The sequence below is a fragment of the Faecalicatena sp. genome (genome assembly GCF_058819085.1).
Genome location: NZ_JBZUUL010000026.1, coordinates 1 through 57,671 on the forward strand (window position 1 = coordinate 1; position 57,671 = coordinate 57,671).

At 43.9% G+C, this 57,671-nt stretch carries 44 protein-coding genes and 2 pseudogenes (1 of these 46 running past the window's edge); 2 read left to right on the forward strand and 44 right to left on the reverse strand.

The window, feature by feature from the left end; translation table 11 throughout:
• Positions 1-146 precede the first annotated feature (146 nt).
• From AC4OGX_RS13390 to AC4OGX_RS13430, 9 genes are all read right to left on the reverse strand, one after another.
• A complete protein-coding gene (locus tag AC4OGX_RS13390) occupies positions 147-515 on the reverse strand; it encodes a hypothetical protein (RefSeq protein ID WP_493331082.1) in 369 nt (122 codons plus the stop codon).
• A gap of 206 nt (positions 516-721) precedes the next feature.
• Complete coding sequence (locus tag AC4OGX_RS13395) at positions 722-2,032, reverse strand: S1C family serine protease (RefSeq protein ID WP_493331083.1); 1,311 nt, start codon at positions 2,030-2,032, stop codon at positions 722-724.
• A gap of 102 nt (positions 2,033-2,134) precedes the next feature.
• Positions 2,135-3,961 carry a glutamine--fructose-6-phosphate transaminase (isomerizing) gene (glmS, locus tag AC4OGX_RS13400; protein ID WP_493331084.1) on the reverse strand — a complete coding sequence of 609 codons (1,827 nt, stop codon included), beginning with the start codon at positions 3,959-3,961 and terminating at the stop codon, positions 2,135-2,137.
• Between the two features lie 201 nt (positions 3,962-4,162).
• Positions 4,163-5,650 carry a cohesin domain-containing protein gene (locus tag AC4OGX_RS13405; RefSeq protein ID WP_493331085.1) on the reverse strand — a complete coding sequence of 496 codons (1,488 nt, stop codon included), beginning with the start codon at positions 5,648-5,650 and terminating at the stop codon, positions 4,163-4,165.
• A gap of 26 nt (positions 5,651-5,676) precedes the next feature.
• A complete protein-coding gene (locus tag AC4OGX_RS13410; protein ID WP_493331086.1) occupies positions 5,677-6,999 on the reverse strand; it encodes an LCP family protein in 1,323 nt (440 codons plus the stop codon).
• Positions 7,000-7,079: 80 nt separating this feature from the next.
• Positions 7,080-8,015, reverse strand: a complete 936-nt coding sequence (locus AC4OGX_RS13415; protein ID WP_493331087.1) for a glycosyltransferase family 2 protein — start codon at positions 8,013-8,015, stop codon at positions 7,080-7,082.
• 63 nt (positions 8,016-8,078) lie between these two features.
• Positions 8,079-9,320, reverse strand: coding sequence for an LCP family protein (locus tag AC4OGX_RS13420; protein WP_493331088.1), 1,242 nt, complete (start codon positions 9,318-9,320; stop codon positions 8,079-8,081).
• Between the two features lie 27 nt (positions 9,321-9,347).
• Positions 9,348-10,751, reverse strand: a complete 1,404-nt coding sequence (locus AC4OGX_RS13425; protein WP_493331089.1) for an undecaprenyl-phosphate glucose phosphotransferase — start codon at positions 10,749-10,751, stop codon at positions 9,348-9,350.
• Between the two features lie 201 nt (positions 10,752-10,952).
• Positions 10,953-12,485 carry a glucosyltransferase domain-containing protein gene (locus AC4OGX_RS13430; protein WP_493331090.1) on the reverse strand — a complete coding sequence of 511 codons (1,533 nt, stop codon included), beginning with the start codon at positions 12,483-12,485 and terminating at the stop codon, positions 10,953-10,955.
• Positions 12,486-12,848: 363 nt separating this feature from the next.
• Here AC4OGX_RS13430 and AC4OGX_RS13435 point away from each other — a divergent pair, with 363 nt between their 5' ends.
• Entirely contained in the window at positions 12,849-13,829 is a 981-nt protein-coding gene (locus tag AC4OGX_RS13435) for a glycosyltransferase family 2 protein (protein WP_493331091.1), read from the forward strand.
• 90 nt (positions 13,830-13,919) lie between these two features.
• Here AC4OGX_RS13435 and AC4OGX_RS13440 read toward each other — a convergent pair whose 3' ends face one another.
• From AC4OGX_RS13440 to AC4OGX_RS13480, 9 genes are all read right to left on the reverse strand, one after another.
• Positions 13,920-14,951 carry a glycosyltransferase family 2 protein gene (locus AC4OGX_RS13440; protein WP_493331092.1) on the reverse strand — a complete coding sequence of 344 codons (1,032 nt, stop codon included), beginning with the start codon at positions 14,949-14,951 and terminating at the stop codon, positions 13,920-13,922.
• Positions 14,941-17,409, reverse strand: coding sequence for a glycosyltransferase family 2 protein (locus AC4OGX_RS13445; RefSeq protein WP_493331093.1), 2,469 nt, complete (start codon positions 17,407-17,409; stop codon positions 14,941-14,943). Before AC4OGX_RS13445 ends, AC4OGX_RS13440 begins: the two co-directional genes overlap by 11 nt.
• Positions 17,410-17,418: 9 nt before the next feature.
• On the reverse strand, positions 17,419-18,021 hold the full coding sequence (locus AC4OGX_RS13450; protein WP_493331094.1) for a hypothetical protein: 603 nt from the start codon (positions 18,019-18,021) through the stop codon (positions 17,419-17,421).
• A 16-nt stretch (positions 18,022-18,037) separates the two neighbouring features.
• Positions 18,038-18,772 (reverse strand): ABC transporter ATP-binding protein, encoded by a 735-nt coding sequence (locus tag AC4OGX_RS13455; RefSeq protein ID WP_493331095.1) that lies wholly within the window; start codon positions 18,770-18,772, stop codon positions 18,038-18,040.
• A 10-nt stretch (positions 18,773-18,782) separates the two neighbouring features.
• Positions 18,783-19,559, reverse strand: coding sequence for an ABC transporter permease (locus tag AC4OGX_RS13460; protein ID WP_493331096.1), 777 nt, complete (start codon positions 19,557-19,559; stop codon positions 18,783-18,785).
• A 148-nt stretch (positions 19,560-19,707) separates the two neighbouring features.
• On the reverse strand, positions 19,708-21,606 hold the full coding sequence (locus AC4OGX_RS13465; RefSeq protein WP_493331097.1) for a hypothetical protein: 1,899 nt from the start codon (positions 21,604-21,606) through the stop codon (positions 19,708-19,710).
• Between the two features lie 31 nt (positions 21,607-21,637).
• Positions 21,638-21,994: a DUF2304 domain-containing protein gene (locus tag AC4OGX_RS13470; protein WP_493331098.1), complete on the reverse strand. Its 357-nt coding sequence runs from the start codon at positions 21,992-21,994 to the stop codon at positions 21,638-21,640.
• A 6-nt stretch (positions 21,995-22,000) separates the two neighbouring features.
• Complete coding sequence (locus AC4OGX_RS13475) at positions 22,001-22,693, reverse strand: glycosyltransferase family 2 protein (protein WP_493331099.1); 693 nt, start codon at positions 22,691-22,693, stop codon at positions 22,001-22,003.
• Positions 22,694-22,721: 28 nt separating this feature from the next.
• Positions 22,722-23,858 (reverse strand): glycosyltransferase family 4 protein, encoded by a 1,137-nt coding sequence (locus AC4OGX_RS13480; protein WP_493331100.1) that lies wholly within the window; start codon positions 23,856-23,858, stop codon positions 22,722-22,724.
• Positions 23,859-24,087: 229 nt separating this feature from the next.
• On the opposite strand from AC4OGX_RS13480, the gene AC4OGX_RS13485 reads away from it, so the two are divergent.
• Entirely contained in the window at positions 24,088-25,260 is a 1,173-nt protein-coding gene (locus tag AC4OGX_RS13485; RefSeq protein WP_493331101.1) for a CDP-glycerol glycerophosphotransferase family protein, read from the forward strand.
• Between the two features lie 94 nt (positions 25,261-25,354).
• On the opposite strand, the gene AC4OGX_RS13490 is transcribed toward AC4OGX_RS13485, so the two are convergent.
• The 26 genes and pseudogenes from AC4OGX_RS13490 to AC4OGX_RS13615 form a co-directional block, all read right to left on the reverse strand.
• A complete protein-coding gene (locus AC4OGX_RS13490; protein WP_493331102.1) occupies positions 25,355-26,404 on the reverse strand; it encodes an acyltransferase family protein in 1,050 nt (349 codons plus the stop codon).
• A 7-nt stretch (positions 26,405-26,411) separates the two neighbouring features.
• Entirely contained in the window at positions 26,412-27,497 is a 1,086-nt protein-coding gene (locus tag AC4OGX_RS13495; protein ID WP_493331103.1) for a glycosyltransferase, read from the reverse strand.
• Entirely contained in the window at positions 27,478-28,368 is an 891-nt protein-coding gene (locus AC4OGX_RS13500; RefSeq protein ID WP_493331104.1) for a glycosyltransferase family 2 protein, read from the reverse strand. The genes AC4OGX_RS13495 and AC4OGX_RS13500 overlap by 20 nt, the downstream gene beginning before the upstream one ends.
• Positions 28,369-28,371: 3 nt before the next feature.
• Positions 28,372-29,442, reverse strand: coding sequence for an NAD-dependent epimerase/dehydratase family protein (locus tag AC4OGX_RS13505; RefSeq protein WP_493331105.1), 1,071 nt, complete (start codon positions 29,440-29,442; stop codon positions 28,372-28,374).
• Between the two features lie 25 nt (positions 29,443-29,467).
• Positions 29,468-30,916: a flippase gene (locus AC4OGX_RS13510; protein WP_493331106.1), complete on the reverse strand. Its 1,449-nt coding sequence runs from the start codon at positions 30,914-30,916 to the stop codon at positions 29,468-29,470.
• Positions 30,917-30,966: 50 nt separating this feature from the next.
• Entirely contained in the window at positions 30,967-31,818 is an 852-nt protein-coding gene (locus tag AC4OGX_RS13515; RefSeq protein WP_493331107.1) for a LicD family protein, read from the reverse strand.
• A gap of 16 nt (positions 31,819-31,834) precedes the next feature.
• A complete protein-coding gene (gene ispD / locus AC4OGX_RS13520; protein WP_493331108.1) occupies positions 31,835-32,554 on the reverse strand; it encodes a 2-C-methyl-D-erythritol 4-phosphate cytidylyltransferase in 720 nt (239 codons plus the stop codon).
• 257 nt (positions 32,555-32,811) lie between these two features.
• Positions 32,812-34,569, reverse strand: coding sequence for a glycoside hydrolase family 25 protein (locus tag AC4OGX_RS13525; RefSeq protein ID WP_493331109.1), 1,758 nt, complete (start codon positions 34,567-34,569; stop codon positions 32,812-32,814).
• A gap of 139 nt (positions 34,570-34,708) precedes the next feature.
• Positions 34,709-37,135, reverse strand: coding sequence for a glucosaminidase domain-containing protein (locus AC4OGX_RS13530; protein ID WP_493331110.1), 2,427 nt, complete (start codon positions 37,133-37,135; stop codon positions 34,709-34,711).
• Positions 37,136-37,203: 68 nt separating this feature from the next.
• A complete protein-coding gene (locus AC4OGX_RS13535; protein ID WP_493331111.1) occupies positions 37,204-39,930 on the reverse strand; it encodes a BNR repeat-containing protein in 2,727 nt (908 codons plus the stop codon).
• A 104-nt stretch (positions 39,931-40,034) separates the two neighbouring features.
• Positions 40,035-40,955 (reverse strand): nucleotidyltransferase family protein, encoded by a 921-nt coding sequence (locus AC4OGX_RS13540; protein ID WP_493331112.1) that lies wholly within the window; start codon positions 40,953-40,955, stop codon positions 40,035-40,037.
• 47 nt (positions 40,956-41,002) lie between these two features.
• Positions 41,003-41,278, reverse strand: a complete 276-nt coding sequence (locus AC4OGX_RS13545) for an HPr family phosphocarrier protein (RefSeq protein ID WP_493331113.1) — start codon at positions 41,276-41,278, stop codon at positions 41,003-41,005.
• A gap of 17 nt (positions 41,279-41,295) precedes the next feature.
• A complete protein-coding gene (locus AC4OGX_RS13550; RefSeq protein WP_493331114.1) occupies positions 41,296-42,612 on the reverse strand; it encodes a CdaR family protein in 1,317 nt (438 codons plus the stop codon).
• Positions 42,599-43,426 (reverse strand): diadenylate cyclase CdaA, encoded by an 828-nt coding sequence (gene cdaA, locus AC4OGX_RS13555; protein ID WP_493331129.1) that lies wholly within the window; start codon positions 43,424-43,426, stop codon positions 42,599-42,601. The genes AC4OGX_RS13550 and cdaA overlap by 14 nt, the downstream gene beginning before the upstream one ends.
• A gap of 92 nt (positions 43,427-43,518) precedes the next feature.
• Positions 43,519-44,667 carry a hypothetical protein gene (locus AC4OGX_RS13560; protein WP_493331115.1) on the reverse strand — a complete coding sequence of 383 codons (1,149 nt, stop codon included), beginning with the start codon at positions 44,665-44,667 and terminating at the stop codon, positions 43,519-43,521.
• Between the two features lie 3 nt (positions 44,668-44,670).
• Positions 44,671-45,066 (reverse strand): hypothetical protein, encoded by a 396-nt coding sequence (locus AC4OGX_RS13565; protein ID WP_493331116.1) that lies wholly within the window; start codon positions 45,064-45,066, stop codon positions 44,671-44,673.
• A gap of 60 nt (positions 45,067-45,126) precedes the next feature.
• Positions 45,127-45,813, reverse strand: a complete 687-nt coding sequence (locus tag AC4OGX_RS13570) for a double zinc ribbon domain-containing protein (RefSeq protein ID WP_493331130.1) — start codon at positions 45,811-45,813, stop codon at positions 45,127-45,129.
• Positions 45,807-48,017, reverse strand: a complete 2,211-nt coding sequence (gene recD2, locus AC4OGX_RS13575; RefSeq protein WP_493331117.1) for an SF1B family DNA helicase RecD2 — start codon at positions 48,015-48,017, stop codon at positions 45,807-45,809. The genes AC4OGX_RS13570 and recD2 overlap by 7 nt, the downstream gene beginning before the upstream one ends.
• Positions 48,018-48,226: 209 nt before the next feature.
• A complete protein-coding gene (locus AC4OGX_RS13580) occupies positions 48,227-49,216 on the reverse strand; it encodes a rod shape-determining protein (RefSeq protein WP_493331118.1) in 990 nt (329 codons plus the stop codon).
• A gap of 322 nt (positions 49,217-49,538) precedes the next feature.
• Entirely contained in the window at positions 49,539-52,391 is a 2,853-nt protein-coding gene (gene uvrA / locus AC4OGX_RS13585) for an excinuclease ABC subunit UvrA (RefSeq protein ID WP_493331119.1), read from the reverse strand.
• A 67-nt stretch (positions 52,392-52,458) separates the two neighbouring features.
• Complete coding sequence (uvrB, locus tag AC4OGX_RS13590; protein WP_493331120.1) at positions 52,459-54,447, reverse strand: excinuclease ABC subunit UvrB; 1,989 nt, start codon at positions 54,445-54,447, stop codon at positions 52,459-52,461.
• 136 nt (positions 54,448-54,583) lie between these two features.
• The gene (locus AC4OGX_RS13595) at positions 54,584-54,808 is read right to left on the reverse strand and encodes a DUF6718 family protein (RefSeq protein WP_493331121.1); all 225 of its coding nucleotides are present in this window, start codon (positions 54,806-54,808) and stop codon (positions 54,584-54,586) included.
• 52 nt (positions 54,809-54,860) lie between these two features.
• A pseudogene (locus tag AC4OGX_RS13600) lies at positions 54,861-54,968 on the reverse strand (DEAD/DEAH box helicase family protein); the annotation flags it as partial.
• A 941-nt stretch (positions 54,969-55,909) separates the two neighbouring features.
• Entirely contained in the window at positions 55,910-56,656 is a 747-nt protein-coding gene (locus AC4OGX_RS13605; protein WP_493331122.1) for a hypothetical protein, read from the reverse strand.
• Between the two features lie 185 nt (positions 56,657-56,841).
• Positions 56,842-56,985 carry a RhuM family protein gene (gene rhuM / locus AC4OGX_RS13610; protein ID WP_493331132.1) on the reverse strand — a complete coding sequence of 48 codons (144 nt, stop codon included), beginning with the start codon at positions 56,983-56,985 and terminating at the stop codon, positions 56,842-56,844.
• Between the two features lie 652 nt (positions 56,986-57,637).
• A pseudogene (locus AC4OGX_RS13615) lies at positions 57,638-57,671 on the reverse strand (nSTAND3 domain-containing NTPase); it runs 3,312 nt beyond the window's last position.

Below are 57,671 nucleotides of genomic sequence, written 5' to 3' on the forward strand. Positions count from 1 at the left end.
ACGATGGACACCCTTGCCTTCGGCTATATCCTTCCCACTACCGGGCGGATTCCGGACTTGCACCGGTTAGAAACGTGCGCCGCCGGGCGCACTTGTAAAGAGGTAAGGGCAATCGAGCCCTTACCTCTTTTAATTACAAATATTTTTTAATCTAATTCCAATACTGCTGCCAGCTCATCTCTACCTTTTTGCAACTCACTTACAGTATCATCTGCTTTTGGATCCAAAAGATCTATACAATATTTAAGTGCATCAATATACACTTTTGTTTCAAGATCCTTCGCTTTATTAGTATCAACAGCTTCGGATTGGTCAGACAATTCCGTTATTTCCTCAAGAGCTTTATCGTAGTCGATCTTGTCATCCAGATATTTATCCATTACCTCAACCGTTTTCGTTCCTAAATCATACATCTCCTCGCTCATACCGTCAGGCTTCTGTTTCTTTTGAGCGCACCCTATTAACGAAGCACACATAATAACTATCAATGCCAAAATTCCCAACTTTCTTTTCATAATAATCCTCCTGTTTTTAGTGTTAGAGAGTTGTAAATCTGTATGTTAAGCCCTATGCTTAACTTGATGTTATCATATCATTTCTATTTCGAAAAATCAATAAATACATTTGAAAACAGAATTTCCTTAAACATAAGTAAAGGGAGACATCTGCTGTACAATGTCTCCCCTTTTCTTTCCACGGGGTCTCGATCCCCCTATTCTCTTTATTCGGATTTAGCACCCAGCCTCACATCATAGGATTTGGCTGTATACTCTCCATTTGCTCCCGGAACCTGTACCGTCAATTTGACTGTTTCGCCTTTAGCGTAGAATTTCAGCTGTTCCTGCAGAGTTTTCATACTGTCTATCGTCGTGCCATTCAATTCCGTGATCACGCCGCCTTTGGTCATGCCGGCTGCTTCCGCGCCGCCTCCATTGCTGACATCTGTAATGTATACGCCCAGAGGCATGCTAAATCTCTCCGCATACTCTGACGTCACATCAAATCCTGAAATACCAAGATATCCTCTGTCTGCCTCGGCTACTTTTGTCTTAGTCTTCTGGTTCATCAGATTGGTGATAATGTCAGACACATCGCTGATCGGAATTGCATATCCGACACCCTCTACAGAGCTTCCAACCAATTTAGCTGAATTGATTCCAATGACCTCGCCGCTGGCATTAACAAGTGCACCGCCGCTGTTACCCGGGTTGATCGCTGCATCTGTCTGGATCAGCTTAACATCACTGGTCTTCTCCTCGCCCGTCATCTGATCTGTTGTTGTGCTTTCACGGTCTGTGGCACTGATCACTCCAGTTGTAACGGACTGTCCATATCCAAGTGCATTGCCGATTGCGATCGCAGGTTCACCGACCTGGATCTTTGTAGAATCACCTAAGTTTGCAACAGCGATCGCATCCATTGTACTGTCAGAAATGGAGCTCAGCGGAACTGCGATCACTGCCAGGTCATGTGCCGGATCCGTTCCTTTGATATCTGCTTCCAGGCTTGTGTTATCATTGAATGTAACGGTCAGTGTCTCACTGCCTTCTACTACATGATTATTAGTTACAATAAGTAACTCTTTATCATTCTGTGAGATAATGATACCTGTTCCTGCGCTTTTACTCTCCTGCTGGGATACTCCGCCGAAGAAATCCTGTACCTGTTGTACACTCATATTCGTGATGGATACAACGGACGGCATAACGTTCTTTACAATGTCTGATACATCTGATGTCACTACATTCGACGTCTTCGTCAGTGATGCATTACTAACGGGGGCCGCTGTCTTAGTTGAACCTACTGTATTATCATTTAATCCAAGCAGCCTGCTTCCTACGATATTGGATGTAATAAATGTTGCACTTGAAACAACTCCGAAAAGCAGGGCACATCCCGTCACTACCACAGCTTTCGGCATCTTCTTTTTCTGCTTAGGGTTTTTCCTGGGATCATTAAAATTCTGCTGGTTATTATACTGAGCACTCCCCTGCTGTCCTTCGGGATTGTAATAATTATACTGATTTTCCATACAAATTCCTTCTTTCTCTTGTATTTTATATTGATATCATAACGGGTCTTTGTGATGGAATTGTGTTCAATTATTTAACAAACTTTGAAACATTCAAAATATTTATTCTACAGTCACCGATTTTGCCAGATTCCTCGGTTTGTCTACATCACAGCCTCTGCCCACAGAAATATAATAGCCAAAAAGCTGCAATGGAATGATGGCAAGTGAATTTGCAAAATACTGATTTGTTTCCGGTACATAGATCACATAATCAGCCGCACGCTCTACCTCATCATTGCCCTCATTGGTCACCGCCAGGACAAATGCACCTCTGGTGCGGACTTCTACCATATTGCTGATCATCTTTTTATACAGCGCCTCCTGAGTCAGCACTGCAGCTACCAGAGTCCCCTCCTCGATCAGAGATATGGTCCCATGCTTTAGCTCTCCTGCCGCATATGCTTCTGAATGGATATAAGATATCTCCTTTAATTTCAGAGATCCTTCCATCGAGATCGCATAATCGATCCCTCTGCCGATAAAGAATACATCTCTTGCGGCCAGATAACGGTTTGCAAATTTCTGGATCCTGTTCTTATTATTTAACAGAAGCTCGATCTGGTCCGGAAGACGTTTCATGTCTTCGATATACTCTTTCATCTCATCCTCTGTTACCTGTCCCCGTACCTTAGCAAATTTCATAGCCAAAAGATACATTGCAATCAGCTGGCAGGAGTATGCCTTTGTAGTTGCCACAGCGATCTCCGGCCCTGCCCAGGTATACATGACATTATCGGCCTCTCTGGCAATGGAACTGCCCACTACATTTACGATCCCCAGCACACGTGCACCTCTGGCCTTTGATTCCCTGAGCGCGGCAAGAGAATCTGCCGTCTCACCGGACTGACTGATGATGATAACCAGGGTTCCCTCATCAATGATCGGATCACGGTAGCGATATTCGGAGGCCACATCCACTTCCACCGGAATTCTGGCCATCCCCTCGAATACATACTTGCTTGTCACACCCGCATGATATGCAGAACCGCAGGCTACGATCATGATCTTTCGGATATTTTTTATTTCTTCATCCGTCATTCCCAATTCCTCAATCATGATGTCATTTCCTTTGATGCGGGGTGAAAACGTATCTGTAACTGCCTTCGGCTGCTCATACATTTCCTTTAGCATAAAATGCTCGTAGCCGCCTTTTTCCGCTGCATCTACGTCCCATTCGATATGGGTGGATTCCTTCTCGATCTTCTCCTCATCCACATTAAAGAACTCCATAGAATCCTTTGTCATGCGGACGATCTCTTCATTTTCTATGAAATAAACATCTCGGGTATATTTTAAGACAGCGGGAACATCTGACGCAATGATGCATCCATTTTCAGACTCTCCTACGATCAGCGGGCTGTCCTTGCGAACCGCATACAGCTCATCCGGATGATCCCTGAACATGATTCCCAGTGCATAGGAGCCCTCCATACGATGCATGATCTTCGTAATGGTCTGCAGTGGATTTCCATGATAATAGTAATCCAGCAGGTGAGCGATCACTTCGGTATCTGTATCAGAAATAAACTCATATCCCTTGGCCGTCAGTTTCTTTTTCAGCTTTAAATAATTCTCGATGATTCCGTTGTGTACGACAACAATGCTCTGTTCCTTATTAAAATGCGGATGTGCATTAATATCGGAGGGTTCACCATGAGTTGCCCACCTGGTATGCCCGATCCCGATCATTCCCGGCATCATCTCGCCGTCGTGGGTCAATTCGCTTAAGACTTTCAGCCTCCCTTTGGACTTTTTCATCCCGATCTCATTTCCGTCATATACAGCAATCCCTGCTGAATCATAACCGCGATATTCCAGCTTAGATAAACCATCCAGTAAAATCGGAGCTGCCTGTTTTTCACCTACATATCCAACTATTCCGCACATAATGTACTCCCTTCTTCCAGTAAAATGTTCAGTAAAAATACTATAGCGTGTATTGTAACAAACATTTAACAATTTGTAAAGATTTTCGAAAACAGAGAAAAGCCAGATTCTGTCATCTGCTGACAAAATCTGGCCCTTGCCTCTGATTCTTATTAAATCAAAACGGATATTCTAAACCCGCTTTACTGCTCTCTTAATAAATTAAATGTCTATGAAATCTACCGAGTAATCATCATCTTTTTTCGATTTCTTCGATCTTCTGACTGGCTTTTCCTCATAATCTTCATCAAAGAAATCATCGTCATCATAGTCCTCGAAGTCATCATCATCGTCATAGTCGTCATAGCCTTCATCATCATAGTCTTCGAAGTCATCATCGTCGCTGTCGTCGCCATACTCATCTTCATCATAGTCGTCTTCTGCGAAATCATCATACTCATCTTCGTAGTCGTCATCTTCATCTTCATCGAAGCCTATGAATTGGTCTCTTGATTTATTTTTAACGCGGGGCATGTTGTCATCCTCCCCGTCACCCAGTCCGTATTCATCATACAGATCATCTAATTCCTGGTTCCGGTGTGACAGCTTTACTCCCAGTACGATGATAAGGATCAAAAGAAGAAGGATCACACCCCATACTACACACATGATAACGATCAGATGCTTTTCGATCATATTCATCACTTTACCAGTGAATCCGCCTGCACTTTTTTCTTCCTGCTGTACTGCTGGTACAGTATAACGCTGATAGGTCTGTTCAGTCTCGTCATACTGGTAATATCCTTTTGTACCTGCACTGCTCAGGGCATATATCAGATAATAGGTCTTATCATCTGTATTATTCCAAGCTGTAAATACCTTGCCGCCAATGTCGATCGTAGTCTCGCTGTACTCTGACGGAAGCCCCTCACTATCTTTATGGTCCATCAAATAGATAGATAGATTAGAATTCACATCAATTGCCTCTGTCTGTGAAAAAGAGCCGTCATCTGTACTGTAAAGGAAATAATCCGAATTTCCTTCGCTGTCCTCCAGATAGTACATATACTGTCCGCTGGTTTCCTGAAGCATCGCCTTGGTAGCCTTACCGTCAAGCTCCGTATCCACAGCAGTAAATCCATTCGGCACTGCCGCTTCTGAAAAATTCTCATTCACGGTATAGGTCTTTCCATCCACTTCCACCTGAATACCACCGGAGGATGCCTTCTTCTCGCCATCCTTTTTCTCTGTATCTGTATCCGTCACCGGAGTTCCGCCTTCAATGGTAACAGTAGAATCTCCTGTTACCAGATTCAGGGACTCATCATTAAACAGATATGCTGTATAATCAGAAGCCTGCAGCTTTGTAGTACCTTCCTTAAGGGCGGTAAACTCCATCGTAAACTCTGCTTCCTGAGCTGTGCCATCTCCCTTGAAAGATAAGTTTACAGTTCCATCTCCGCCGGATGCATTTGTACCACTCTCAAACCTTAAGATAGATGTATCGTAAGTTACTGTAACATCCACATCTCCGATCGCAGCTCCTCCTGCATTCACCTTTGTCTTTACAGTCACCTTATCTCCCGCTGCTGCGGATGGATCAGAAAACTGAAGTGTTCCTTCTGCTGCATATGCTTTCATGGAAAAACATGATATCGTCAGACATAATGCCAGCAATACAGCCCCTGCTCTTTTTATTATTCTCTCCATCTGTTCTTACCTCTTTTTATGATCTATTATTCTGTTGCCGTACCTTGGTCAGTGCCTCCGGTGGAAGTATCCCCCGCACCTTCTCCTCCGGTATCAGGAACACCTGCGTCTCCCCCTGTACCATCCTGGACCGGACCGTCTTCATTGGATGGGGCCTCTGTCCCGCCTGCTGTATCGGTCCCTCCCGTCTGCTCGGTATATCCGCTGTCTGTCCCGGTTCCGGTATTGCCATAGTTATAGTACTCTTCCGGCACCTCATATACGGACGCATCCTCATCTGTCACACTTCCTGTAGCATATCCCTGCAGACCGCTGCTGATCGAAGTCACAACAGAAGAAGGGGCATAACCGTCTTCCCCGAAGAAAAACTTGTGCAGCTGTATCACATTATCCTGCAGATCCTCTGCCACTACAGAACTCCCCACACCTGTAAGCGTTGCAGTTGTCTTATCAAACGGGAAACCGCTCATCTCCGTCAGTTTGTAGTCAAAAGCGTCCTTGGCATAAGCTAATATCTCAGTCAGCGTAAAATTCGTAGCCACCTTTGGAAATACCTTATCTATAATCCGGTTGATCGTAGAAAGGTCGGCTGTCTGTGCCTTATTGACGATCTGCTCCAAAACGATACGCTGACGCTCAGCACGTTTAAAATCGTCTCCGGATGTATACCTGATCCTGCAGTAAGAGGTTGCCTGTACTCCATCCAGGAGTTGTTTTCCCGGTTTGGTCAGCTCGGTCGTCTTCTTACCCGTCACACGTGATGTCTCAGTACAGTACCCATTCGTCCAGAACACTTCCTCGTCTGTCAGATCCAGTTCTATACCGCCAAGTGCATCGATCACATCGACCAGAACATTAAAATTCACCGTCACATAATGCTTGATGTCCATATCCAGATTCTTATTCAGCATCGCTACCGCACCCTCTGCATCGTCTGTGGCATATGCCGAATTCGCCTTGTTATATGAACCGTCCGGCTGCTCCAGCAGAGTATCTCTGAATATAGAACAAAGCTTCACTTCCTTGGTCGCCCGGTCCAGACTTGCTATGATGATCGTATCACTGCGCTCACCGGTTCCAAGGGAACCGTCCCTGGAATCCAGTCCAAAAAGTGCAACATTTAAATATCCGGTCTCATTATGCTCAACTTCTGTCGAAATATTCAACTTCTCTGTATCTAATTCTGTTGTCTCTATCTTGCTCAGCTTGGATGCGGCAAAAGCAACTCCTGCCGTCGTCAACAGGACCAACGTTCCTCCGACGATTGCCAGCGCCTTCTTCCATGCAGCCCATGCCATAAATCCGCGCTGCGGTTTTCTTCTGCTTCTTTGCTTTCTTCTCTTCGCCATCGTAAATCCTTCCTACCAAATCATTTGTTCATGATTACACTTTATCATACAATAATTCTGCATAAACTTCAATCACCATTTTACGATTTTTTGTTTACATCTGTCCAATATTTAGGATTAGAAGAACATCTTACTACAACTCTTTGTGGCAATTTTTTGTAGTTCTTCCCCAGCAAAAAGCCAAGATATTTAAACCCGCTTTTTATGACCAGTTTCACGATCAGCCATGGTTTTCGTATCCGGCAGAGATACGCTGCAGTCTGCTTCACCAATCTGATCCCTTCACTCTCTGATTTTATTCCGCCAAATACATCTGGATACTCTGCCTGGGATACAGCCAGATCAAAATTCCTTTTGAACTGCTGTATGCAGGAATAATTGTGGGAGTGGATCACTTTAGCCTCTGCTGCATAGGCGCAGCAATACCCCAGCTTCAAAAGCCGGCCTGCCATGATCATATCTTCATTAAATATCGCCCGTTTTACAAATCCCCCTGCTTCATCATAACTGCTCCTTCGATAGGCAGCGCATACATTCGAGCAGAAATATGCTTTGATCCCCATTGTCTCCACTGACGAACTGTCTTTCACACATCCCTTATCCGGATAATTAAAATCTCTTGTATAACGTTCGATCACATCACATTTTTCATCCGGCAGCTGTCTTGCATAGGCACACCCGATGCGTTCGTCTTCAAATACTGATACCAGATTTCCGATCAGATACTGATCCTTTGGCACTGCATCCTGTGTCATACAGACTACAATGTCTGCATGGGACATCCTGACAGCCATCCGGCGTGTCCCGCCGTGATCGAATTCCCTGCCGCTGATCTCTTTTACCTTTATTTTAGGATCAAGGCCGGTCGTTTCCCAGGGGAATGCGCCGGCCTTCGTGTTAATCACTATAATCTCCCGGATCGGATAAGTCTGACGCAGCAGCATGTGGATCAACTGGTCAAACTTCCGGTCAGGCTTATATGTTGGTATAATAATATCAACTGTTTTTAATTCCATACTTCTCCTTAACTGTACACCCAGTTTCTACGCAGATTTGTATCACAGCTATAGATACTTTTTTTAATAGCTGCCGTCTGAATAACCACCGTCATCCGAATATCCGCTATCATCCGAATATCCGCCATTGTCTACATAACCACTGTCATCTGTACCGCTGTTATTCATATAACCACTATCGTCTGAGTATCCGCCGGCTTCTGCATCGCTGCTTCCCTCATCGGATGGCCCATAATCACTGCCCGCAATACCGGTCATATACACAATATCACTGTCTATCGACTTTACTTTATCAGAAACCTGATAATCTGTGGCACCAAATAAAAATTCATGCAGCTGCCTCACATTATCTGCAAATCCGATCGGTACAACATAGGAACCTTCCAGTCCCACCACTTCCTCTGATGTGGTCACATCAAACGGATATCCTTTCATATCAGCAATCTTATATTTTGCTGCACTGGCTGCAATTCCTAGGAAATCACTTGTCGACAAATTCGTGGAAACCTGTGGAAGCACCTGGTCTACGATCTTATTTAAAGTAGACAGATCCGCCTTCTTAGCCTTTTCAACCACCTGCTGGAGAACAATCCGCTGACGCTCGGAACGTTTGAAGTCATCGCCCTCCGTATAACGGATCCTGGCATAGGACACAGCCTGTATCCCATCTAACGTCTGTTTGCCTGGTTTTGTAAGTTCTGTTGTAGAACGGCCTACTACCTGCGAAGTTTCTGTACAATAGCCATTGGTCCAGAACACTTCCTCCTCTGTCAGATCCAGCTCAATGCCTCCGAGCAGGTCGATCACATCTGCCAGAGCATTGAAATTGACACTCATATACTTCTTAATATCCAGATCAAAATTCCGGTTTAACAGCGCAATAGCCTCCTCAGGCCCGCCGAAAGAATATGCAGCATTCGCTTTATCATATGTGCCGTCACTCTGCTGGGTCAATGTATCCCGGAATACAGATACGATCCTCACATCATTTGTATTATTGTCAATGCTTGCAACCATGATACAGTCACTTCTCACACCGCCATCCAGCTCCCCTTCACGGGAATCCAATCCAAACAGTGCAATGTTGGTAAACTCACCTGTATCCTGATAGATTTCGAGATTCTTTTCGTCGATCTTCTGAAAATCCAGTTTATCCAATTTTGACATTGCATATGCCCCTGCTCCTAAAACGGCAAGGAGAATAAGTTCTACAATGAGAAGAACAACTCTCCTCCTCATTTTCTTCTTATGTAACAAAGCACGTTCCTGCTTTGTCATTCTGCCATTGGATCTCTTTCTTGCCATATTATTTCCCCTTATCTCAAATCAGATTTAATAAGCATTCTTGTTCACGAAGCCTTTGAACACTGTCAGGAACAGTATTTTAAAATCGAAACCGATCGTCCAGTTCTCTATATAGTACAGATCATATTCGATACGCTTCTTTATCGATGTATCTCCCCTGTATCCATTCACCTGAGCCCATCCGGTCAGTCCCGGACGTACCTGGTGCTTCACCATATAACGAGGTATTTCTTCTTTAAACTTCTCGACAAACAGAGGTCTCTCGGGTCTCGGCCCAACCAGGCTCATATCCCCTTTCAAGACATTCCAAAGCTGGGGAAGTTCATCTATGCTTGTCTTCCGGATAAATCTCCCCACTCCTGTTACCCTTGGATCGTCCTTTGTCGTCCATCTATTTTTCTCTTTGTCCGCATCCTGCACGACCATAGAGCGGAACTTGTACATTGAAAAAGGCTTATTCTGAAGCCCTACCCGCTCCTGTTCGAAAATCAAAGGCCCGGGGGACGTGATCTTGATTGCCGCTGCCGTAATCAGCATGACAGGCGAAAATAAGATCAGTGCACAAATCGCACCGCAGATATCCATGGTGCGTTTTAATACTTTATTTACTGTACCGTTCAATGGGACATGCCGGATATTGATCACAGGAAGTCCCAAAAGATCTTCTGTATAAGGTTTGGTAGGGATGATGTTATTATAATCAGGAATAAATTTTGTATGGACTCCTGATTTTTCACACATATTCACAATATACTCTAATTTGTGGTATTCATCGATCCCCAAAGTGATCGCAATCTCATCCACTCTGTTCTGCGGCAGGATGATAAGTAGATTATCAATACTTCCGATCACTTTGATCCCCTTGTACTCCATCCCTCTCGGCTGATGGTCATCCAGGATCCCTCTCACAGAATACCCCCATTCAGGATTCGCAACGATCCGGTCGATATACTGTTCCGCCGCACGGCTGTATCCAACCAGGATCATATGTTTCTGATTATATCCATTCCTTCTGATCCTCCGCAGAAAATAGCGGATCAGATTCCGGGTCAGAACTTCCAGGCATACGTTGATAACAAAGAACACAAATATCATCATCCTTGAGAAGTTCGGCTCATTCATCAGGTACAGGATCAGGATAAAGCTCATCAGGCCGATCACATTTGCCTGTGCAATATGCCACGCCTCCAGGCGCCTTCCCTGCACTCTTTTTGGGGTATACAATTGAAAGACTGCATACAGGACCAAATATCCGGGTACGATATAGATCAATGCACGCATATAAACGTCTAATGGAAGATACCAGTCATCTATCACAAAAATTCCACTGCGAAACCTCAGATACCATGCCATTACATATGAAATGATTATGATCAATCCATCCACCACGACCTGTATCCGGTTAAAATATTTCTGATTATCCTTTATCAAAAAATTCACCTTGCTTTTCTAAAATCTATATAAATCTATCGTTATTTATCCTGTTGATTTCTTTACATCAGCCATATTATCTGTTATATGATACAATACTTTTTTCAAAAGGACAAGTAAAATCTACCAGTCATTTAACATTCTCTTAATATTTCCGTAATATGACATAATAAAAAGGACCGATTTTCTCAGTCCTTTCTATTATTGTTCTACTTGATTGATCGTATACCACTTTTCAGTCGGCTTGGAAAAAAATACAATAATAAGATCATCTTTTTCCAGGATACTTCCCTCCATGGGCCATTCCTGCATTTGGTCCTGATAGGATAGTGCTTTTCTGATCTCCTGGGGGTTCGGAGATATCACCCGGTATCCTTCTGTTTTCAGAAAATTACACATTCTGGAGATATTCCCATCATCCCATGCAAATATGGTGCTGCCTACCGTATCGGATACCGGGAGGCCGACATCATCCATCTCCTCCATTCCCAAAAACACAATGGGCTTACTGTGATAATCGATCCCCTGTTTTTTGATATCATACATTACCTGATTGGCCACTGTCCGGTCATATTCATAAGCCACATTGGCAGAGTAAAACAACATGTTCATATTCTTTGCATTCAAAAACAACAGGTAAGCTGATGCTGCCACTCCCACCTTTTTCACGCTTGCCCGCTTCACACTGCTCAGCATGAAGTAGAGCTCTGCGCCGCCTGCCAAGGCAAGCCCTAATAATACACGGCCATGGGTCTTGTAAGTTCCCAGTGCCAGAAACAGGGCAAAAGGGGCTGCTGCCAGTACAAATGCATAGAACACAAGTCCGGCCTTTCTTACAGCGCCCTTCTCTCTTATCAAGCGCCAGATCACAAACACCATAAAAGCTGCGGTTACAATACGAATCACCTCACCGCCATAAATTGTCTCACCGGCTATCGGTATTGCCAGCGATACTCTGACTATATTGGCAAAGGCCATGAACAATGCCTTGAATACGCCGCCTTCATCGAACCATCCCACATAATTATCAGAAAGATAGCTGGACGTTCCTACCAGCCGCATCAGGATCATATGTACACCATAGTAGCATGCGGTTCCCGCGATACAGACTGCTGCCCATGAGCAGATCTTCCTGACCAGCTCTTTCTCCTCATTTTGACATGCCTGGAAACAATAGGCCGCAACTGCTGTAATATAGACACAAATATAAGCCTGATAAACAGAAAAGGCATAAATCAACAGCACCAATGCTATGATCCAGTCACGCCTCCTTCTATCCTGCACCGCACGGACACTGAAAAGGAAGGCAGCCGCAGTGCTCAGCATCCCTAAAGCGATCTGGAAACTGAACATGGAAAACGAAAACATTTCTCCCAGCACAAATGGAAGGGAACATAGATATGCCTGAAAGAAGAAAAGCGGAAGCTTCTTTGATCTCTCTCCAAATAGCGTATACCCAAACAGGATCCCTGCTCCGTTCCATGTCAAAATAGCCAGGATATCCCACATGACCGGAGCATAACGCCATTGATCCAGGGAAAGAAAATTAAAAATGTCAATTCCCCACCGCCCCTGGACAAGCCACATGGCAAATGGCTTTTCGATCTGGATCCAGGTCTCCTCATCGATAGAAATCCCCGGAGTCACCAGCATATAACAAAAACAAAGGAATGAAAAGAGGCATGCCGCCATAAATACTTTCCGATTCTCCTGAATATACTCTTTTACTCTCATCTCTTTCTCCTATAATATATTACTTTTTGACATAATCCTCCCCAGCATATTTGTATATTCTACCATATAGGCCCGATCAGTTCAAGGATTCCACCGGACGATTTGCATCCTGGCACATTCTTTGATATAATAGTCAAATATTATACCCGAAGGGCATCCCGTAATACATGCCCTTCGGGCGGATTTACAGCTTCGCTGTAAAATAAAGTATACCCAGAGGGCATCCCGTAATACATGCCCTTCGGGCGGGTTTACAGCTTCGCTGTAAAATAAAGTATACCCAGAGGGCATCCCGTAATACATGCCCTTCGGGCGAGTTTACAGCTTCGCTGTAAAATAAAGTATAGAAACTGAGGATATATCATGGATGTCACAATTATCATTCCAAATTATAATGGAAAGCATTTTATGAAGCCCTGTCTGGATTCATTAGAACACCAGACCTTTACCAAGTTTAAAGTTCTGGTCGTAGATAATGCCTCTACCGATGGCAGCATCTCTTACATGAAAGAACATTATCCCAATATCGAGGTCATCGCCTTAGATAAAAATTATGGATTCAGCAGGGCCGTCAATGTGGGGATCCGGCATGCTGACACTCCTTATGTCATTTTGTTAAATAATGACACAACCGTTGACCCACATTATATAGAAGAAATGGTCAAGGCCATCCGGCGTTCTCCGCGGATCTTTTCTGTCAGCAGTAAGATGATCCAGATGTATCATCCTGGGCTGATCGACAGTGCCGGAGATCTATACACCCTGATCGGCTGGGGAGTCTGCCGGGGGAGCGGACGTCCGATAGCGAACTATACAGAACCCTCCCGTATCTTTACGGCATGCGCGGGAGCAGCCATTTACAGACGGAGTGTCTTTCGTAAGATCGGATACTTCGATGAAAGCCATTTTGCATATCTTGAGGATATCGATATTGGATACCGGGCTAAGATTTACGGCTATCAGAATACTTACTGTCCATCGGCACTTGTCTACCACGTTGGAAGCGGAACAAGCGGCTCCAAATACAACGCCTTTAAGGTACGGCTGTCCGCACGCAATAGTGTTTATCTTAATTATAAGAACATGCCGTTTCTTCAGCTGGTCATCAACCTTCTGCCGCTGACAGCAGGATATTTTGTCAAATATTTATTCTTCTTAAAGACAGGCTTCGGGAAAGACTACCGGGAAGGTGTCGTGGAGGGACTGAAAACACGGAAAGAACAGAAGAAGGTACCCTTTCGTCTGAAATATCTGCCTAATTACTTTCTGATTGAGGCTGAATTGATCTGGAATACTTTTGCATATGCAAAGGATTGGGTTACACGGAAACTCTTTAGAATGTAAGCATTCATAAAGACAAAAATCCGGCCGCTGGAATTCAATTTTAATCATACGAATTCCCGCAGCCGGATTTTATAATTCACATATTTAAAACTATTTCAAGATAAGACGTTCCAGCAGGGTGCTTATTTTCCGCAGAACCAGCAAGATTCTGAAATGTCTGCCATAAATCAGCATCAAGGAAAACCTGATTCTTGGTTTTAACTGCTTTTTATACTTCTGATACAGTTGCAGTCCCTCTGGGTCCAGTGCCACTGATCTTATCCCATTCAAATACTCTTTTGAGTTCTGGATTCTATAAGGGGAGAATAAAGCATAGTTTCCCGCTAAGGTAAGAAATCTTAAATCCAGTTTCTCCTCATAACCTTCCTCCATAACCCCCAGGCTCTCTGCCAGATCTTTATTCATCAGTGTCCGCTTCTTATACCAGTTGTAGAAATCCTGATGGAATCTGCCGGTCAATCCGCCGTAATCCAGATGATACTCATATAGGATATCCGTGATGTACAGAACCCTTTTTGCATCTCTCATACAGCTGACCATAATGATATTATCTTCGCCCATTGCATATGGGTATGTCCTGTCTGCCCTTTCTGGATGGAAACATTTGGCACGAATGGCCTTGGTCCAAAGCGAATTCAAAGAACCAGTAAAAAACAGCTTATCTAAGATGATTTTCTGATCCTCGATTAAAGTGTTATCAGGCCACAGCTCCGGAAAAGGGGTGCTTTTGTCTCCTGATCTCTTTTCCGCCCGATATACCACAATGTCCGGTGCATAAATATCGATCTTCTTTCTCAAAGTACTCAACAGATTCGGCTTCAATCTGTCGTCAGCATCTAATGTGATAATGTAATCCCCTCTGCACATTTCCATCGCACGCAGTCTTGTCTCATAAACGCCTCGGTTTTCCTGATTAACAGTAATGATCCGGTTATCCTTTTCTGCCAGCTTTTCAATCATCTGCCAGGATTGATCTGTTGAGCCGTCATTGATCAGGATCAGTTCAAACTCTTGTTCTTCCTGGTTCAATACAGAATCCACCGTCTCATATAAACACTTTTCTGCATTATATACAGGGATATAGACACTAAATAGCACTTTTCCTACCTCCCTAGAGCTCATTTTTAAGCTTTTGATGTACATTCAAGCTGAAATCATTTTTGTCTAAGGTCAGGTTCGGACTGTAGAAAGGATCCCCTGCCTCAAGAAGATCGGCCCATCTCTCTGAGAACAGCTTTATCTCGGAGTTAAAACGGCGTACCTTTTCCTCTGTATCCTCATATCCTCTGGACTTCGATTCATAATGCTTGAGTTCGGCATATGGATTGTAGACAATCAGATATCCTGCCCTGCGTATCTTTAAGCACAGGTCCACATCATTGAAGGCAACTGCATATCTTTGGTCAAAACCTTCCACTTCTTCAAACACCTTACGTTTCACCAGCATACATGCCGCTGTGACAGCGCTGTAATCCTGGGCAACGATGATCCTCCTAAAGTAACCCGGATCATTTTTTGCATATCCGACAAAAGCGTGTCCCGCGATTCCGCCCATACCAACGATCACTCCTGCATGCTGGATCGTATCATCTTCATAATAGAGTCTGGCGCCCACGGCACCTACATCCTTACGCATACAAAAGCCCAGCATCTCTTCGATACAGTTCTCATTGAGGATCTCTGTATCGTTATTTAAGAAGAGAAGATACTCTCCTTTGGATTGTTCTGCCCCGAAGTTATTGATCAGCGGATAATTAAATCCTTTGCCTTTCCATGTGACAACTTTTGCCCTCGGACATTCTTCCTGAAGCTTTTCGTAATATGCAAATGTCTTCTGGTCCGTACTGTTATTCTCTACAATGATATACTCGATATTCTTGTAGGCATTCTTCTCTTCCAGGGATTTGATGCACTTTTTAAGGTCATCGATATGGTCCTTATTAGGTATGATTACGGAAACCAGCGGATGCTCATCCAGGATGTACCTGGTGCGGTATGTTCCGTTTAACGGGGTCATACTGACTTTTGCGTGAAGTCCCACACGGTCCAGATGAGCCTGGATCGCTCTTGCCCCGGCCTGGAACGCATACATCTTGCTTTCTGGGTTTTCAGCCGTTGAATCCTTGTGTGCTCTCCAGTGATACAGGATCTTCGGAATATGTTTGATCTTATCTGACTGCTCAATGCAGCGGAAGATAAAATCATAATCCTGTGCCCCGTCAAATTCATGATTCAACTTCCCGGCTTTGTCACAAATCTCTTTCTTCACCACGAATAAGTGACAGATATAATTCATACAGCGCAGCATGTCGATGTTAAAATCGGATTTAAAATGAGGCATGAAATGCTCTTTCCCCTCCATATCGACTTTATCTTCATCTGTGTATAGGATTTCAATCTCACGGTCCTGATTCAGCTCGCGCACGCACTCATATAACGCATTTTTGGCGAGAAGATCATCATGATCTGCAAAAGCTATAAAATCTCCTGTCGCAATTTCTATTGCCGCATTTGTATTGTCTGAGATATGGAGCTGCTTCTCATTGTATACAACCCTGATCCTGGAATCTTCCTTCTCATATTTTAAAAGGATATCCTTAATCGGAGAATTCTCACCGCTTCCGTCTGACAGGCATAACTCCCAGTTTGCATAGGTTTGTTCCTTCACCGAAGTAATCAGCTCAGCCAGATAGTTTTCCGGAGTCTTATACAGCGGAACAACAATAGAAATCTTAGGCATATACGGGAACTTCCGGCTGCGCTGCGCATGAAGCGCTGACTTTGACGGGGTCTGTTCCTTTAACCATGCCTGGTAACTGATGGAATCCCGTTTCATCACCTTGCCGATGATCCTCTTGATGGTAGAAGCCGCACCGTACTGGCGGTAATACACCTTTGCCTTCTCATACCCCTTCTTTAACATGGCTTCCTTTTTCTGGAATGCCGACATACGCAGCGGCATCACATAATCCATCTTCTTTGTATCAGACTGGAGGTGTACTCTTACCTTGTCGGGAGCTGCTCCCTTATGGACCGCCACAAAACCAACAACCTCGTCCTCCTCAACCTCCGGGTAAAGGCGCAGTACATCCGGCCGTCTCCTTTTTTCCATTTTTACCGGATATTGCTTTCCGTCCTTGTCCCAGAAACTGATCTTCACATTGTCTGTATTAATATACCAGCCGGCGATACTAAAACCGTCTTCGTTGATCGTTCCCTTATCAATATATTTTGGAATCTTTCGTTCTATCCTCAGAAGCCTTTCCATGGTAATCACACAGGAAACGTTCTTTTTCCCGCCGTATGAATTAATGACACTTAATTTTTTATGAGATTTCCAGTCCTTTGGAATATCCACCCACAGATAATACTGTTTCGTGATAACCCGCCCGTCCTTACTTCGCAGGTTACTCATAAACAAATCTTTCTCCTCCATCGTAAAGGACAGCTTCTTCTTATCCAGCAAGACGAAAAGCTTATTATCCTGAATCAGATTTTCCATGAACCATCCGACAAGAAGCAGTTTATTTTTTTCTTTCGCATGAAATCTACAGGCTGTAACCAGAAATTTATTTTCCATTGTAACTCCTTATTTGAATAATTTATATAATACTCTGATAAATCCAACAACAAATGCTATAAATCCCAACAGAACGATGAAAGTCTCCAGATCAAACCGATGAGTAAGTGTCCGGGCAACTAAAGCCCCCTGTGTCTTCTCTCCTCTGATCGTCAGGCTATCTTGAAACTGCCTGGAAGAATCCACATAGAATGTGATCCCGTTCCCCTCATCAGAACCAGTCTCTTTTAACTCAATGGTGTACTCTCTGCCTTTCGCATCGCTGATTTCCGGAATCTTGAACGAATTAAACTTATTGTTCTTGATCTCTGCCCCATCGACCGTTCCGCCGGAAGTCTTCCCCGTCTGGTTATCCCTGATCGTATACTCCAGCACGACCTGATCCACATTTCCAACAATCGTACATTTGATATTGATGCCGTCCAGCAGTTCCTCCTGGGATACAAACGTCTGCTTAAGCTCCTCGCCACCCTTTAGTATCCCGGTACCTGCATAGGTCTCTGACGGCGTGTCCCTGTCGTATAAGTACGTATTTTTATCGATATGTGCATATAAAAAGGCCAGAACTGCGACCACGAATATTAATATGATTATTTTCATCTTTTTCTTCATATTCCAAGTTCCTCTATTATGATTCTGCATAGATACTGCAGATTTTTTCCGCATCACCAAACATCTTCAAATGCCCCTTCTCAAGCCACGCAATTCTGTTGCAGATACTTTTGACCTGCTCCAGGCTGTGAGAGACAAATAAGATCGTGGTGCCATGATCCCTCATTCTCTGAATCCGATCGGCGCACTTTTCCTGGAAATGGAAATCGCCGACAGAGAGGACCTCATCCACGATCAGGATATCGGGCGTACCTATTGTCGCAATGGCAAATGCCAGACGGGAAACCATACCTGATGAAAAATTCTTCACGGGGACGTCCATAAACTCTGCAAGCTCTGAAAACGCCACAATATCCTCATAGTGCTCTTCCATCTGGGAACGTCTGTACCCTAAAAGAGCACCATTTAGAAACACATTCTCCCGGGCTGTCAGATCCATATCGAATCCCGCGCCCAGCTCGATCAGCGGCGCAATATTTCCGTTCACCGTCACCTTACCTTCTGTAGGCTTTAACACCCCGGCGATCGTCTTGAGCATGGTACTCTTCCCGCTGCCGTTCAGTCCGATCAGCCCCAGGGACTCTCCCTTTTTCACTTCAAAGGAAACATCCTTAAGCGCCCAGAATTCATCATAGCTGACCTGTCTTTTGATGCTCTTGATCACATATTCTTTAAAACTGTCAAACTTCTCAGAAGACAGATTAAACTTCATTGATACATGTTCTGCTTTTACAATTGTATCATTTACCATATCACAGCTCCTATATATTTAAAATAAATTCATCCTGGTTCTTATAGAATACATAAATACCCAAAGCAAGGGCCGCTGCCACTTCGACGATCCCGATCAGCAGTGACGAAAAAGACGGCAGTGTATTCTCCATCATCAGATCACGGAACATGATCAGATAATTGGTCAGCGGATTGAGCATCACAACCATCTTGATCTTCTCCGGCAGGATCGACATCGGATAGATCACGGGGGTCAAGTATAAAAGTCCCGTTGTAAACACAGAATATAAATGGATGATATCCCGAAACTTAACCGTCAGCGCCGCCAATATCAGCCCGATCCCAAGTGAGAACGCAACCACCATCAAAAGCGGGATCACGGATAAGAATGCCGTATAATGAAGCTCCGTACGTGTAGCCACCATCACAAGCAGCAGCGCCGTGAAGGCCGCCATCAGATTAATAAAACTGGATACGATCCTAGACAATACAAATAGGTACTTCGGCACATACACCTTTTTAATCAGTGATGCACTGCTGATAATGGAAGACATCGAACTCGTCGTCGCATCATTAAAAAAGTTAAAAATAACCTGTCCGCTCAGCACATATAGCGGAAAATTCTCCACATCGAACTTAAAAATATTCGAAAAAACGATGGACAATATGATCATCATACACAGTGGATTCAATAATGTCCACAGAACCCCCAGTACGGAACGCCTGTACTTGATCTTAATGTCCCTCGCCACTAACTCCGACAAAAGCGGCTGAAATTTCAAAAAGTTTTTTATATAACCAGACACAACTATCCTCTTTCCGCGCTCTGCCGCCCTCTAAAAGGGACTCGCCTGCCTTGCGCGGTTTCCTCCATTTTTACTTTATATTCCGACAAATATCCTACGTTAGTATAGCATTGCATCCTGAAAATATCAAGGAGAACAAAAGGTCAGGTTACTTGTACCATATATAATAGGAGTTTTCTTCTACAAATGTGTAGAGCTGAAATCCCATCTCTTCTAACCACTTTGCACAGTCCTTATTTTGTACCACAACACAGTTGATCCCCGTCTTTTCAATCTGCTGTTCAAACGCAGCTGCACTCTCTTCATTCGGAGTGCTGGCAAATACCGTGTAAGTTCCCTGGTCATAGTCTGCCAGCGGGGAATCTCCCTTTACGGGGAAACGTTCCACTGCTGAAACAGATACAATATCGGGAGCATAAGTTCTTAAGGTAACTGCCAGGCCATGCATGGCATCATCAGGCAGAACCCAGGTCGGTGAAGTGACATACAATTTCTCGTCTGAAACATCAGACAGCTTTTCTAACTGTTCCCCCAGGCGGATCGTGGATGTGGGTGCAAAGTATTTATTCTGCCGGATCACCTGGATACACTTTTTCACGTTGGTCTCAAGGGGCTCGTCCCCGGGAATGATCGTATCTGCCGTTTTATCGAAACCATAAGGGATCAAGACCAACAGTACCATTCCCAGGACAAGATATCCCCCTTGAATCACACGCTCCTTTGTATGGAGCCTTTTCAGTATGATACACGCATAGACAAAATTCAAAATAACCATGGTGTATACCCAGGTCGTCCATGACCGTCCTCCTACAAACCCATACACGGATGCCGTTTCAAATACGTCATTCAACTCTGGAATCAGCATGAGACATGCAATCAGGAGCATGACACCGTTGATCTGACTGATAATCCTCTCCCGCAGGAAAAAACTGCACAGGAAAAGGACGATGCTAATGAGCAGTACCGGAGAATGCAGATCCGTCAGAACTTCTGTATAGACCACTTTCTGTGTGTTAGCCGATCCGGGCAGGACAATTGCCGCTGCCGTGTACAGGATGAAGATTCCGAGCGCGATGATCCGCTCCTTCTTTCTGCCATTAACCGCCAGACAAATGACCAGATAGGAAACGGCGGTCACAAGGATCACCGGCAGTACCACAGAAGTCTTGGAGATCATGACCAGTGAGATTGCTGCCACCCCCAGTACCATCCTGCTGCTTGGTTTTACTGCATCGATAAAATAAAACAGAAGCAGTATGATTCCCAGCATTTTAGGCAGCGTTCCGCCTAAGAACATTCCGGTATTGAAATGAAAGGAATCCCTGACCGGAAACAGATTAGACGAAAACAAAAAGATATAATACATCCCGAATATCAGTGTGATCACCAATGGAAACTGTGCCATTGATGACGGTACTTTGTTTTTCAGTTTTTGTAAAATATTTTCTGCAAACCCTTTTGCGATATTTAAAAACAGGAAATAGTAAAATATTGACTGAAACAGACGGAGGAACAGGGTCGGTTTCACACCCAGCAGCTTTACATATACAGAAGCCTCGATTTCCCATGTATTAATAATGTATGAATCGAGTCCGGCATTCGCCACACCAACCGCAAAATTCGTGGAATATCCTGTCGTCGTATACGGAAGGCTGGCCACTTTTGTCAGATAGTACCCGTCATCCAAGTGGTTTCCCAGCCAGAAGCCTCTATAATAGAAAAACAGCATGGCCGTGAATACGGCAAGAATCACATAGAGTATCCAGTTATTTTTAATATAGCCCCACAGGTTAAACCGGTAGACGCCCGGACTCTTTTTCCCTGTATACAGAATGTATCCGGTCAATGCCAGCCAAATAACAGCCATCCATACCGCAAACATGATCCATGGCAGATTGGTTAACTGGACAAGCATACCGCCTGCTGCCACCGGAACGCTGTAGATCAAATACCCCGTTGTCATTGCATAAGATTCACTTTTCTCTTTTCCAGCTGCTGCCCTTCCCGTGAGATACAAAAGCGCAGTGAATATCACCCAAAATAACATACACAGTATGTATTCCCTCATTTTTCCTTACCTACTTCTCTTCGTTCTTCTCGTCTTTATCTATCTTTCTGTCAATCGCGATCTGCTGTGCCAGGGCATCCACCTTGTTCTCAAGCTGCGAAATCTGCAGGGTCATAAAGAACATTTTCAGGATCAACACAAAAATGATCACTAAAAATACCATACTGATCGGCGACTGGAACCCGATCATTGCGGAAATCCAGTAAAACAGCTTCGGAAATATCCCCATAAACACCAGAAGAGTTGCAAAAATGATCCAAAAGATCGTGTATTCTATTTTTAATTTTGCCTGCCGTATCCTCTTTAGCATAAACACAAGCAGCAAGACCGCACTGACGATCAGCAGGATTCTGATTAATACTGTCATGTTAATCTAACCTCTTTTCCTGAAGTTTTGTACTAAGAATATGGACACCAGCATCTTAATCATATATCTTGCGGAGCCCATCAGGTTTAAATAGCTCTCACCGAACTGACGCTCATCCATCTTCACTTGTACTTCTGATATCTTTGCACCATTTTTCAGCAGATAAGAAACCGTGTCCGGTTCTGGTCCATAGTTTAAGTTCTGCGCAAACTCCTTAATCATCGGCCGGGAGAACATCCGCATGCCGGAAGTCGGATCTGACACCCTTACCTTTGTCGTCATCTTGATGGCAACTGTAAGGATCTTGCTGCCGATCATCCGAAGCGACTTGCTCTTCCTGTAGTTTAAGAACCTGGAACCGATGACGATATCGTATCCTTCCTTTATTCTGTCCAGCATCGCCTGAATGAATTCAGGTCTGTGCTGTCCGTCAGCATCAAACTGTATTGCATAAGAATAGCCCTTGACATAAGCATATTTCAGCCCCGCCTGAAAGGCTCCCGCCAGTCCTAAGTTGGTCGGCAGGTCCAGTAATTCATAGCCGTTTTGACGGCAGATCTCCGCAGTTCTGTCCTTGGAGCCGTCATTGACAACGACATAATCATACTGCGCATAATTATCTCTGATATACGTGACAACATTCTCAATATTTTCCTCTTCGTTATACGCCGGTATCACAATCAGTAATTCACTCTGCATATTCCTTCCCTTTCCTTCTTTGTATCTTTTACAGTCTCTCTACTTTCGCCGCGACAATATCCCAGGTAAAGTTCTTCTTTAATCTCTCATATGCTAAAGAGACTGCCTGTTCTCTTTTATCAGGGCTTTCGACTGCTTTTATCAATGCATCTGTCAATACATCTACATCATTATCCGGAATCACCATGCCATACTCGTCCGTCGGAAATGTCTCTCTTGCTCCGCCCCGCTTCGTAGTCACCACATAACACCTGCAGACAATCGCCTCCAGGATCGATGTGGAAAATCCTTCCGAAAAAGAAGGCAGACAGAAGATATCCGTCTCCGCCAGAAGGGCTGCCACCTCTTCAAAAGACTTCCGCCCCAGAGGGATCAGATGGCTGTCTGCATGTTCCTTCACAAACTTGTCCAGCTTTCCGTCTCCCGCCAGAAAGAGATAAACGTTCTCATGCTTTTTCCTGAGAGCCTTAAACGCTTCCACAAGCTGAACTATCCCCTTCTCCGGGAGCAGCCGTCCGGTAAATGTGATCACAACGGCATCTTCATCGATCCCGTACAGATTCCTGTAGCTTTGAACCTTCTCATCTAAAATAGCTTCGATACTCTCCACATCTACGGAATTATATAAGATTCCCTTTGCCCGGATGTGGAAATGCTTAAGCCACTCCACGCAGGCGCCGGATACGCCGTAATAATCTTTACAGAAAAGCTGTCCGATCTTCGTGATCACATGTTCGTAGATCCCTCCGACGAAATCAAGCACCGGATTCCCCACAGAAAGATGGCTGCTACCGTGATCAATGGTAATCATCTTCACACGGTTTTTATGTGCAAACCACTGTCCGTAGATGGAGTGAATGTAAAATCTTGTATTCACAATCACAAAATCGAACCGTTTGCCGCTTAAGATCCGGTTGATCTTACGGAATTCACCATTCGTCTTCAATACCGGATATCTGCCGTTTAACAAATCCATACATGGCATACGGTATACTTTGATTCCTTCCATCTCTTCATATTCTGCCAGATTCTGCAGATTTGATGTCACAACCGTCACTTTATTTCCCATTTCAATCAATTTTTTTGCTAAATTATATGTATAACGCTCGACTCCTCCCATATGCGGAAGATACTGCGCTGAGAATATACAATATGATCTTCCCATTTGTGTACCTCTTTTCCTAAAATGCAACTATTAGTGTACCCGATTCCATCCTGAATCGCAAGGAATGTGGCCCATTTTTTTACAATTTTTCATATTTAGACACGAAATCTTCGAAAACATTTGAATATCTGATAGGATTGGCTTATAATGCTAACGATATTACTGAATATTTTGTAACTGTTCATGTTTCTGAACAGTTACAATGCTATAAATAAGAAAGGACTCCTAAATGAAAGATCAGATACAGACAATCATGGCACGTTTCCTGCGCCATGCGTTAAAAATACTTTCCGTTGGAAAACAGCATAAAAAAAGGGTGGTATTCTTTAGTTATTTTGGTTCTCAGTACTCCTGCAATCCGAAATATATCTGTGAATATCTGCTTGAGCATGAGCCGGAATATGAAATCGTATGGGCCTTTGAGAATCCGGAAAAGTTCCGGCATCTGGAAGAAAAGGGGATTCGCACCACCAGATATCTCTCCCTGGCATTTCTGCGGATATGTTTAACTTCCAGATATCTCATTACAAATTCGGAGATTCCGGCCTGGTTTCCGATTACGAAAAAGCAGATCTTGATCAATACCTGGCACGGCGGCGGCGCCTATAAGAAAGTAGGAGCCGCATACGAGAAAGAGACAGCAGGAAAACAGAAGCGCGCAGAGATCGCGCGTAAAAATCCCTGCATCTATCTCTCCAGCTCCGAGGCATTTACGCAAATGACTCTACGCGAAAGCTTTCAGCATCAGGGCGAAGTACTCGCCTATGGAATGCCTCGAAATGATATGCTGGTAAAACAGAACAGGAATGACCTGTATCAGAAGATCCGGGAATACTATCAGATCCCAGCCGGGAACCATATTCTTTTATATGCCCCGACTTACAGGAATTCCAAGAAAGCGGATGAATACCTGTTTGACTGTGCAAAAGTAAAGGCTGCACTCACAAGCCGCTTCGGCGGAGAATGGTCCATTTTATTCCGCATGCATTACTTTGTGATGGAGCAGCTTTCTGATTCCGCCGAATATATAGATGCCTCCGCTTATCCTGATATGCAGGAGCTTTTGTATGCCTCTGATATTCTCATCACGGACTACTCTTCTTCCATGTGGGATTTTGCATTAAAAAAAGCCCCCTGCTTTCTGTTTGCAACAGATCTTGATCATTATGATCTGTCTAGGGGCTTTTACACAGATATCCATACATGGCCGTTTCCACTGGCTCAAAATACAGAACAGCTTCTCACGAAAATCCGGATATTTGACGAGGAGGCTTACCTAAAGAATGTGAATAGACACCTTGACGAATTAGGCTGCCAGGAGACCGGGGAATCAGCCGCAAAGGTATGCGCATATCTAAAGGCAGCTACTCATAAATCAGTATCAATCAACAAACTGAAATAGAATAGATACCATACGGGGTGCAACTCAAAACGAGTGTATCGTCAATCAAGACGGTGCTCTCGTTTTGCTATAAAGAAGAGCATCTGCTATCATTCTACTTTTCCCGCTTCTTAAAGAACCTGGTCACTCCCACATTTTGCAATGCATAATGCGCTCCCACACTGAGCAGTGCACTAAGAGCCATGATCAGCAACCATATGATGACTCCCTGTACAGTTGACAATTTCCCTTCCTCGAAAAAGTAATGGATGTATATGAGCTTCACAAAAATATGGATCATATACAGCTCCAGGGAATACTTGCCTGCTGCCCCCAAGAATTTGTTTAGCCATTCAAAATTCAAAAGTTTTAAAATAAGGCTGACTACCAGGCACAAAAACAATGCTATCGGCAGATACATCAACCTTGGTACGCCGGGTATCCTCGCCGGGCCGGTCATCGTCGTTGTAAGCTTGATCAGTCCTGCCGATATAACAGCAGGGAGCAACACATGCCATATCTGCAGCTTTTTACTTTCCATAATCCACTTTGCAGCCACGCACCCCAGTGCAAAACTGCTCACTCTCCAGATGGCAATTTCTATCTTTGAAAAATGTAAAGGACCAATCCAGTAAACCAGCCAGGGCAGAAGGATGGACCCCACCAAAAAAATTCCTTTTCTGGCAGCGCCTGCATCCTTTAAAAACAGCTTATATAATAAGGGATATGCTGCATACAACAAAAGGATAAGCGCGATATACCACATCGTACGATCCCCCTCCTTCCAGAAGGAAACCAGAGTGATATCCAGCAGAAATTTTTTCACACTTCTGCCTACCCAGATATCCTGCCACAGCCAGAAAGGAAATGAAATAATCAGGTACGGGATCAGGACTCGGTCGATCCGTTTCAAGTAAAAAGACTTTATACGGTCATCCTTAGTAAATGAATAGTACAATCCGATCCCGGAAACAAATAGAAAGATCTCCACTCCCATCATCCCGCGGTTCATAATATTGCCAATCAGCGGAAAAATATTGAGTACCCGGGGATATAATTGTATCCCATGGAATAACATGACCCAGATGATCCCGATTCCCATGATCTGACTTCTGTAAGTACTCAGGCTTTTCCATGTAAACTCCTCGTGTCTTCTCTTCTGCATTTGTCTCTTACCTCCGACTTATTTTCAAGACTGCACTATTCACTTTAAATAAAATCAAAAACAATTCCACCAGATTATATTTCAACAGTCTCTTCTGTATCAGCTGAAATTGATTCAAGGTTTTATAGTCAGGCCCCTGTAAGACGTCTTTTACCTGCTGCTGTCTGATCATTCTCCTCACACGGGCACATTTAATGCAGAACCTCTCGTGATTCTCCTCATGCATAAAATCGGTACGCATGCAGGTTCCCACTGTTACCATGACTCCCTTTGCAAACACTTCCTTGAATAATTCCGGCTTATGATATTTTTGAATAAATTCTTCCTGTTTTTTCAGAACAATCATAAATATCTTATATGCATCCTTCCGATATCTCTTTGACACAGATTCTAAATTGTATCTGTAGTAATACAGCGGTCTGTCAAAATATGAGATTTTTTCAGCCTGCTCAAACAGATTCAGATAAAAGATAATATCCTGTGATCTCACCAGCTCCGGCTCGAAGCGTATCCCCGTCTTTTTCAGAAACGCATGATTGATCAGCTTACACCACGTACCGCCCATCATGTTTTCTGGGGGCTGGAAGGAAAAGCCGGGGTGTGAACGGACCATAGTCTTCAACTCTGCCTCATTTTTTAACTGGTCGTTAAGGCGCTCGATATCATGAGCAAAAAACTGGTTTCTGGCGGTCACCTGATCCGGCTTTACTGCATAATTTGTAAAGATCAGAATCTCACATCTGATCTCCTCTGCCTTTTTCAATATTTCTTCACACATACTGAGTTCACACCAGTCATCCGCATCCACAAAAGTGATCCATTCTCCGGCTGCCGCCTTAAGAGCTGTATTCCTCGCTACAGCTACCCCCTGGTTATTCTGGTGAATCACCTGGATCCGATGGTCCTTTTCGGCATACTCATCGCAGACCGCTCCCGATGCATCCGTAGATCCGTCATCAACCATGATAATCTCGATCTCTTCCAATGTCTGAGCCATCAAACTCTCGATACATTTCCGGAGGTACTCCTCTTTGATATTGTACACCGGAACAATAACCGATATTTTCGGTATACTACTCACTTGGTTCTCCATCTCTGCCCTCATATTTCAAATATACTTGTTTTAAACTTTCCAATGAATCCAGATAATGCTCCAGCATAAAGATCATTTTCTCTCTTCTTCCTGGCATGGAATAATCAGTTGATGCATCCTCCAGATGCAGGACCACGATATCCGGATCATAAGCCATTACTTTTCCATTTTCCATCATGTGTTTATAAAGGAATTCTTCCTCCCAGAACAGAAAAGTACTCTCATCCAATCCATCAAAGGAGTGCATATACTCCTGCGAAAAGACGAGAAAACATCCGTGCAGCTTCACTTGTTGTGTACGGCTGTAAAAATCCTTGCTCTTCTTTTTATAATTGACCAGTATTCCTTTGAATGCCGCCAGCTTATAATAAAGGGAGGCGTAACGATATCTGTATCTTTTCAGATCTTTCTTATAATGACGTATCTTTCGGTCAATATCCTCGATCTCCTTAAATTCACTCTTTAAAGGATTACAATCACAGGTTCCGTCTTTGGTCAGGATCATAGGCCCCATCACGGCAAAATGACTCTTCTCATACTCCCGGGCGGTCTTCTCCAGAAAAGACTTTTCCATAAGAAATACATCATTATTCATCAGCACGATATAATCTGGATTCCATGTTTTCCTTGCATACCGGAATCCCACATTATTCCCCTTGGCAAATCCCAGATTCTCCTCATTGATCAGTACAGTTACGTCACCGCGGTCCAGATAGAAAGCTTTCAGTTCTTCCCCGCTTCCATTGCCTGAAGCGTTGTCTACTATCACAATATGATACTGGTTTGTATCGATATTCTCCGTAATGTACTCGACACTTTTCATTGTCACATCTATTGCCATATAATGTAAAATCACAAATACTACGTCCACTTTTTACCCCTCTTGATGCGTCATATCATAAATCATCCGTTCATACATCTTAACCAGGCTAACCTCTGGCTCCCACCCTAGAGAACGCATCTTTGCGCCGCTAAGCTTCATCTTCACTGCCGGAGCGTATCCGAATGCAAGCGTGGATTCAGGGATCTCAAATCTGACTGAGATCTCTCCACCTGCAATCTTTTCTGCCACCAGAGCCGCCATATGGCGTATCTGCATATGCGTCTCCTCATTTACTATATTGTAAGCTTCTCCGTTCTCTCCTTTATATCCCAAGAGGATCAATGCCTTTATCACATCGCGTGTGTAGCAATAATTCCCCTCGGAGGTTCCTTCTGTATGAAGAACGATATCTTCACGGTTCACTGCACTTTTTGCAAACTGCACATAGACCCGGTTATCACTCGGAAGCACTCCTGCTCCAAATGTCTGGGCAAGTCTGGCCGTCCTGACCGGTACTTTATATTCCGAAGCATATGCCGTACACAGGCACTCACAAATTCTCTTGCCTTCTGAATAGCTGCTTCTTACACTTCCGATGTCGATATAGCCCAGATTCTCCTCCTTAACAAATTCCAGATCCGGATCGGGGATCCCATAAACCTCCATAGAAGACACATACACAAGTCCCCGAACTTTCTTATCCCGGGCAAGCTCCAGGATATTCTTTGTTCCCTGATAGGCAGTTTCAATGGTGCAGACCGGATGCTCCACCATCAGTTTTGATGTCGTAATACTAGCAGTATGAAACATATAGTCGATCGGTCCTCCATACTGTACCGGATCAATGATATCTCCTATATAGAGCTCCAGTTCTTCTCTTTTCAGCAATTCGCCATAGACTGACTCTGCTTTATCCCGGCTTCTCACGGCTGCGATCACATGGATATTTAAGTTTCTTTTCCTGTTGCAGCATAAAAAACTTTTAACCAAGGAGGATCCGATCAGACCTGTGGCGCCTGTCACAAAGATACTTGCATTCCTGTACTTTTCGAAATCAAGGCTGCTTTGTGCGATCAAATCCAGGTCTTCCTGTTGTTTTGAGTTCTTCAAGCATTCTTCCATATTCTTCGTCCTGCTCCTTTTCCTTCTAATGTTTCTGTTTCAATATTCTCAAAAATTTATTGATATACTGATGTAGATATGGATCTTTGATCAATAGCAGAATCCCAAAGTATCCACACATGCTGACTGCTACTGTGATGACCAGTTCCACAGTCTGGCTTAGTGAAAACTGATGGACAAACAAGCGTGCCCCAAAAAACCAGATACTTGCAGTCAAATAGACCGGCATCCGATGAAACAAGGGGCCGATCTTTAACAGATCCTTTGCATACTTTGCAAGTACCAGAAAAACCACCAGCTCCGAGCAAAGCGTTGCAATGGCCGCACCGGTGACCCCAACCGTCGGAATCAGCACCGCATTCGCAAACAGATTAAAGACTGCCCCGCTGGCCGTGGAGATCAAAACCTCCCTATCTTTCTTATAAGGTGTACAGATCTGGTAGGCAAACACTCTGTTGACTGCCCCCACCAGTACCTTTGCAGAAAGGATCTTTGCCGCCATTGTACCCGCCAGGAACTCAGCACCACTGAACAAAAGGATCAAAATATCGCTGGTACAGATCATTCCGACCGCTGCAGGTACCGATATCATAAGAAGAATATCCATGGAGGACTTCATCAGCCTCTCATATTCTTTCTTCAGCCCGTTTCCTATATAATAGGAAACTCTGGGCAGGATAGTCGAGGAAATGGTTCCAATCAGCGTACTGACTACCAGATTGATCTTTACCGCTGCCGTATACACACCTACTGCAGAATCTCCCCTCATTGCTCCAAGCATAGTCGTATCCATAGTCATATAGATGCTGGATGCAAGGCTTGTACCAAAGATTAAAAAAATTGGCTTGAAATGCTTTTTATATTCATAAACATGATGTTTCCGCCAGTCTACAAACTTCCGTGAATGCCACAGATTCAGAACTGCCGATCCACCGGATGAGATCACGGTCAATGCAGCATACCAATAGTAGTCCTCTTTGCTCCTTACGAGCAGAAACAACAGAACCAGCGATAATATCTGAAAAAGAATCGCCCTCTTCGTAATATAGGTATACTCTTCCTTGATAACAAAAAGCCATTCCATCCCGATGGTCGTGAACACAATCCCCGCACTTGAGATGACCAGCAAGGTCTTATACCCTGTCAATACAGGCATCTTTAAAAAAATGATCAGAAGTGCATATGAGACGACCGTAGTAAACAGATTAATATTTAGAATCTCTTTTGCAAACTTATTGAACTTTTCCCTATCATCCCTGATCCTGGCTCCCTCCCGGACTGCATATGTGTTGATCCCAAGAGAGGCGATCAGGGAAAAATAGGAAATAATAGAGGCGGCATAGCTTACCTTACCTATGCCGACCGTCCCCAGCACCCGGGATGCATAGGGAAAGGTGATCAACGGGAACAGTACGCTCATCAGCGTCTTGATCCCATTCGTAATAAGATTAACAGTAATCGATTTTTGACGCATATTTTGCCTCCAAACAGACCGCCACTGGCTGATATCTGCTCCGATCATAATTATTTTTCTTCCCCAAAATCAATCTCATAAGGCCTGTGATTGATCCGTTTATCCTCTGGCGGCAGCTGCATATAGTCTCCGAAGATCCTGGTCAGAAGCTGATCCGTATTCTTCGGAATATACACAAAGAAATCCATAAAAGGCATCTTCTTCAATGGATATACATCACTCTTTTTCATTGCATTCAACCACGGCTTCGGTGTCTCAAATGCACAATAACACTCTGTCTTCTGCTTATTATACCGCTGGGACTCCTTCTGGAATCTTCGATACACTTTAAGCGGAGTAATATGCAGGATCCGTAATCCCAAACGTACCATGCTGCAGATCAACTCGGCGGCCTTCTTTTTGAATCCGGTGTAAGGAATAAAAGGGATTCCCTTTCCGCTTAAGTATAACAGACGGCCCAGGAACCATGTCATAAAAAACTGCCGTTTCCTTGCCAGACACCCGTCAGCCAGATGGTCATATATAAAAATATCAATGTTGATCCCCGGAGTATAGTCACAGTTCTTCACATCCCTGGATACAAACTTAGTTCCCTTTTTCTGAAAATGTGTTACCGTACAGGCATAATTCAGGTTGGTCTCACAGGTTAGGAACTCATACTTTTCTCCCAGTTCCTCCTTTGCTGCCTTCACAAAACGCGGCAGATCTTCCCTGAAAATACCGATATCAATATCATCATCCCATGGAATGAATCCCTGATGGCGCACCACCCCGAGGGCACTGCCAAAAATAATGAAGACATCTATGACATGCTTTTCACATAAATCCAGAACATCTTTCAAAATTCCCGCCTGCGTCTTTTGTACCTTTGCTAACGTCTCCTGATCATAAAATTGTTCCATATAATACCACCATCTCCTAATATCCGAAAATCTGAGAGTTCTCTTCTGCTTCCACAATTGCCCGGAATGTATAATAATCCGAAGGGGTTGTTATTTTAATATTGTCCGGTTTTCCAACCACTGGATTCAAAGAATATCCAGCGACTGACATCATAGTGGCAGAGTCTATGATCGTATTGATCCCTTGATTTCTTGCTTCATCATGCGCTTTTAAAAGATCCCGGTAAACAAAGCTCTGAGGGGCGCGTACCACGCGGCATTTGTGTCTGTCAACACTTTCTACGATCTGCCCATTATCATCCACGAGCATGACTGTCTCTGTTGCAGGTACGACCGTCACGGCACATCCTTTTTCTTTCGCCACTTTGATATTTTCAGAGATCAGTTCTGCATCGATCAACGGTCTGACTCCATCATGTACCAATACGATAGAATTCTCATCGATATCACCTCTCATAGCATCCAGACCATGATAAATAGATTCCTGTCCTGTGCTTCCTCCGGGTGAGATCCACTTTACCTTTCGAATCTGATATTTATCAAGAAGCTTTTTCAGATACTCGATCCATTCATCAATGCATACAACAGAAATCCCATCTATCTCTGGATGATTCTCAAAATGCTCAAGTGTATATATGATAATTTCTTTTCCATGTAATTTCAAGAATTGTTTGGGAAGGGTTTTAGTATTCATCCTTGTCCCGGTCCCTCCTGCAAAAATCACCGCATAATTCATTTCATCTACTCCTAACATATTAAGAAAATACATTTTCACATCTGTAAAGTATAACACTATTTCAAGGTACAGGCAACTGCTGAATTTTAAGGATAAAATTAAAGATTATATTTTAAAATACTCAAAGTTTAAAAGCTTTAAATTTTAAAGACTGTGTTCTCAAACAAAACAGCGGGAAAATAAGTGTCCTGGCATCTCTAAATCCTTGATGTCTCCCACTTATTTTCCCGCTAGAAGTTATTTACGCTTTTCTTTTTTTATCTCCATTTTCCGGCATATACGGTGTCTGTCTTTTTACCGTATACGATTATCTGATCTGCCTCACCGGCCTGTATGGAATTCTTAAAATGATATTCGCTGCCTCTCCTTACACACAACGTGTCCATCCTATCTGCATCCCAGTCACCTACTATAATGACATCGGATGATTTTCCATAAGGGATGACAGCGTCTGCTGCACCATTAGACAGACTGTTCTTTACGTGATATGTATTTCCCCGACGGACGCATAAGGTATCTACTCCATCACCATCCCAATCACCTGTCAGAATAGAATCTGCCGATTTTCCATAAGCAACAACCCTGTCCGCTGCTCCGTCAGATAAGCTGTTTTTGATATAATAGGTATTCCCGCGGCGCACACATAAAGTATCTACTCCGTCACCATCCCAATCACCTACATACACCTCATCATTACGGCGTCCATAACTCACTACCTTATCAGCTTCTCCACTTGACAGACTGTTTTTGAAATAATAAGTATTACCACGGCGGACACACAGTGTGTCTACTCCGTCACCATCCCAGTCACCTACCAGAATAATATCATTCGAATTACCATAGTTTATGACCAGATCTGCCGGTCCATTTCCCAATGAATATTTAAAGTGATATTCGTTTCCTCTCCTTACAGCCAATGTGGCACCTGATTCCCCGTATCGTTTATTAGGATTCATCCAAAAGTTCACATCTACTCTTCCATTGATTCCATCTACTGTCCCCTCTGATGTAGCCTGCCAGATATCATATTCCCCATCGTAATCACAGGTAACATTATACTGCGCAACCCACTTAGACCATGACGGATTTTGAAATTTCGGGCTGGTAAGCTGTGTATTCCACCAGTTTAGATTTGCATAGATTCCGACATCATACCCCTGTACTGAGACTGTATTACAAAATGTCTCTGCCATCTGTCCTTTTATTTCCGGCTTCACATCTTTCGTTGAGTCATCTTCCATATCAAAATAAACGGGATAGGTAGGATTATGCCCATTGAGCAGCCGCAGTACATGCTCTGCCTCACTTTTTGCCATCTTTACATTCGTTGCATAGGAATAAATATAAACACCGTACGGAATACCGAGCCGTTCACACTCCGATACATTATATGCCCAGTACTTATCATCCTGGCTTGCATAGTCATTGCCGTATCCGCACTGTATGATCGCAAAGTCTATTCCATCTGCCTTTACTTTTTCCCAGTCAATTTTCCCCTGCGCATAACTGACGTCAATCCCTTTTTCTAATGCCCCCTCGATCGGTTCGCCTGCACTGTTCATATAAACACCATTTACCTTCTCCCATGCATGCGGATAAGAGCCTGCTCTCGATCTATACTGAGGTGTCATCAACATTTCACCATCCCGGAAACGCCAGCTGTTGGCTTTTAGTCCCTGTTGTTCTGAAAGTACATCTTCTTCCGCGGTTCCACCGGTCTCCTCGTCAGGCGGTGTACTTTCCATACCGTCTACGGTATCCTGTGTCTGTCCATTGTCTGTATTTTCTCCTGTCTGCCCTGTCTCTGTACCTTCGTTCGCTGCCTGCTTACTATCTGCCTGCTCCTGATCTGATGTATCGTTTATCTCTGTATCCGTGTTCGGCTGTCCATTTTCCTCTGTTGTCCCCTCTGGCTGATTTACATCTCCAGCTTCCTCTGCCGCTTTGGTAGTTTCCACTGGAGGTAATTCCTCTGCTTTGACAGGCATGGGCACTGCCAGGCATCCTATCAACATGCAAACTCCTAAAACTGATGCGGTTAGTCTTCTCTTGTTCTTCTTCAATCGTGTCATCCTTTCTGTCATATCTCAATCAGACTCTCCTTAAAAGGGCTTTTTAACGCTGGGAAGCTATTGGCCCTATACTCTAATTTTTTTACTTCCATGTTCCTGCATAAGTAATATCATTTTTTCTGCCATATACAACAACAGAATCTGCTTCGCCACCATCGATACTGTTCTTTATATAGTAGGTATTTCCACGTCTTACGCATAAGGTATCTGCTTCATCACCATCCCAGTCTCCTACCAGCACATTATCCGCAGATCTGCCATACGGAATCGTAGCATCCGCTTCTCCGCTCTGGAGATTATTCTTGAAATAGTAATAATTGCCGCGGCGCACGCATAAGGTATCTGTTCCATTCTTATCCCAGTCTCCTACCAACACATTATCTGCTGACCTGCCATATGGAATAGTCACATCCGCTTCCCCGTCTGCAATACTGTTTTTTATGTAATATGTATTTCCGCGCCGCACACATAAGGTATCCTTACCGTCTCCATTCCAATCTCCAACAAGTACCTGGTCATTCCTTCTTCCATAATAAACAACAGCATCGGCTTCTCCTGCTTCTAAACTGTTTTTAAAGTAGTATACATTTCCTCTCCGTACACATAAGGTATCTACTCCGTCACCATCCCAGTCTCCGATCAAAACCTCGTCGCTCGCTTTACCATATGGAATTGTAAGGTCAGCCTCACCATCAGACAGGCTGTATTTGAAATAATAGGTATTGCCTCTCCTGACCGCCAGTGTATCTGCATTAGGTATCTCCTGTGCTGAATTATCAGAAGGCTTTGGTGCCGCAAAATCCTTCCCTCCGGCTGCCAGAGTTACATAATCTTTGCTCGCATATAAGTACATGGACTGGAACCTGTATGTTCCCGATTTTGGATGAATAGCAGTCCTTTCACTGTTCAGCACCGGATCACTCTGGATCTTATAAAACCCGTTCTCTTCACCCAAAAGGAGAAATGCCTGCGTAGTCTGTTTTCCTGTGGAAAAGATTTTTGTTGAAGAGGCACTGCTTTCTTTCCTTATATTCATATCAGTGTGGTCGATTCCATTAATATCTTTCACACCGATCGTATACTTATTTCTGTCTGTACCATCTGCATCTAATATCCATGCACAGGCAGCAGCCTTTTCCCCCCAATATGGATCAGATGCATATTTTACATTTATTCCGCTTGCCTTATTACCAAAATAGCCACCATAATAATTACTATTATTAGGATTTAAGTACCTCTTAGACATCCAGCTTTCTGCAAAACTCCGTACGCACGCATTTGGGTCAGAGTATTTATCAGCATTTGCCCCCGGAGAACTATCGATAGCATTTAATCCAAAAAGATTATTATTCTGCAAAGCGATCTGGCTTTTTCCCCAGGCACTTTCATTTGCAGCCAATCCTGCCATCAGCAGTGCATTGACGCCATATGTATTCTGATTGGATACTAAACTGTCCCCAAGATTTCTCATTTTAGAATAATTCTCAGTTTTTGCATTAATCAGGCTTGTCAGACGTGACGCTGAGTATGTGGTCGTGCTGCGCATCGGCAGATACTGATAATAATTATAGTACGGTGCCGTCGGGTTGATGGAACGTTTTCTGGTATTATTCCTGTAATCATCCAGCATCACAGAGTAATCCGTATAAAAATAATGTCCGTCATAGCTGTAATATGTTGTTCCAGTGGACATATATGACTGGCGCAGACCTACATTCAGTAAACTTGATATATTGGAATTTAAGTTTGAGCTGACCTTATGGTATAAATAAGTACCATTTGTATAATAGCTGCTGATATTCATTTTGTCACTTTTATTTACTACCTGCACCTCTGATTCCTTTACTTCTCCTATTACACCGCTGATCATAAACCTGACCATACCGCCCTGAGTTCCTAAATATGCGGCATCAGCAGCTACCGTGCCATTCAGATACCCCGCTTCTTTTGTTCCATATTCCTGGTATTCCATCACTTTATTGCCATCTACAGGAGTCCCATCCTTCTTTGCACGCAGATTCACGATCTTATCGCTCACTGCACGTGATCTGTATTCTACGGAATCCACAACCGGAGACACATCATCCGTAATATAAAATATATTACCGTCTTCATCCATACATTGGATTTCTACCGGAGTATACTGTGCATTCTGCTCCTCCGTATTTTCCTCTGCCTCAGGTTCTTTCTCCTGCTGCTCTTCTCCCGGTGTTTCGCTTTCCGGATTCGATGCCTCCTGTGACGGAGGAGTCTGTTGATTCTCAACTGTATCAGCCGCCTCATTGGAGTTATTTGTGTCATCAGCTTTGTCTTGCGTATCCCCTGACTCTCCGTTTGTATTTCCCGCATCCGGAATCGAATTTTCTGTTGTATTCCCTACTGTCTGCTGTTCTTCTGTCTGCCCAGCAGTATTACTTATTTCTTCCGCATATGTCTCTACACCTAATGACGAAAACATTCCAAAACTCAGGCAGACACACAACCCTATGGCTAAAAGTCGTTTTTTCATTTACTCACCCTTTTCATTACCCTTTCTTTAATTACACATTTGTTACATTACCTATCACTAATCTTTTGTTACTCATTCAAAAATGAAGTTGCATTTACTACATATACATACTCTGCGTTGTTCCGTTTTCCGGCTCCATCAACATTAAAGTACTCCTTCTGCAGGAAAATATGAAGTTCCCTCTTTTGATTCCAGAGAGAAAGATCAAAGTTTGGTTCCCACTCTTCCAATGTAGAGTCTGTAATATCGATCATCTTCTCTGTGAAAATCTCCGTATCCTGCACCCGCAGTTTCGCGATAGAAGCTTTCCCGCCTCTCTCATCATCCCTGAAAAGCACATAAATCTTTGCATCATCACCAATCCCATCTACCAGAATCTGAGGTCTGCCGCATGGAAGCTGCCTGGTTCCCACTCCTGTCAGATCAAAATCAGTTGTCCGAATGTCCGTGTTATATATGATCCATTTTGTTCCTGTGAATCGTATGATATTGTATTGGACCACACCGTTCACACGCCAATAGGAAATGATATATGGTTTGTTTTCCCCATCCACTGACATGGAGGTCTGATTGATCAGTGAACTGTTCCTTGGAATCTCACAGATTACCTCCGCAGTGGATTCTGTGATCGGTAACTTCTTTGCCTTACCGGCTGAATCTACAAAAGCTGTTCCCCCTGCATCCGTTGACACTGCATATGACATGTTATAGTTTGTGACAACATTACCTGTCTCCCTCCATACCCAGGAGATATGCAGTCTGCCTGCGGCATCAACACACGCCTGCCAATACGGTGAAATCCTGCCTTCACCTGAGATGAGATTATCCTGTACACGCTGCCATGTACCTGATGCTGTAATGTATCTGTTTAATACGATATTGCCATTCCCTGAACTGCCATTTCTATATAAGAAAAACATATCTCCTGACGGCTGCACATAAAACTCCGGATATGTTACCCGGTCCTCAAGCGTTCCGATCATCTGCATCTTAGTCATGTTCATAGAGCCGGAAGATGCGGACCTGGCATATAACAATCTGCCCGAATGTTCACTCCACGCAATATGGAGATATCCCGCACCGTCAACAGCAAGAGAGATCACATTATGGGCATCTGTAAAACTGCCTTTATAACCTGTCCACTGATATTCCCACGGCTCTTCATTCACCCGTTTAGCCAGCACAATTGTACCATAGAAATCGTAATATGCAGAATATTGTATCTCATTCCCCGCTCCATCCACATATGTGGTCACTGCGCTCTTCCTGAATGATGCCGCATTTACACTGTTTCCTGCGTAAGCTTGTGTCAGCTGACTATAGGTAAACCCATGCGACTGATTAAACTTTAGATTCTGTGCCTCTGGAACTTCAACTTTATTACCTGTTATCCACTTACCTGAATAAGTGATATCATTAGACTTTCCATAAAAAACGGTCTGGTCGGCCACTCCATTTTGTATACTGTTCTTTATATAGTAGGTGTTCCCTCTGCGGACGCATAGTGTATCCTTTCCATCGCCGTCCCAGTCTCCCACCAAAACCTTGTCCGTCCTTCTTCCATAGGCAATTTCGGCGTCTGCTTTTCCACTGCTTATGCTGTTTTTCAAATAATAAATATTTCCACGGCGTACACTAAGCGTATCTAGTCCGTCCCCGTCCCAATCGCCGATCAGTACATCATCTGCTTTTCTGCCATAGTAAACTTCATGATCCGCTTTTCCACCAGATATACTATTTTTAAAGTAGTATGTATTTCCTCTTCTAACACAAAGTGTATCACGACCGTCTCCATCCCAGTCGCCCACTAAAACTTTATCACCTGAACGCCCATAATTTACAACTGAATCTGCTTCACCGCCTGACATACTGTTCTTAAAATAATATGCATTTCCACGTCTGACACAAAGTGTATCCAGACCATCTCCGTCCCAGTCCCCTATCAAGACTGTATCATTTTTTCTGCCATATGCGATTACTTTATCTGCCGGACCATTACCTAATGTGTTTTTAAAGTAATATGTGTTGCCTCTTCGTACTGCTAAAGTATCCGGATGTTTTTCTATTTCACATGATAAAAGGCCCTTTTCAAACTTTTGGCGTATATACCCATCATCTGCCGTCTGTTCTTCCATCGGAGCACCGATTGCTGCCAGCCCGCCGCTTGTAAGAAATGTATTCAACATAGGAAGCTCGATTCGGAATGTACCATACTGTGATGTAACAACCAGACCTTTCTCATATTCATAAAAGGCCGTATTAGTATTCTTTATCTGTCCTTGACCAACAAGCCTGCCGAAATCCGTTTGAATATCTTTCTGACTCACATAAGAATCAAGCTTTTTCTTCGCTGCTGCTTCTATCCCCACGATATCCAGCCCCGAAGAGATAGCTGCGAACTGGTCATGATCACTTTTCAATGTTGCCGGGGTGATTCCTCTTCCTCTTCCCCAGATGACATAGTCTTTTTGATCTTCCTCTGTATCAGCTTGTTCTTCTCCTTGCTGTTCCTCTTTTGCCTCTTCCGCTTTTGGCTCTTCCGACTGTTGTGATTCAGATTGTGATTCTTCTATCGGAGGTTCAGCCTCTGGTTCCCCTGCCTGTTGTCCCGTCTCATCCCCATGCGGTGGATTTTCATTCTCCTGCATTTCCTGCTTTGGATCCTGTACATCCTCCTGCCCAGTTTCTGACTCTTCATAGGTTTCTTGACTATTATCTGGTTCTTCCGCATAAGTGACATTAGAAACACTGATTAGAAGAGCAGTTAAGAGATAAGCCCCTTTTTTCCATTTCATATCTTATTCTGTCTATTCCTTTCCTCTTCCCATTTTCTTCCACCCGTCTAAAAACGCACAAAAGCACATGCACCCATCACGGATGCACATGCCTCTCACTTTTTTTAATACGCAAATAACTTCTCCGGATAAACTCCCGCATCGATCAATCCCCTTACCGCTGCAACAACAGCGTCTTTGTCTTCCTTATAAGTTACTCCAAACCACTTATCATGTGATTTTAATACCTTAACTGCTAATTTTCCTTCTTCCAACAGCTCCCCTATAATTGTTGGGAGAAGGTATTCCGCCTTTAAATTCTCCGGCTCGACTTTACTCAAAAATTCCTGGAATCCACTGTCCAGTATCTGGAAGAAATCTAGTCTTAAGCCCCACATGTTCATGGAAACAGCTGAATCAACATCAATTATTTCCAGGCTATCCTCCCTGCGTACGGCTGCACCGCCCTCCACTTTTTCAATATTGTGTGTCTCAACGATCTTTGTAAGCATTCCGTCATCTCCAACCTCACAGATGCCGCGTGTAACTGCTCCATTATCACTCAGAGTATTCCTGAGTACAAATCCGATCATACAGATTTCCCTGGCACCATCCTTTGGTGCACTGGTCAGATATTCAAAGCCTTCTTTAAATGCCTCTTTTCCATAATAATCATCTGCATTAATAACCAGGAACGGAGCGTCCACTACATCCTTACAGCTAAGGATTGCCTGCCCGGTCCCCCATGGCTTCGTTCTTTCTTTGAAAGTCTCCTTGTATGGCTGTGGAATATCGTCTACCTCCTGGAAAGCATAATCAACATCTACTACTTTTTCAATACGGTTGCCGATAACCTCTCTAAAATCCTTCTCTAAGTCTTTCCTGATGACAAAGACCACTTTGTCGAATCCAGCCTCCATTGCATCATAGATCGAATAATCCATGATAATCTCACCATTTGGCCCTACCGGCTCCAGCTGTTTGATTCCGCCTCCAAATCTGCTTCCGATTCCCGCTGCCATGATCACTAATGTAGCTTTACTCATTTTCCTTCTCCTTGCACTGTTCCTTATTTTCCTTTTCTCTAAAAGTCTTACTCTCCAAGGCCATCCTCAACGATACGGACCATTTCCTTAAGGGCTGCTTCTTCATCCTCCCCTTCACATACGATCCTGATCTCATCCCCGCTTTTGATGCATGCGCCAAGTACACTTAACACACTCTTGGCATTGGCCGTCACATCTTCATGCTTGTTCTTCTTCTCTACTGTAATCTTGCAGCCATACTGCATCGCAGTCTTACAGAACAACCCTGCCGGTCTGAGATGAAGGCCTGTCGGATTCTTGATAATCACTTTTTCACTAACCATCTCTGTGCTGCCCTCCCTTAATCTTTATCCTTCTGTTCTGCCGACTCCGTCAGTTCGGTGGAGTCTGTAGAACCTGTATTGTCCTCTTTTTCCTTTACAGTCACCTTAACACTCGGGCGCTTAGACAACGTTACTTCTGCCTGTACTTCATCCGGCAGCTTCACATTGACAGGCACGTCATATCTCCCCGGCTTTCCCCAGTTCTTCATGTCGATATACACCGCATCCTTTAGATCAAGCGCATCCAGCTCCTGCTTCGGGCCTCGAAACTGCAGCTCGATCTTCGTATCCTTATCATAAGAGATCAACAGATCATCCTTTAAATTATCCACACGGATAGACTCCGCCGGAAGCTCAATCGTCCGCGTACCTGCTTCTTCTATGCTCACTGTTACGATCACATTATTGGCCGTCTCATCCACCAGATCGATTCCTTCTGGCAGATACGGCAGGATATCCACTGTCTTCTCCATCTTTTTATTCAGACCGGTAATATCAAGCTCTGATCCCGGTATCTCAAGTGACGAAATTCCAGACAATGCTTCTGCTGTACCACATACCTGTATCTTTTCCGGTTCACATGTGAGCCCGCTGAAGACATATCCGTCCTCCGGCATGCCCGATACATAGAATTTCAAAGACAGATTTTTGGTATTCAGTACATTTACATTAACTGTGACACCTTCTTTCCCCAGATTATTGGTCAGCTGGCTGCCCTCGATCACGTTACTGCTGCTGCTATAATACATCAATTCGGCCGGCAGAACACTCGATTTCGAAATACCGGAAACATCTACCTTTGCCACCGCTTTATCAATACTATTGACCAAAGATTCCGGGCCGCTTACCTGGATCTTATTCGGATTTGGTGTAAATTCTCCGACCACATGTCCATCGCGCGGTGCTCCAGATGCACTCACCGTCAGCGGGAATACTTTACTCGTATACTTTTCTATTTTTACTTTCAGATTATTTGGTGTGGCTTCCGCCGTATATTTATCGTAACCCGTTAATGATGCCTTGATCGGAACCAGTGATTCCATCTGCATCTCGGCAAAATCAGCAGTAGCCTGGATGCTGCCTGTCGTGATCTTTGATAAAATAGAACGCTTGGCAGTTACCACCACACTGACTGTCTGTGTATCATCCTGGATCGTATAGGTATCCCCGCCGTTCTTCACGATCTGAGTATTCTGCAGGGTCACCGGTACATTCCGAAAGGTCGCACTCTCTACAGGATCATCTATATTGACAACTACCAGCCATAAAAGGGCTGCAAAAACAAAAGCCATGATCTTGAGTCCGAGATTATCTGTAAACTTATATTTCTTCATGTTTCTGCCGTCCTTTCCGTATAGTAAATTTCTTCCCTTCTGAGGTTCTATACTGGATTTGGCTCAGCCTTGTCGCAAGGTATTCCGGCGTAATTCCTCTCGCCAGCTGTCCGCCCATTGCTACGGATACCTGTCCTGTCTCCTCTGAAACAACAATGATGAGAGCATCGCTCACCTCGCTCATCCCCAGTGCAGCTCTGTGCCTGGTTCCTAAATCCTTGCTGATCTGCATATTGTCCGACAACGGCAGATAACACGTCGCGGACGTGATCCTGTCTCCCCGGATGATCACTGCACCGTCATGCAGCGGTGTGTTATGCTCAAAAATGTTAAGCAGCACCTGGGAGGATACTTTACAATCCAGTTCGATTCCCGTCATCTCATATTCTGTAAGGCGTATCGCCTGTTCCACTACGATCAAAGCTCCTGTACAGACACTCCCCATATCAAAACAAGCCTTCACCAGACTCTCCACAGTCTCATCTGAAAAGCGCTGGTTTTCCTTGTTCCTGTCAAATAAGTTGATATTACTGAGCAGATTCTTCTCCCCCAGCTTCTCCAAAGCCCGGCGCAGTTCCGGCTGAAACACGACCACAGCGGCAATCGCCAGTACATTGATCGATTCTCTGGCCAGAAACAGGATTGTATGCATTTGAAAGATCGCAGCAACCAGGATGAATAACGCTAGAACGATCATACCCTTTAAAAGCATCCACGCCTTTGTGTTTTTGATCCAGAGCATGATCTCATAAACGATCACAGCAACGATCAGAATCTCAATAATATCCGTCAGGTGCACATTCGGAAAGTACATGTCATTCACATAATTGTCAAAAAATCTTCTTATCCACTGTTCCACTATGCCACCTCCTGTCTTACTCTATATACTCCCTGATATTTTCTAAATTATTTATTTAATTCATCTTCCAGATTATCTAAGCCAAGCTCCCTTGTCAGACTTCTTGTCAGAAGGATCTCGTCCGCAGCTCTCGCATGATCGACTTTTCTCACCTGGTTTCTCGGCTTTGGCGCAGGTCTCTTCTTTCTCGGAGGACGTTTCTGCAATTCCGCCGCCTGCTCCACATCCTGCGGATCTATCACCACCGTCTCCTGTGAATCCGCCTGTTCCTTCCGTTCATTAATATGCTTAACGCTCATCTCCGGTGCAGACACCCCGATCTTCGGAACTGCCTTTACATAATAATAATATTCGTCATCCTCAAACTGCATACGTTCTGTCCGGGCATAATTCACGGAAAAGAATAAAAATTCCAAAACCAGCCCCACAGCGATCGCTGCCACGCCGCTGCCTGCCAAAATACCATATGACAGATGCACGTTCATGGCAATATTTCCCGCTGCTCCTACGATGATCGAAGCTACTGCCCCCAATGCAGAGGCAATCTTCCACGCATGGTTAAAGGAGCGTGTCCGAATGGCATACACAATAAGGAGGCCAATAGACACCGCCAGTACCATCACCCACATCTCTTTATTGTTCAAGGACTGCTTCGTAAATGCCATCAAGCCCTCTACAAGATTTTTTGCATCTCCGCCTTTATAAGCGGCAGAGGATACCTTTACAAAATGGATCATGTAATATGCGATCGTTCCAAAAGCAGCCGGAAGTACCCAGATAGGCGATCCTAAAAGCCCAAACGCCACAGGAATCACGAGAGGCACCTTCAGGGCAAATGCAACAGGTGTCAGCAACACGAGCCATGCCTTTTTAGGTGTGAACCGAAAGTAGAAAATGTACATGATCAGGAAGATAACCAACGATACCAGTGCGATCGGCATCGACAGTGCATAAAAATGCAGAAGCACGAGAACTGTTGCTGCGATCACCATCACTACAAGCGGCAGGAAGGCACACACGACAGAAAGCCCGATCGTACACAGGATAGAAGAAGCGGCTTTCATAAAACCGATATTCGAATTTATGAGGCCGAAGACACATAGTCCTAAAATAAACTGCAGTGCCTTCATAATATAGGTGGAATATTTTGCATATATCTTTTGAAGCTGCTCTTTCCAGACAAGTAAAGTACTCATTTTCTAATTCTTCTCCTTCATATACATCTTTCCCAGACGGGATAAATCTCGGTAATACATCTTAACACGCTGCTTTGCTTTATTGTGCTTCGATTTATAAAAACTGCTGGCACATACACAGTATACAACAAGCAGTATGATGTAAGTTCCGACTGCAACTGCGATCATGATGAACAGCTTAGTCATCGTCAGGTCTTTCAACAGTGCATCCACGTTGCATAGTATGACAAGCCCCGCCGCCAGGGCATATCCGATCGTGATCCAGATCACTGTGATCAGGGTATTCAGGCTTGCATAATCCTTTTTATAATAACTGCTGATCTTTAAATCCTCCGGCGCCAGTGACTTCTCATACTGTGCCATCTTCGTCATCAGTCTGATACGGTTTTTATCTAACATGTCTTCACCTCGAAGTATTCTTATGCTTTCAGTAAACATCATTTTTAGTATAGCATACTGTCAGAGCCCTTGTCCAATGCTTATAGTCAAAAAATATACTTTTTCAGCGCCTGCTGTTTTCAACATTTTCGCCACTCTCTGTATCGTACTGCCTGTTGTATATATGTCGTCTATGACCAGCACCACTGGCTTTACCTTCTTCTGTCCTGCCACTGCAAAAGCACCTTTCAGATTCCCTGCCCGCTGTGCATCATCTAACTCCTTCTGCGGCCTGGTATTTCGAATCCGGAAAATGGCCTTTTCATTCACAGGAATATGCACAAGCTTTCCCAGCTCTTCCGCCAGAATAGCGGCCTGATTATATCCCCGCCTTCTTTGGCGGCGCCTATGCAGCGGAACCGGGATGATCTCCTGGATCCCCCATCTTTTGATCTGATCTCCATAGCATTGGGCCATCTCTTGAGCAAACACTTTTCCATATCTTCTTTTGTTCTTATACTTTAATCCATACACAGCCTGTGAAACCGGCGGCTTATGCAGCCAGATGCTGTATCCCTGCTCATAATAGGAGGAATGTCTGCTGCAGTCGCGGCAGTATTCCTGCTCTTCCTTCTCCAGAGGTTTCCCACAGCGCATACAGCGCGGTTCACTGACATAGGGTAGCTTCTGCCTGCAGGATGGACAGATTCCTTTATCCGTGATCCTGCCGCAGAAGGGGCAGATGGGAGGATACAGCAGATCTAAAATTCCTGAATACGCTCTGCCAGGCTGGTATAACGGTTTTGTTCGTTTTTGTTTTGTATCATATCTTGAAATGTCGTTTCACTCCCCACGATAGTTAAACATTTTTTAGCACGTGTCACAGCTGTATACAGCAGGTTCCGGTTGTATAAAAGCCTTGGTCCGGGAAGAAGCGGGATAATGACCGCCGGATATTCACTTCCCTGCGATTTATGTACGGTGATCGCATAGGCCAGTTCCAGTTCATCCAGTAATTCATTTGGATACTTTACCTTACGGCCTTCATCGTATTCCACTTCCAACGTCTCATCATAAGTGTTGATATCCGTCACGATTCCCATATCCCCATTAAAAATTCCTGTCCCTTTATCCACAGTCAGTCCGAATTTTGTACAGATTTCCCACTCTAATTGGTAGTTATTCTTGATCTGCATCACTTTATCCCCAATACGGAACAATTTATCCCCAAATTCCTTTTCTGCCTTTTCTGGCGCAGGTGGATTCAGATAGCGCTGCAAGATGGTATTTAGCCGCTCCACTCCCAGAAGTCCCTTTCTTGTCGGTGTCATCACCTGAATATCGGTGGGGGCCGCGTTTACATATTTGGGCAGCTTCTTCTGGATCAGCGTAATGACAACGCTGATGATCACATCTGCCTCCTGACGCTTCAGGAAGAAGAAATCCCGGCTCTTATTATTCAGAATGACCTGCTCGCCTGCATTGATCTTATGCGCATTAACAACAATATCACTCTCTCCTGCCTGTCGGAAAATCTTTTTCAATGTGACAACAGGGAAGCTGCCCGAGGCAATGATATCCTTTAATACACTCCCGGGGCCAACAGACGGCAGCTGGTTGACATCTCCCACCAGGATCAGCCTGGTACCTTCCACAACAGCCGACAAAAGAGCGTGCATTAACGTCAGGTCCACCATGGACATCTCATCGATGATCAAAACATCCGTCTCAAGAGGATTTTGGCGGTTTCTCATAAAACCGTTGACATTCCCCTCTTCCTCCGGATTACCGTTGACCTCCAGCAGACGATGGATCGTCTGAGCCTGATACCCGGTAGCCTCCGTCATCCTTTTTGCCGCCCGTCCCGTCGGAGCAGCCAGAAGGATACTCATCCCTTCACTTTCAAAAAACTGGATCATCGTATTGATGGTCGTTGTCTTTCCCGTTCCCGGACCTCCGGTCAGGATCAAAAGACCATGCTTGATAGATTCTATGACTGCGCGGTGCTGCATTGGATCCAGCAGGATCGATTCCTTCTCCTCCACCTTGCGAAGCCGTTTCTCCATCATGTCCTCCGGCATATTACAGTCGATGTTAAGGTCATGGAGCATCCTTGCTGTGTTCAGCTCCAGATAATAAAAATGTGCCGGATAGATGCGTATTTCGCCCTGCTCCTCTTTCCGTACTACTTTCCGTTCAATGCACAGATCCATGATATACTTTTCCACATCCTGGATCTGTACACCCAAAAGCTGTCCTGCACGGGCTGCCAGAAGCTGTTGCGGAAGATAGATATGCCCTTCGCCCGTTGACTGCTGGAGAGTATAAAAGATTCCGCTGCGGATCCGAAAATCCGAGTCCGTGTGTATCCCGATACGGGATGCGATCTCATCTGCTGTCTTAAATCCAACTCCCTCTATATTATCTGCAAGCTGATATGGATTTTCTTCCAGAACCTGATATAGCTTGGAACCATAATACTTATATATCTTAACAGCAAGGGTGGTGGAAATACCATACTTCTGCAGATAGATCATGGCCTTGCGCATATCTTTTTTATCCTCCACCTGCTCAGCGATCTCCCTGGCCTTGCGCTCACTGATACCTTTCACCTCCGCCAGACGCTCAGGCTCCTCCTCAATGATGCGGAAGGTATCCTCTTTGAAACGTCTTACGATCCTGGCTGCAAGCGCTGCTCCGACCCCCTTGACGGCACCGGACCCCAGATATCGTTCAATAGACACAAGGTCCTCCGGCTCCTTAACTTTGTGAGAATTCACCTTGAGCTGACTGCCGTAAACACTATGATTTACATACTCTCCCTGAATCTCCAGCATTTCCCCTTCGTTTATGTAATGAAAGTTCCCCACACAGGTCACTTCCCCATCCTCACTGTCCAGATTGAACACGGTATACCCGTTATCCTCATTTCTATATACTATGTGTTCCACGTACCCAGTAACGACTTCCACAATCTCCTCCTAACCAGAACAATTACCGTCAAAACGGATGAGCTGAAATCCGCATCGCTTTCGTAATGAGCTAAAATAAGTTAAGACAGACTCCTCCCTATCCTTCTCGAAGTAGTCTGTCCCATTCCTTTTTATCTGACACTTGAAATCTGTTCTGCCTCTCGAAATCTATTCCATTAGCCTGAACGGCTCACTGTCCGCCCCAGCCATTAAAAATCTGTTCTGCCGCTCATGAATTCTACAAACTGCCCTGTGCCGATCGCAACGACCTTCATCGGATCCTCCGCTGTCATCGTATGGATCCCTGTCTTCTCCTCGATCAGCTCCTCTAAACCGCGCAGCATTGCCCCGCCGCCGGTCAGAACGATCCCGCGGTCAAGGATATCCGCCGATAATTCCGGCGGTGTTTGTTCCAGTACGGCAATCACAGCCTCCACGATCTGACCTGTAGCCTCACGCAGTGCCTCCTCCGTCTCAGAAGAGGTCACCGTAACCGTCTTCGGAAGTCCCGTTACCAGGTTCCGCCCTCGAACCTCCATGGTCTCTTCCTCCACAAGCGGATAGGTGGTTCCTATCTTGATCTTAATATCCTCTGCGGTGCGTTCCCCGATCAGAAGATTATGCTTCTTGCGCATATAACGTACGATCGCCTCGTCAAAATCATCTCCGGCGATCTTGATCGAAGTATTCACAACAGTACCGCCAAGTGAGATCACCGCGATGTCTGCTGTCCCTCCGCCGATATCCACGATCATATTCCCACAGGGCTTAGAGATATCGATTCCCGCGCCGATCGCTGCCGCTACCGGCTCCTCGATCAGATGAACCTCTCTGGCTCCTGCCGCAAATGTCGCCTCCTCGACTGCCTTCTTCTCAACCTCTGTTACTCCGCTTGGCACACAGATGCTGATTCGCGGCTTTTTAAATGTTCTCTTTCCTAATGACTTCTGTACAAAATATTTGATCATCTTCTCAGTCACCGTATAATCAGAAATGACACCCTGACGGAGCGGGCGTACTGCTGTAATATTGCCCGGTGTTCTCCCCAGCATCAGGCGTGCCTCTTCTCCTATCGCTTTGATGACATTCGTATCTCTGTCAAATGCAACAACGGATGGCTCCTTAAGCACCACTCCTTTGCCTTTCACATAAACAAGTACACTGGCTGTACCTAAATCTATCCCGATATCTACAGACATATTGATTCTCCCTTCTAAAACCCTTATTCATCCTTCTCACCATCTCTGTTCCTTCGTATTTCACTGCCCATAGGGCAGGCATTTGGTTCATGACTGTACTTTTTCTTTTGTTTTTCACAACTCGATTATATAACTCTCTTTCTGAAGTTGCACAAATAGTATAATAAACTTTTCCAAAAATGGAAACCCTTTTTTTATATTTTTAGTTTTTCTTTAGGATTGTAAAATACTCCCGCAAAATCCGACTTTTTTCATACTGTGACAGTTTACATGTAATTCGAGCCCGGTCTCCAATAGGATTCCGGGCTGTCATATGGTCAAATCAACGTCTGCTTTTTCGCAAAGCTTCTGCAATATACTTTCCTGTATATGAATTTGGATTCTCGGCGATCTCCTCAGGTGTTCCTGTTGCCACGATCGTGCCGCCTTTGTCCCCGCCTTCCGGTCCGATGTCAATAATATAATCTGCAGTCTTAATAACATCCAGATTATGTTCAATGACCACAACTGTATTCCCGTCCCCGGAAAGTCTCCTCAGGATCTCAGTCAGTTTATGGACATCTGCAAAATGAAGACCTGTTGTCGGTTCATCCAGGATATAGACTGTCTTTCCTGTACTTCTGCGGCTTAATTCTGCCGCAAGCTTGATCCGCTGTGCCTCTCCTCCTGACAGCTCTGTGGATGGCTGTCCCAGCCTGATATAAGATAATCCCACATCATATAGTGTCTCCATCTTCCTGCGGATGCTCGGAACATGCTCAAAAAATTCCAAAGCCTCCTCAACCGTCATATTCAGCACATCATAAATGGTCTTTCCTTTATATTTTACTTCCAGAGTCTCCCGGTTATAGCGTTTGCCGCCGCACACCTCACAGGGTACATAGACATCCGGCAGGAAATGCATCTCTATCTTTAAGATGCCGTCTCCGCTGCAGGCCTCACATCGTCCGCCCTTCACATTAAAGCTGAACCGGCCCTTTTTATATCCCCTTGCTTTTGCATCTGGTGTAGCTGCAAACAAGTCTCTGATCAGATCAAATACACCTGTATACGTCGCCGGGTTAGAACGAGGCGTGCGTCCGATCGGAGACTGGTCAATATCGATCACCTTATCCACCTGGTCAAGCCCCTCGATCCTTTTATGTTTCCCAGGGATCGTCCTTGCGCGGTTCAACTCCTTGGCCAGCTTTTTATATAGGATCTCATTGACCAGGGAGCTTTTTCCCGAACCGGATACACCAGTCACACAGGTCATGACTCCCAGAGGGATCTTCACGTCGATATTCTTCAGGTTATTCTCCTGGGCACCTACGATCTTTAGGTATCCGGATGGTTTCTCCCGTTTCTCCGGCACCGGGATCTTTAATTTACCGCTTAAATATGCACCGGTAATAGAGTTCTTATTCGTCATGATCTCCTGGGCTGTTCCGATGGCAACAACCTCTCCGCCGTGTTCCCCGGCGCCCGGTCCGATATCGACCACACAGTCCGCCGCCAGCATGGTATCCTCATCGTGTTCAACAACGATCAGGGTATTCCCCAGATCCCGGAGGTGCTTAAGCGTATCCAGAAGCTTATCATTATCCCTTTGATGCAGGCCGATACTCGGCTCATCCAGAATATAGGCAACACCAACCAGACCTGAACCGATCTGTGTCGCAAGCCTGATACGCTGTGCCTCCCCTCCTGAAAGGGACGCTGTGGCCCTGGCCAGAGTAAGGTAATCCAGGCCCACATTCATAAGGAATTGGATTCTCGCCTTGATCTCCTTTAAGATCTGGCTTCCGATCATCTTCTGCGTCTCTGTAAGCTCTAACTGGGCAAGGAACTGTTGCAGCTTATCGATTGAAAAGCCGGTCACCTCCGCTATATTCTTATCCCCTACGGTCACCGCTAGAGAGCCCTTTTTCAAACGCTGCCCGCCGCATTCGGAGCAGGGAGTAATATTCATAAAAGTCTCATACTCTGCCTTCATAGTCTCAGAGCCTGTCTCACGGTAACGTCTCTCCACGTTCTTGATCAGCCCTTCGAAAGCCACATCATAAACACCCTCACCGCGCTGCCCTTTATAATACACCTTAACGGACTTTCCATTTGTGCCATACATAATGACATCGTGTATTCTCTTCGGATACTTCTCGAAAGGGGTATCCAGATCAAACTTATACTCTTTACACAGCGCATCCAGGATCGCTCTGGTAAAGCTTGACTTGTCTGTGCAGGACTGCCAGCCCATCACCGTAATCGCACCTTCATTGATACTCAGGGATGGATCCGGTACCATCAGCTCCTCTGAAAACTCCATCTTATATCCCAATCCAAAGCAGACAGGACATGCACCAAATGGGTTATTGAAGGAAAAGCTTCTTGGTTCGATCTCTTCAATACTGATCCCACAGTCAGGACATGCAAAGCTCTGGCTGAAATTCATCGGCTCTCCACCGATAATATCCACGATCAAAAGACCTTCCGCCAGGGAAAGCACACTTTCTACAGAATCTGTCAGTCTTTTTTCGATTCCCGGTTTTACGACAAGCCGGTCGACAATAATCTCTATATTATGCTTAATGTTTTTATCCAGAGTGATCTCTTCTGAAAGCTCGTAAAGATTCCCGTCGATCCGTACTCTCACATATCCGCTTCTCTTCGCACGCTCCAAAAGCTTTGCATGGGTTCCTTTTCTTCCTCTTACCACAGGTGCCAGCAATTGGATCTTCGTGCCCTGAGGCAGCTCCATTACCTGATCGACCATCTGGTCAACCGTCTGTTTCTTAATCTCTTTTCCACATTTCGGGCAGTGTGGGATTCCGATCCTTGCGTAAAGCAGACGGAAATAATCGTAGATTTCTGTCACTGTGCCCACGGTTGAACGCGGATTGTGGTTCGTCGACTTCTGATCGATCGAGATCGCAGGAGAGAGACCTTCTATACTCTCCACATTTGGTTTTTCCATCTGCCCAAGAAACTGCCTTGCATAAGATGAGAGAGACTCCATATAACGTCTCTGCCCTTCTGCATAAATGGTATCAAACGCCAGGGAGGACTTGCCGGAACCGCTTAGTCCCGTCAGCACCACCAGCTCGTTCCTTGGAATATCCAGGTCAATATTTTTCAGGTTATTCTCATTCGCCCCCCGTATCTTGATATATTGGCGGGCATCCATCTTCTTTGCCATGTTCTTTCCTTCCTGTACTCCTATCTTATCTTATTCTTCTGTATTTTCTGTGAAATATTCATTAAATTTAATCATCCATTTCATTCAGGGTACGTTTTAATTCAACTAATTTATCACGCAGCTCTGCCGCCGCCTCGAAATCCAATTCTGCCGCTGCCTTTTTCATCTGCTTGGTCAGCTCTTGAATGAGTTTCTCCAGCTCCTTCCGGCTCATGGACTCCGGATCCTTTTCCATCTGCATCTCTTTGGCTGCAACCTTCTTCGAAATACTGATCAGATCCCTCACAGACTTCTGGATCGTCTTTGGAGTGATTCCATGTTCCTCATTGTACTTTATCTGAATCTGGCGCCGGCGCTGTGTCTCATCCATCGCGATCCGCATGGAATCTGTGATCTTATCTGCATACATGATAACATGCCCCTCTGCATTTCTCGCTGCCCGGCCGATCGTCTGGATCAATGAAGTCTCAGAACGAAGGAAACCTTCCTTATCGGCATCCAGGATAGCTACCAGAGTAATCTCCGGTATGTCCAGCCCTTCTCTTAGCAGGTTGATTCCCACAAGCACATCAAAGACATCCAAACGCATATCCCGGATGATCTCCGTCCGCTCAAGTGTATCGATATCTGAATGAAGATACTTCACACGGATTCCCACCTCTCGCATATAATCGGTAAGATCCTCCGCCATCCGCTTGGTCAGTGTAGTCACAAGCACTTTGTTCTTCTTGGAAACCTCCTTATTTACTTCCCCGATCAGATCGTCGATCTGTCCCTCTACCGGACGGACCTCCACCTCCGGATCCAGAAGTCCGGTCGGGCGGATCACCTGTTCTGTACGAAGTAATTCATGTTCCTCTTCGTATACTCCCGGTGTCGCTGAAACAAACATGACCTGATTTATTTTACTTTCAAATTCTTCAAAATTCAAGGGCCGGTTATCCTTGGCTGATGGAAGCCGGAACCCATATTCCACCAGTGTTGTCTTACGTGACTGGTCCCCTGAATACATACCGCCGATCTGTGGGATCGTTTTATGCGACTCATCGATCATCATGATAAAATCATCCGGGAAATAGTCGATCAGGGTGTAAGGCGGCTGTCCCGGTGCCAGCCCTGCCAAATGTCTGGAATAGTTCTCGATTCCGGAACAGAATCCAGTCTCCTTCAACATCTCGATGTCAAAATTCGTCCGTTCCGCGATCCTCTGAGCCTCGATCAGCTTATCCTGGCGCTTGAATTCCTTCACCCGCTCTTCCAGCTCCGTCTCAATGTCGATGACCGCCCGGGCGATATTCTCTTTATCCACAACATAATGTGAGGCCGGGAAAATAGCAGTATGCTTCAGCTCATCCTTAATCTCACCTGTCAGGATATCAATCTCCGTGATACGTTCGATCTCATCTCCAAACCACTCGATACGGATCGCCACATCTTCTGAATTGGCTGGAATCACCTCCAGCACATCTCCCCGCACCCGGAAAGTTCCGCGGTGGAAATCCATCTCATTGCGGTCATACTGAATCTCGATCAGCTTCGCCATCACCTCATCCCGGTCGCGGATCATGCCCGGCCGCAGGGAGATCACCATGTTCTGATAATCCACCGGACTTCCCAGACCATAGATACAGGACACACTGGCTACAATGATGACGTCACGCCGCTCCGACAATGCCATCGTGGCAGATAAGCGGAGTTTGTCTATCTCATCGTTAATGGAAGAATCCTTGGCGATATAGGTATCGGATGAAGGGACATAGGCTTCCGGCTGGTAATAATCATAGTAGGATACGAAGTACTCCACGGCATTATTCGGAAAGAATTCTTTGAACTCCCCATATAGCTGTGCAGCCAGCGTCTTATTGTGGGCGATGATCAGCGTCGGCTTCTGTAATTGCTGTATGACATTCGCCATGGTAAATGTCTTACCGGAACCAGTGACACCAAGTAAAGTCTGACACTGGTTCCCTTCCTTGAATCCTCTGACCAGATCCTCAATCGCTTTTGGCTGGTCTCCGGTTGGTTTATATTCTGATACTAATTCAAAATGATCCATGAAAGCTCCTCCTTTATGAATCGTTCTATCATAAAGTTATTATTCCTGTAACTAGGTTTGATTATATCAGAATATAAAATAAAAGTACAGAGCAAAACCGAATGTTTGTTCTGTACTTTATACCTTGATTTTTTTATTACATATTTACGACTGCTTTTTCAAATTCTTCCTCCGTATCTGCAAAGTGATACGGCTCGTATTCTCCATAAGCGGAAGGTCTGCTGATTATAACTAACTGGATTTTTTCATATTCAACCTGTTTTTCTATTGCTCTTTTAAATTCTGAAAGATGTTTCCCATGTGTTGTTTTTAATGCAACACATCCGACTTCATCTATATGTTTAGCTACTAAATAACACATGTTCTAACGCCTCCTTAAAATCTTCTTCTGAAAGAATTTTAGCACTCTCATATAATTCTCGCAAGTGATATCCTTCCTTGAAGCCTTTTGCCAGTTCCGCAATGGCTTGTGGCTGGTCTCCAGTGGGCTTATATGGGGCTTTTAAAAGAAATTTATTCATGGTCAAAACCTCCTTTGTGACTTTTATTATGTTCAATATCAGCCTCATTTTCAAAATCATTCGTAATGAAATTCACAACGAAAACTCAAATCTGCAAAAACAAGTTGCCTTATAGTGAACTTTACGAATTTAAAATGCGAAAAGTCACAAAAATATTAGTCATAGCGAGTGCAAAATATTCTGTTGTATATTCAGCATCTATTTATGCATGTCACTTGCACAATATTTTCTGTTTACGCCCTACTGACTTCCTTTTTTACATCAACATATCGCTCAGTTTACCTACATAATTTTATCTGTAACATATTCTGTTTCATCCATTCTTCCAAAATTTGTTTATCACATAACCATCTATCAAGAATAGGTTGTCTTATATAATATTGTTGTGTAATACCTCTTGTTGGATTTGCAATTCTTTCATAACAAAACACAATCTTCCCAATTTTGTTATACAATATATGGATTTTCAAAGTCTGCAACCAACTCTATCCCTTGAATAATTACATTTGCTAGACATACCATCGGATTGTTGTAATACCATATTGATAACTATAAGCCTGCTCTTTAGCCTGTTTCAATATCAAACGTACGTCTTCATATAATTCCTATTACCTACATACGAAACTGTGTACTACGATGAGATTTTACCTGATACTCTACTAAAATAATTCAGCCATTCGATCCCTTGATATCCATACTATATCATTTTCAATTCTCTACCCTTCCAAAGCAATCGTATTACGTCTTTCGTAGAGAATATTTTATCAGATCGATGTAATAGCGTTTCCCCTATAGTATTCTTAGAAAAACAAAGTGGAATGTTCTCATCAGTTTCATTCATTTGTTCCATACCCACCTTATCTCCCATCCATCACTTAATCACAAGAGCTACTCGAACTTACCACATAATTAAGCTACTGGACATTTTGTTGTAGCAGTAACTATTTTTTGTTAATTACAAAATCAACTGCTTCCTCAATTTGTTTTTCTATATCATTACTATCATAAACATACATCGTAACATTATAAATAGTTGGATATATCTTTTCGCTTGTATTCAACAATTTAATCTCATTTTTATATTCACTAAACCGAAAAGTAAATCGTTCATTTTTATGATCAAAGAAACTCAACTCTATATACTTATCATTAGAGACTATAACTGAATCACCCAATTTCTCTTTCACACGTGCTTTAACACTCTCAAAAGTTCTATCCCTGTCAAATCCATGATCTTCCAAAATAAAGATAAGTTCTGGATTTTCCTCGTTCACGTTCATTTTTTTATTTAATTCCTGATTAAAAAACGCAAAATTAATATTGTATGCTTCTCCACCATATTTAAAATGGTACGCTTCATATACATTCAATGTAACATATGATGCCATTCCTTTTTCATTCATGACCTTATAACCATAATTTTTGTTGTCTTTATATGTTTTCATTTGAAAAGCTGGAGAAGTTTCCCTATCTGCAACACGTACTTGTTGTTCAGCAATCTTATTAGTCTGAGTAGTTAATACAATTGTCAACATAGCTCCTAAAAAAATAGTCGTTAACAAAGAATTTATTTTTTCTCTTTCTTCTATTTTTTTGATATAGGACTCAATTCTTTCATTTTTATTTAAGTTTAATCCAACAAACAAAAGAATATATATAGTAATTACTATCCATACTGCCCTTCCCATTTTTATCCTCTATTCCAATTTTTTATCACAATAAGTAACAACTTCTTTTTGTCTGTTTAATATCATCTAGTCCATAACCTACTGATTCCCCCACGAAATCTTTACTATTCGAGATCATTACTCGATAAGAATTCTTTAAACTCGAGTATCTCCCGAACGCTTTCCAACTGTTCTTCGTTAGAATTTTATGTTAACACAGTACTGAAATTTTTCAGCCGCTCATCATCCATAGAAAAACCTTTAATCGTGAACTCCTCTATGATATCATTCGGCCATTTACGGAATTGGACTCCCCTTGGTGAATCAACCTTATTCCTAACAATAATAATTTCTTTAAATTGTAATGATTTGTATTATAGTTTTTCCTATCAGATACAGTTATTTTAGTTTTCGAATAACTTATAACGCGTCCAATTCTTCGCCTCTAAATATCTTCTTTAATGAAAATTAATTGTATGCATTTTTACATTATAAAAACTCCTATCATTTTCTGGGTATGCCAGATATTTTCGTCTGTATATACCGCATTTACATCACACGCTCCTGTTCGGTAATAAATGTCAGATATTCTGCTATTGAAAATCGTATAATTGACACTTCATTTTCTCTTTCATAGTACAACTCCTTCTTCATACATCGAATGTCCTAATCGTTAATACTGGTGAATAATATATTTTAACAAAAAAATAAAGCAAAAAATTTTTCGTAAAAATACTAATGGAAATTGAAGGTCCTTTTCTAACTGATGCTTTTGTCCATATTCACTCCTTTAAATTCGCTATGCACATGTAATGAATTCCACAATAACACATGTTGCTATTTTATATAGTTATATCTGATTCTGTTTTGTTTACATCCTTCTGCCACATTATATCAGAGTATCCAAAAAAAGTACAGAGCAAAACCGAATGTTTGTTCTGTACTTTTTACTAATACTACTTATTTAATTGGACAGTCCACAACTAGAATTTAATTTTTCATTTAAGTATTTAATTGTACATACTCCTCCAGCTTT

Coding starts and splice junctions, on each gene's coding strand:
- AC4OGX_RS13540 (WP_493331112.1), bottom strand. CDS start 40,955: ATGAGTAAAGCTACATTAGTGATCATGGCAGCGGGAATCGGAAGCAGA.
- AC4OGX_RS13475 (WP_493331099.1), bottom strand. CDS start 22,693: ATGCAGAGTGAATTACTGATTGTGATACCGGCGTATAACGAAGAGGAA.
- AC4OGX_RS13445 (WP_493331093.1), bottom strand. CDS start 17,409: ATGGAAAATAAATTTCTGGTTACAGCCTGTAGATTTCATGCGAAAGAA.
- cdaA (WP_493331129.1), bottom strand. CDS start 43,426: ATGTACTTTCCGAATGTGCACCTGACGGATATTATTGAGATTCTGATC.
- ispD (WP_493331108.1), bottom strand. CDS start 32,554: ATGAATTATGCGGTGATTTTTGCAGGAGGGACCGGGACAAGGATGAAT.
- AC4OGX_RS13515 (WP_493331107.1), bottom strand. CDS start 31,818: ATGGAACAATTTTATGATCAGGAGACGTTAGCAAAGGTACAAAAGACG.
- AC4OGX_RS13470 (WP_493331098.1), bottom strand. CDS start 21,994: ATGACAGTATTAATCAGAATCCTGCTGATCGTCAGTGCGGTCTTGCTG.
- uvrB (WP_493331120.1), bottom strand. CDS start 54,447: ATGGATCATTTTGAATTAGTATCAGAATATAAACCAACCGGAGACCAG.
- AC4OGX_RS13435 (WP_493331091.1), top strand. CDS start 12,849: ATGGATGTCACAATTATCATTCCAAATTATAATGGAAAGCATTTTATG.
- AC4OGX_RS13505 (WP_493331105.1), bottom strand. CDS start 29,442: ATGGAAGAATGCTTGAAGAACTCAAAACAACAGGAAGACCTGGATTTG.
- AC4OGX_RS13545 (WP_493331113.1), bottom strand. CDS start 41,278: ATGGTTAGTGAAAAAGTGATTATCAAGAATCCGACAGGCCTTCATCTC.
- AC4OGX_RS13450 (WP_493331094.1), bottom strand. CDS start 18,021: ATGAAGAAAAAGATGAAAATAATCATATTAATATTCGTGGTCGCAGTT.
- AC4OGX_RS13605 (WP_493331122.1), bottom strand. CDS start 56,656: ATGGGAAGGGCAGTATGGATAGTAATTACTATATATATTCTTTTGTTT.
- AC4OGX_RS13480 (WP_493331100.1), bottom strand. CDS start 23,858: ATGGGAAGATCATATTGTATATTCTCAGCGCAGTATCTTCCGCATATG.
- AC4OGX_RS13420 (WP_493331088.1), bottom strand. CDS start 9,320: ATGGCAAGAAAGAGATCCAATGGCAGAATGACAAAGCAGGAACGTGCT.
- AC4OGX_RS13455 (WP_493331095.1), bottom strand. CDS start 18,772: ATGGTAAATGATACAATTGTAAAAGCAGAACATGTATCAATGAAGTTT.
- glmS (WP_493331084.1), bottom strand. CDS start 3,961: ATGTGCGGAATAGTTGGATATGTAGGTGAAAAACAGGCAGCTCCGATT.
- AC4OGX_RS13490 (WP_493331102.1), bottom strand. CDS start 26,404: ATGCAGAAGAGAAGACACGAGGAGTTTACATGGAAAAGCCTGAGTACT.
- AC4OGX_RS13430 (WP_493331090.1), bottom strand. CDS start 12,485: ATGAGAGTAAAAGAGTATATTCAGGAGAATCGGAAAGTATTTATGGCG.
- AC4OGX_RS13580 (WP_493331118.1), bottom strand. CDS start 49,216: ATGTCTGTAGATATCGGGATAGATTTAGGTACAGCCAGTGTACTTGTT.
- AC4OGX_RS13510 (WP_493331106.1), bottom strand. CDS start 30,916: ATGCGTCAAAAATCGATTACTGTTAATCTTATTACGAATGGGATCAAG.
- AC4OGX_RS13465 (WP_493331097.1), bottom strand. CDS start 21,606: ATGTTATTTTGGGTGATATTCACTGCGCTTTTGTATCTCACGGGAAGG.
- AC4OGX_RS13560 (WP_493331115.1), bottom strand. CDS start 44,667: ATGAGTACTTTACTTGTCTGGAAAGAGCAGCTTCAAAAGATATATGCA.
- AC4OGX_RS13415 (WP_493331087.1), bottom strand. CDS start 8,015: ATGGAATTAAAAACAGTTGATATTATTATACCAACATATAAGCCTGAC.
- AC4OGX_RS13595 (WP_493331121.1), bottom strand. CDS start 54,808: ATGTGTTATTTAGTAGCTAAACATATAGATGAAGTCGGATGTGTTGCA.
- AC4OGX_RS13535 (WP_493331111.1), bottom strand. CDS start 39,930: ATGAAATGGAAAAAAGGGGCTTATCTCTTAACTGCTCTTCTAATCAGT.
- AC4OGX_RS13525 (WP_493331109.1), bottom strand. CDS start 34,569: ATGTTGATAGGATGCCTGGCAGTGCCCATGCCTGTCAAAGCAGAGGAA.
- AC4OGX_RS13530 (WP_493331110.1), bottom strand. CDS start 37,135: ATGAAAAAACGACTTTTAGCCATAGGGTTGTGTGTCTGCCTGAGTTTT.
- AC4OGX_RS13395 (WP_493331083.1), bottom strand. CDS start 2,032: ATGGAAAATCAGTATAATTATTACAATCCCGAAGGACAGCAGGGGAGT.
- AC4OGX_RS13495 (WP_493331103.1), bottom strand. CDS start 27,497: ATGGAGAACCAAGTGAGTAGTATACCGAAAATATCGGTTATTGTTCCG.
- AC4OGX_RS13410 (WP_493331086.1), bottom strand. CDS start 6,999: ATGGCGAAGAGAAGAAAGCAAAGAAGCAGAAGAAAACCGCAGCGCGGA.
- AC4OGX_RS13550 (WP_493331114.1), bottom strand. CDS start 42,612: ATGAAGAAATATAAGTTTACAGATAATCTCGGACTCAAGATCATGGCT.
- AC4OGX_RS13390 (WP_493331082.1), bottom strand. CDS start 515: ATGAAAAGAAAGTTGGGAATTTTGGCATTGATAGTTATTATGTGTGCT.
- AC4OGX_RS13405 (WP_493331085.1), bottom strand. CDS start 5,650: ATGGAGAGAATAATAAAAAGAGCAGGGGCTGTATTGCTGGCATTATGT.
- AC4OGX_RS13565 (WP_493331116.1), bottom strand. CDS start 45,066: ATGTTAGATAAAAACCGTATCAGACTGATGACGAAGATGGCACAGTAT.
- AC4OGX_RS13440 (WP_493331092.1), bottom strand. CDS start 14,951: ATGAGCTCTAGGGAGGTAGGAAAAGTGCTATTTAGTGTCTATATCCCT.
- uvrA (WP_493331119.1), bottom strand. CDS start 52,391: ATGGCAAAGAAGATGGATGCCCGCCAATATATCAAGATACGGGGGGCG.
- AC4OGX_RS13485 (WP_493331101.1), top strand. CDS start 24,088: ATGAAAGATCAGATACAGACAATCATGGCACGTTTCCTGCGCCATGCG.